This is a genomic window from Oceanithermus desulfurans (genome assembly GCF_014201675.1).
Lineage (GTDB): Bacteria > Deinococcota > Deinococci > Deinococcales > Marinithermaceae > Oceanithermus > Oceanithermus desulfurans.
Genome location: NZ_JACHEZ010000004.1, coordinates 168104 through 222898, shown reverse-complemented (window position 1 = coordinate 222898; position 54795 = coordinate 168104). Strand labels below are relative to the sequence as shown.

General features: G+C 68.6%; 59 protein-coding genes and 3 tRNA genes (2 of these 62 only partly in view). 21 read left to right on the top strand and 41 right to left on the bottom strand.

Annotation, left to right across the window (positions count from 1 at the left end; translation table 11 throughout):
- The 10 genes from HNQ05_RS06750 to HNQ05_RS06705 all read right to left on the bottom strand — a co-directional run.
- Positions 1 to 97: the 5' end (the start) of an SHOCT domain-containing protein gene (locus tag HNQ05_RS06750; protein ID WP_147148101.1), read on the bottom strand. Its footprint begins 146 nt before the window's first position; 97 of the gene's 243 nt are visible here — the first part of the coding sequence; the start codon lies at positions 95 to 97; its stop codon lies beyond the left edge, outside the window.
- Positions 98 to 153: 56 nt separating this feature from the next.
- Positions 154 to 480 (bottom strand): YraN family protein, encoded by a 327-nt coding sequence (locus HNQ05_RS06745; protein WP_147148100.1) that lies wholly within the window; start codon positions 478 to 480, stop codon positions 154 to 156.
- A 4-nt stretch (positions 481 to 484) separates the two neighbouring features.
- Positions 485 to 832, bottom strand: coding sequence for a ribosome silencing factor (gene rsfS / locus HNQ05_RS06740; RefSeq protein ID WP_147148098.1), 348 nt, complete (start codon positions 830 to 832; stop codon positions 485 to 487).
- 6 nt (positions 833 to 838) lie between these two features.
- On the bottom strand, positions 839 to 1969 hold the full coding sequence (locus tag HNQ05_RS06735) for an LCP family protein (protein ID WP_147148096.1): 1131 nt from the start codon (positions 1967 to 1969) through the stop codon (positions 839 to 841).
- A complete protein-coding gene (yqeK, locus tag HNQ05_RS06730) occupies positions 1950 to 2501 on the bottom strand; it encodes a bis(5'-nucleosyl)-tetraphosphatase (symmetrical) YqeK (RefSeq protein ID WP_147148094.1) in 552 nt (183 codons plus the stop codon). The genes HNQ05_RS06735 and yqeK overlap by 20 nt, the downstream gene beginning before the upstream one ends.
- Entirely contained in the window at positions 2467 to 3048 is a 582-nt protein-coding gene (gene nadD, locus HNQ05_RS06725; protein ID WP_147148092.1) for a nicotinate-nucleotide adenylyltransferase, read from the bottom strand. The genes yqeK and nadD overlap by 35 nt, the downstream gene beginning before the upstream one ends.
- Positions 3049 to 4296 (bottom strand): GTPase ObgE, encoded by a 1248-nt coding sequence (gene obgE, locus HNQ05_RS06720; RefSeq protein ID WP_147148090.1) that lies wholly within the window; start codon positions 4294 to 4296, stop codon positions 3049 to 3051.
- 30 nt (positions 4297 to 4326) lie between these two features.
- Positions 4327 to 4587 carry a 50S ribosomal protein L27 gene (gene rpmA / locus HNQ05_RS06715; protein ID WP_013457167.1) on the bottom strand — a complete coding sequence of 87 codons (261 nt, stop codon included), beginning with the start codon at positions 4585 to 4587 and terminating at the stop codon, positions 4327 to 4329.
- A gap of 3 nt (positions 4588 to 4590) precedes the next feature.
- The gene (gene rplU, locus HNQ05_RS06710; RefSeq protein WP_147148088.1) at positions 4591 to 4941 is read right to left on the bottom strand and encodes a 50S ribosomal protein L21; all 351 of its coding nucleotides are present in this window, start codon (positions 4939 to 4941) and stop codon (positions 4591 to 4593) included.
- Between the two features lie 117 nt (positions 4942 to 5058).
- Positions 5059 to 5134, bottom strand: a tRNA-Ala gene (locus HNQ05_RS06705).
- A 125-nt stretch (positions 5135 to 5259) separates the two neighbouring features.
- On the opposite strand from HNQ05_RS06705, the gene HNQ05_RS06700 reads away from it, so the two are divergent.
- From HNQ05_RS06700 to HNQ05_RS06690, 3 genes are all read left to right on the top strand, one after another.
- Entirely contained in the window at positions 5260 to 6183 is a 924-nt protein-coding gene (locus tag HNQ05_RS06700) for a radical SAM protein (RefSeq protein WP_147148086.1), read from the top strand.
- A 103-nt stretch (positions 6184 to 6286) separates the two neighbouring features.
- Complete coding sequence (locus HNQ05_RS06695) at positions 6287 to 7219, top strand: NAD(P)H-binding protein (RefSeq protein ID WP_147148084.1); 933 nt, start codon at positions 6287 to 6289, stop codon at positions 7217 to 7219.
- Between the two features lie 85 nt (positions 7220 to 7304).
- A tRNA-Arg gene (locus tag HNQ05_RS06690) sits at positions 7305 to 7381 on the top strand.
- A 44-nt stretch (positions 7382 to 7425) separates the two neighbouring features.
- Here the strand turns inward: HNQ05_RS06690 and HNQ05_RS06685 are convergent.
- The 10 genes from HNQ05_RS06685 to HNQ05_RS06640 form a co-directional block, all read right to left on the bottom strand.
- Complete coding sequence (locus HNQ05_RS06685; protein ID WP_183677683.1) at positions 7426 to 9675, bottom strand: putative bifunctional diguanylate cyclase/phosphodiesterase; 2250 nt, start codon at positions 9673 to 9675, stop codon at positions 7426 to 7428.
- A 249-nt stretch (positions 9676 to 9924) separates the two neighbouring features.
- Positions 9925 to 10854 carry a hypothetical protein gene (locus HNQ05_RS06680; RefSeq protein ID WP_147148080.1) on the bottom strand — a complete coding sequence of 310 codons (930 nt, stop codon included), beginning with the start codon at positions 10852 to 10854 and terminating at the stop codon, positions 9925 to 9927.
- Between the two features lie 166 nt (positions 10855 to 11020).
- On the bottom strand, positions 11021 to 11512 hold the full coding sequence (locus HNQ05_RS06675) for a hypothetical protein (RefSeq protein ID WP_147148078.1): 492 nt from the start codon (positions 11510 to 11512) through the stop codon (positions 11021 to 11023).
- Positions 11509 to 12708, bottom strand: coding sequence for a type II secretion system F family protein (locus HNQ05_RS06670; RefSeq protein WP_147148076.1), 1200 nt, complete (start codon positions 12706 to 12708; stop codon positions 11509 to 11511). The genes HNQ05_RS06675 and HNQ05_RS06670 overlap by 4 nt, the downstream gene beginning before the upstream one ends.
- Positions 12709 to 14361 carry a GspE/PulE family protein gene (locus HNQ05_RS06665; RefSeq protein WP_147148074.1) on the bottom strand — a complete coding sequence of 551 codons (1653 nt, stop codon included), beginning with the start codon at positions 14359 to 14361 and terminating at the stop codon, positions 12709 to 12711.
- The gene (locus HNQ05_RS06660; protein ID WP_147148071.1) at positions 14345 to 15547 is read right to left on the bottom strand and encodes a PilN domain-containing protein; all 1203 of its coding nucleotides are present in this window, start codon (positions 15545 to 15547) and stop codon (positions 14345 to 14347) included. Before HNQ05_RS06660 ends, HNQ05_RS06665 begins: the two co-directional genes overlap by 17 nt.
- Positions 15548 to 15561: 14 nt before the next feature.
- Entirely contained in the window at positions 15562 to 16026 is a 465-nt protein-coding gene (locus HNQ05_RS06655) for a prepilin-type N-terminal cleavage/methylation domain-containing protein (RefSeq protein ID WP_183677681.1), read from the bottom strand.
- Positions 16023 to 16376, bottom strand: a complete 354-nt coding sequence (locus HNQ05_RS06650; RefSeq protein WP_183677679.1) for a prepilin-type N-terminal cleavage/methylation domain-containing protein — start codon at positions 16374 to 16376, stop codon at positions 16023 to 16025. The genes HNQ05_RS06655 and HNQ05_RS06650 overlap by 4 nt, the downstream gene beginning before the upstream one ends.
- A complete protein-coding gene (locus tag HNQ05_RS06645) occupies positions 16373 to 16804 on the bottom strand; it encodes a hypothetical protein (RefSeq protein ID WP_183677677.1) in 432 nt (143 codons plus the stop codon). Before HNQ05_RS06645 ends, HNQ05_RS06650 begins: the two co-directional genes overlap by 4 nt.
- A gap of 50 nt (positions 16805 to 16854) precedes the next feature.
- Complete coding sequence (locus HNQ05_RS06640) at positions 16855 to 17247, bottom strand: type II secretion system protein (RefSeq protein WP_147148065.1); 393 nt, start codon at positions 17245 to 17247, stop codon at positions 16855 to 16857.
- A 183-nt stretch (positions 17248 to 17430) separates the two neighbouring features.
- On the opposite strand from HNQ05_RS06640, the gene HNQ05_RS06635 reads away from it, so the two are divergent.
- From HNQ05_RS06635 to HNQ05_RS06610, 6 genes are read left to right on the top strand one after another with little or no spacing between them, the layout of a single operon-like run.
- Positions 17431 to 18519 (top strand): prepilin peptidase, encoded by a 1089-nt coding sequence (locus tag HNQ05_RS06635; RefSeq protein ID WP_147148064.1) that lies wholly within the window; start codon positions 17431 to 17433, stop codon positions 18517 to 18519.
- Between the two features lie 4 nt (positions 18520 to 18523).
- A complete protein-coding gene (locus HNQ05_RS06630; RefSeq protein ID WP_246104125.1) occupies positions 18524 to 19117 on the top strand; it encodes a MazG family protein in 594 nt (197 codons plus the stop codon).
- Positions 19118 to 19134: 17 nt separating this feature from the next.
- On the top strand, positions 19135 to 19638 hold the full coding sequence (locus HNQ05_RS06625; RefSeq protein WP_260147698.1) for an NUDIX hydrolase: 504 nt from the start codon (positions 19135 to 19137) through the stop codon (positions 19636 to 19638).
- A 38-nt stretch (positions 19639 to 19676) separates the two neighbouring features.
- Complete coding sequence (locus tag HNQ05_RS06620; RefSeq protein WP_147148062.1) at positions 19677 to 20186, top strand: type 1 glutamine amidotransferase domain-containing protein; 510 nt, start codon at positions 19677 to 19679, stop codon at positions 20184 to 20186.
- A 59-nt stretch (positions 20187 to 20245) separates the two neighbouring features.
- Positions 20246 to 21169 (top strand): ABC transporter ATP-binding protein, encoded by a 924-nt coding sequence (locus HNQ05_RS06615; protein ID WP_147148060.1) that lies wholly within the window; start codon positions 20246 to 20248, stop codon positions 21167 to 21169.
- Positions 21162 to 21935 carry an ABC transporter permease gene (locus tag HNQ05_RS06610; protein ID WP_147148058.1) on the top strand — a complete coding sequence of 258 codons (774 nt, stop codon included), beginning with the start codon at positions 21162 to 21164 and terminating at the stop codon, positions 21933 to 21935. The genes HNQ05_RS06615 and HNQ05_RS06610 overlap by 8 nt, the downstream gene beginning before the upstream one ends.
- Positions 21936 to 22015: 80 nt before the next feature.
- Here HNQ05_RS06610 and HNQ05_RS06605 read toward each other — a convergent pair whose 3' ends face one another.
- The 18 genes from HNQ05_RS06605 to HNQ05_RS06520 form a co-directional block, all read right to left on the bottom strand.
- Positions 22016 to 22618 (bottom strand): TetR/AcrR family transcriptional regulator, encoded by a 603-nt coding sequence (locus HNQ05_RS06605; protein ID WP_183677675.1) that lies wholly within the window; start codon positions 22616 to 22618, stop codon positions 22016 to 22018.
- 83 nt (positions 22619 to 22701) lie between these two features.
- Positions 22702 to 23037 (bottom strand): SPW repeat protein, encoded by a 336-nt coding sequence (locus HNQ05_RS06600; protein ID WP_147148055.1) that lies wholly within the window; start codon positions 23035 to 23037, stop codon positions 22702 to 22704.
- Positions 23038 to 23144: 107 nt separating this feature from the next.
- A complete protein-coding gene (locus HNQ05_RS06595) occupies positions 23145 to 23336 on the bottom strand; it encodes a hypothetical protein (protein ID WP_147148053.1) in 192 nt (63 codons plus the stop codon).
- Between the two features lie 263 nt (positions 23337 to 23599).
- Positions 23600 to 24055: a hypothetical protein gene (locus tag HNQ05_RS06590; protein ID WP_147148051.1), complete on the bottom strand. Its 456-nt coding sequence runs from the start codon at positions 24053 to 24055 to the stop codon at positions 23600 to 23602.
- Positions 24052 to 24588 carry a hypothetical protein gene (locus tag HNQ05_RS06585; protein ID WP_147148048.1) on the bottom strand — a complete coding sequence of 179 codons (537 nt, stop codon included), beginning with the start codon at positions 24586 to 24588 and terminating at the stop codon, positions 24052 to 24054. The genes HNQ05_RS06590 and HNQ05_RS06585 overlap by 4 nt, the downstream gene beginning before the upstream one ends.
- Before the next feature lie 250 nt (positions 24589 to 24838).
- The gene (locus tag HNQ05_RS06580; RefSeq protein ID WP_147149140.1) at positions 24839 to 25042 is read right to left on the bottom strand and encodes a M20/M25/M40 family metallo-hydrolase; all 204 of its coding nucleotides are present in this window, start codon (positions 25040 to 25042) and stop codon (positions 24839 to 24841) included.
- A 24-nt stretch (positions 25043 to 25066) separates the two neighbouring features.
- On the bottom strand, positions 25067 to 25417 hold the full coding sequence (locus tag HNQ05_RS06575; protein WP_147149138.1) for a hypothetical protein: 351 nt from the start codon (positions 25415 to 25417) through the stop codon (positions 25067 to 25069).
- A gap of 1804 nt (positions 25418 to 27221) precedes the next feature.
- A complete protein-coding gene (locus tag HNQ05_RS06570) occupies positions 27222 to 28349 on the bottom strand; it encodes a M20 family metallopeptidase (RefSeq protein WP_147148663.1) in 1128 nt (375 codons plus the stop codon).
- A 1-nt stretch (position 28350) separates the two neighbouring features.
- The gene (locus HNQ05_RS06565; RefSeq protein ID WP_147148660.1) at positions 28351 to 29184 is read right to left on the bottom strand and encodes an ABC transporter permease; all 834 of its coding nucleotides are present in this window, start codon (positions 29182 to 29184) and stop codon (positions 28351 to 28353) included.
- Positions 29177 to 30094 (bottom strand): ABC transporter permease, encoded by a 918-nt coding sequence (locus HNQ05_RS06560; RefSeq protein WP_147148658.1) that lies wholly within the window; start codon positions 30092 to 30094, stop codon positions 29177 to 29179. The genes HNQ05_RS06565 and HNQ05_RS06560 overlap by 8 nt, the downstream gene beginning before the upstream one ends.
- 60 nt (positions 30095 to 30154) lie before the next feature.
- Complete coding sequence (locus HNQ05_RS06555; RefSeq protein WP_147148656.1) at positions 30155 to 31735, bottom strand: ABC transporter substrate-binding protein; 1581 nt, start codon at positions 31733 to 31735, stop codon at positions 30155 to 30157.
- Positions 31736 to 31851: 116 nt separating this feature from the next.
- Entirely contained in the window at positions 31852 to 33360 is a 1509-nt protein-coding gene (locus HNQ05_RS06550; RefSeq protein ID WP_147148655.1) for a carboxypeptidase M32, read from the bottom strand.
- Between the two features lie 4 nt (positions 33361 to 33364).
- Positions 33365 to 34144: a carbohydrate kinase family protein gene (locus HNQ05_RS06545; RefSeq protein ID WP_147148653.1), complete on the bottom strand. Its 780-nt coding sequence runs from the start codon at positions 34142 to 34144 to the stop codon at positions 33365 to 33367.
- A gap of 57 nt (positions 34145 to 34201) precedes the next feature.
- Complete coding sequence (locus HNQ05_RS06540) at positions 34202 to 36547, bottom strand: glycoside hydrolase family 31 protein (protein ID WP_147148651.1); 2346 nt, start codon at positions 36545 to 36547, stop codon at positions 34202 to 34204.
- Positions 36535 to 37446 carry a PfkB family carbohydrate kinase gene (locus HNQ05_RS06535; protein WP_147148649.1) on the bottom strand — a complete coding sequence of 304 codons (912 nt, stop codon included), beginning with the start codon at positions 37444 to 37446 and terminating at the stop codon, positions 36535 to 36537. Before HNQ05_RS06535 ends, HNQ05_RS06540 begins: the two co-directional genes overlap by 13 nt.
- Positions 37443 to 38282 carry a carbohydrate ABC transporter permease gene (locus tag HNQ05_RS06530; protein WP_147148647.1) on the bottom strand — a complete coding sequence of 280 codons (840 nt, stop codon included), beginning with the start codon at positions 38280 to 38282 and terminating at the stop codon, positions 37443 to 37445. Before HNQ05_RS06530 ends, HNQ05_RS06535 begins: the two co-directional genes overlap by 4 nt.
- A gap of 9 nt (positions 38283 to 38291) precedes the next feature.
- Positions 38292 to 39194, bottom strand: a complete 903-nt coding sequence (locus HNQ05_RS06525; RefSeq protein WP_221266823.1) for a carbohydrate ABC transporter permease — start codon at positions 39192 to 39194, stop codon at positions 38292 to 38294.
- Between the two features lie 40 nt (positions 39195 to 39234).
- Entirely contained in the window at positions 39235 to 40509 is a 1275-nt protein-coding gene (locus HNQ05_RS06520) for an ABC transporter substrate-binding protein (RefSeq protein ID WP_147148644.1), read from the bottom strand.
- 146 nt (positions 40510 to 40655) lie between these two features.
- Here HNQ05_RS06520 and HNQ05_RS06515 point away from each other — a divergent pair, with 146 nt between their 5' ends.
- The 4 genes from HNQ05_RS06515 to meaB are packed head-to-tail and all read left to right on the top strand — an operon-like array spanning position 40656 to position 43771.
- A complete protein-coding gene (locus tag HNQ05_RS06515; RefSeq protein WP_147148642.1) occupies positions 40656 to 41600 on the top strand; it encodes a PP2C family protein-serine/threonine phosphatase in 945 nt (314 codons plus the stop codon).
- A 9-nt stretch (positions 41601 to 41609) separates the two neighbouring features.
- Positions 41610 to 41990, top strand: coding sequence for a RidA family protein (locus HNQ05_RS06510; RefSeq protein WP_147148640.1), 381 nt, complete (start codon positions 41610 to 41612; stop codon positions 41988 to 41990).
- A complete protein-coding gene (locus HNQ05_RS06505) occupies positions 41987 to 42829 on the top strand; it encodes a universal stress protein (protein WP_147148638.1) in 843 nt (280 codons plus the stop codon). The genes HNQ05_RS06510 and HNQ05_RS06505 overlap by 4 nt, the downstream gene beginning before the upstream one ends.
- Positions 42830 to 43771, top strand: a complete 942-nt coding sequence (gene meaB, locus HNQ05_RS06500) for a methylmalonyl Co-A mutase-associated GTPase MeaB (protein ID WP_147148636.1) — start codon at positions 42830 to 42832, stop codon at positions 43769 to 43771.
- Here the strand turns inward: meaB and HNQ05_RS06495 are convergent.
- Together HNQ05_RS06495 and HNQ05_RS06490 are read right to left on the bottom strand one after the other, a co-directional pair.
- Positions 43724 to 45058, bottom strand: coding sequence for a nicotinate phosphoribosyltransferase (locus HNQ05_RS06495; protein ID WP_147148634.1), 1335 nt, complete (start codon positions 45056 to 45058; stop codon positions 43724 to 43726). The genes meaB and HNQ05_RS06495 overlap by 48 nt on opposite strands.
- A complete protein-coding gene (locus HNQ05_RS06490) occupies positions 45037 to 45549 on the bottom strand; it encodes an NUDIX hydrolase (RefSeq protein ID WP_147148632.1) in 513 nt (170 codons plus the stop codon). The genes HNQ05_RS06495 and HNQ05_RS06490 overlap by 22 nt, the downstream gene beginning before the upstream one ends.
- A gap of 212 nt (positions 45550 to 45761) precedes the next feature.
- Between HNQ05_RS06490 and HNQ05_RS06485 the strand changes: the two genes are divergently transcribed.
- Positions 45762 to 46004: a hypothetical protein gene (locus HNQ05_RS06485; protein WP_147148630.1), complete on the top strand. Its 243-nt coding sequence runs from the start codon at positions 45762 to 45764 to the stop codon at positions 46002 to 46004.
- Between the two features lie 64 nt (positions 46005 to 46068).
- On the opposite strand, the gene HNQ05_RS06480 is transcribed toward HNQ05_RS06485, so the two are convergent.
- Positions 46069 to 46145 (bottom strand) — tRNA-Lys (locus HNQ05_RS06480).
- Positions 46146 to 46255: 110 nt separating this feature from the next.
- Between HNQ05_RS06480 and HNQ05_RS06475 the strand changes: the two genes are divergently transcribed.
- From HNQ05_RS06475 to HNQ05_RS06445, 7 genes are all read left to right on the top strand, one after another.
- Positions 46256 to 47194, top strand: a complete 939-nt coding sequence (locus HNQ05_RS06475) for a calcium/sodium antiporter (RefSeq protein ID WP_147148628.1) — start codon at positions 46256 to 46258, stop codon at positions 47192 to 47194.
- Complete coding sequence (locus HNQ05_RS06470) at positions 47191 to 47685, top strand: DedA family protein (RefSeq protein ID WP_147148626.1); 495 nt, start codon at positions 47191 to 47193, stop codon at positions 47683 to 47685. The genes HNQ05_RS06475 and HNQ05_RS06470 overlap by 4 nt, the downstream gene beginning before the upstream one ends.
- Before the next feature lie 73 nt (positions 47686 to 47758).
- Positions 47759 to 49345 (top strand): phosphoenolpyruvate carboxykinase (ATP), encoded by a 1587-nt coding sequence (gene pckA / locus HNQ05_RS06465; RefSeq protein WP_147148624.1) that lies wholly within the window; start codon positions 47759 to 47761, stop codon positions 49343 to 49345.
- A gap of 112 nt (positions 49346 to 49457) precedes the next feature.
- Positions 49458 to 51284, top strand: a complete 1827-nt coding sequence (locus tag HNQ05_RS06460) for a heme o synthase (RefSeq protein ID WP_147148622.1) — start codon at positions 49458 to 49460, stop codon at positions 51282 to 51284.
- 1 nt (position 51285) lies between these two features.
- Positions 51286 to 52275 carry a c-type cytochrome gene (locus tag HNQ05_RS06455; RefSeq protein WP_147148620.1) on the top strand — a complete coding sequence of 330 codons (990 nt, stop codon included), beginning with the start codon at positions 51286 to 51288 and terminating at the stop codon, positions 52273 to 52275.
- Positions 52276 to 52410: 135 nt separating this feature from the next.
- Positions 52411 to 53433, top strand: coding sequence for a cytochrome c oxidase subunit II (gene coxB, locus HNQ05_RS06450; protein WP_147148618.1), 1023 nt, complete (start codon positions 52411 to 52413; stop codon positions 53431 to 53433).
- Positions 53434 to 53444: 11 nt separating this feature from the next.
- On the top strand, positions 53445 to 54795 hold the 5' portion of the coding sequence (locus HNQ05_RS06445) for a cbb3-type cytochrome c oxidase subunit I (RefSeq protein ID WP_147148616.1). It continues 1028 nt past the right edge of the window; 1351 of the gene's 2379 nt are visible here — the first part of the coding sequence; it begins with the start codon at positions 53445 to 53447; the stop codon falls past the right edge of the window.

Here is a 54795-nt window from a genome sequence, read left to right as displayed (position 1 = left end):
GGGTGTAGATCCCCCAGGCGATCAGCGCGAACCACAAGAGGCCCCAAAGGAAGCCCCAACCGCCCATTCCGTAACCGGGTCCCCACCATCCCATCATGCCTCATCACCTCCTGGATCAAGGGTGGACCCGCAAGGTAAAGCTTCTGTAAAGCCTCACTCGAGGGGCACCAGCTCGATGCTCCAGGCTTCGCGGCCGCCCGAGACCAGCACGGCGAGAAAGCGCACGCTCACGTCCTCGCGGCCCAGCAGGAAGAGGGCGCTCCGCTTCATCCGCTCGAGCTTCCAGGGGCGGATGCTCTCGAGCGGCGTGCCGTAGCGACCCGAGGCCCGCTGCTTCACCTCGGCGAAGACGGGCTCGCCCTCGTGCTCCATCCAGAGGTCGATCTCGCCGTAGGGGGTGCGCCGGTTGCGGGCCACGAGCTTGTACCCGCGCGCGAGCAGGTGCTCGAGCGCGGCGTCCTCGGCCCAGCGGCCTTTCACGGGATCAGAGGGGCAGGCGTTCGGCGTCGGCCCAGAAACCTTCGAGGTCGTAGTACTCGCGCGCCTCGGGGCTCATGATGTGCACCAGCACCGGGCCGTAGCTGAGCAGCCACCAGCGGCTCGAGGGCCCCTCGACCGCGTCGGGGCGGATGCCCTCGTCGCGCAGCTTCTCCTGGACGTGGTCCTGCAGCGCCTGCAGGTGGGGCTGGCTGGTGCCGGTGGCGATCACGAAGTAGTCGAGCGAGTCCGAGACCTTGCGCAGGTCCAGCGCCACCACGTTCTCGGCCTTCTTGTCTTCCAGGGCTTGGGTGATCTTGGTGATCAGTTCTACCGCATCGATCGTCTTCACCATTCGTCCTTAGGGTACCAGATCGCGGCCCAGCACGATGACCACGTCGGCGTCGTAGTAGAGCCGGAAGCGCGAGATGAGCGGCAGGTGCACGGCCTCGGCGTAGTAGCCGCCGGCCGCGAGCGCGGTGTCCACCAGCACCTTGCTGGCTTCCTGCAGGCGGATGCGGCGCACCTCGGGCGCGGGCAGCGCCAGGCGCTCGAGCCCGCGGGCGTAGGCCTCGCCCAGCCCCGCGCCGCTGCCGTCGAGGATCAGCACCCGCGCCTCGGGCGCCGGCACCGAGGGGCGGGCATCGATGCCCAGGAAGGCCGCCAGGAAGGCGCGCCGCATCACGTCGTCGAAGACCAGGTAGACCCCCTCCTCGCGGGTGGGCAGGGTGGCCGTCTTCAGCTCCAGCCCGCGCAGGCCCGGCAGCAGCGCCAGTACCTGGCCCACGTCCACGTCGGTCTCCATGTCGGCCCAGAAGTCGCGCACCAGACCCGGCACCCGCGGCCAGTTGGCGGGGCTCGCGGCCCGCTTCATCACCTGCAGCACCACCTCCTTGATGCGGTCGAGACGGCTCAGGTCGTCGCCCACCCAGCCGCGGAAGCGCATGTAGCCCACGGCCTCCTGGCCGTCCAGGTGCTGCCGTCCCGCGGGGATGTGGATGTGCAGGTTCGCGGCGTTGTCGTCGTAGTCCATCGCGTCGGGCAGGTAGACGGTCACCCCCCCAACCGCGTCCACGGCGCGGGCGGCCTGATCCAGGGTGAGCACCGCGTAGTGGTCCACCGGCAGCCCCAGCACCTGCTCCACCGCCCGGGCCAGGCCCTGGGCCCCCTCGAAGCCGTAGACGGCGTTGATCTTGCCCTTGTAACCATCAAACTCGACGTAGGTGTCGCGGGGGATGGCCACCACCCAGGCGCGGTTTCCCAGGAGGCGCACGTAGAAGATGGTGTCGGTGCGGCTGCCGGGGCCGCAGGGGGTGGCGGGGCCGCAGTACTCGATGTCGCGCGCCGCCAGCACCAGGCTCAGCTCGGGCGCGCCCCCCGCCCCCTGGCGGGTCAGGGAGCGGCTCGCGTGCGGCCAGAGGGCGACCAGGACGCCCAGCGCAACGAGGGTGAGACCCAGCAGGATCAGGCGTCTACGCGTGCGCTTCGGCATACGCCTTCAGTGTACGGGGGTGGATGGGAATCCCCTTAGCCTTCAGGTAGGCCACCTTGCGCGCCACCGCCTCGGCGTAGGCCCCTTCCAGGTCGCCTGCAAGGGCGCGCTCGCGCAGGTCGTCGTTCACCCCGCGACCCGGCTCGCAGGTGTCGGCCACGTAGACGGCCATGCCGACGGGATTCGCCGGCGAAACGCCCCAGACGTGCCCCTCGATGGCCTCGAGCACCTCGGGGTCGGTCACCCCCCATTCGGCCGCGATCTTGCGGCCGGCGCAGCCGTGCAGGGCGCGGGGGTGGGCGGCCTCGACCTCGTTTTCGGGCGGGCAGAGGGCGAGCAGCTCTTCCTCCGGCAGCTCGCGCGCCACGTCGTGCAGCAGGCCCGCCAGGTAGGCGCGTTCGCCTTCGGCGCCGGCGGCCTCGGCGATCCGCCGCGCCAGCTCGGCGACGCGGACGATGTGGGCCCAGCGCTCCGGGGAAACCCGGGCGCGAACGCGCTCAGCGATCGTTTCGATAGAGGGCGTGCTTGGCAATGTAGACCTCCACCTCGTAGGGGACCAGATAGCGCACCGAACGCCCCTCGGCGATGCGGCGGCGGATCTCGGTGCTGGAGATGTCGTACCCGGGGATCTCGATGGGTCGCACCCGCTTGCGGAAGAAGGGGTCGATCCGGCTCAGGTCGTAGCCGGGCCGGCTCACGGCCACCATCCGCGCCAGCTCCACAAGCGCCTCGGGCTCGCGCCAGGTGGCCAGGTCGCGGTAGGCGTCGGCACCGGTGATGAAGAAGAGCTCGGCCCCCGGCCACAGCCGCGCGGCGCGGCGCAGGGTGTCGACGGTAAAGGTCGGCCCCGGGTGGTCGAGCTCGAGCCGGCTGGTGCGGAAGCGCCCGTCCAGGATCGTCGCCAGCACCACCATCTCGTGGCGCGCCTCGGCCGGGGCCACCGGCCGCTTGTGCGGGGGGCGGGCGGCGGTGACGAAGTGCACCTCGTCCAGCTCGAGCCGGTCGGCCGACTCGCTGGCGGCGAGCAGGTGCCCCATGTGCACCGGATCGAAGCTGCCGCCGAACAGTCCTATGCGCATCTAGCCCTCCGGAATGTACTCGAACTCGAGATCGCCGATCCGCACGGTGTCGCCGGCGCGCACGCCGCGCGCCTTCAGCGCCGCTTCCACCCCGCGGCGGCGGAACTCGCCCTGCAGCCACTCGGCGGCCTCGAAGAGCTCGCCGCGGATGCGGCCGATCAGCTGCTCCAGCTCGGGGGCGCGCACCTCGAAGACGCCCTCCTCGACCTCGTGCACCTCGAGCGCGGGCACCTCCTCGCGCACCCGCGGGCCCGGAGGGGTGACCGGCTGGGGGGCCGCCGGGAGCAGCTGGAAGAGGGCCTGCTTCAGCTCCTCCAGCCCCGCGCCCGTCACCGCCGAGGTGGGCACCACCGCGAGCCCCTCGGCCGCCAGCGCGTGCACCCGCTCCTCTACGGCGTCCCCGTCGAGCAGGTCGACCTTGTTGAGCGCCACCAGGCTGGGGCGCCGCAGCAGCCCGGGGTCGTAGGCGCCCACCTCGCGCCGCAGCGCCGCCAGCGCGGCCCGCGGCTCGCGGGTGGCGTCGAGGACGTAGAGCAGCAGGCGGGTGCGCGAGATGTGGCGCAGGAAGTCGAGGCCCAGCCCCTTGCCCTCATGAGCGCCCTCGATGATGCCGGGGATGTCGGCCAGGGTGAAGCGCTCCAGCTCGCCCTCGACCACGCCCAGGTTGGGGCTCAGGGTGGTGAAGGGGTAGTCGGCCACCTTGGGACGGGCGCGGGTGAGCGCCGCCAGCAGGCTCGACTTGCCGGCGTTGGGGTAGCCCACCAGACCCACGTCGGCGATCAGGCGCAGCTCGAGGCGCAGCCGGCGCTTCTCGCCCGGCAGCCCGCCCAAGGCGAACCGCGGCGCCTGGCGCGTGGAGGTGGCGAAGTGGGCGTTGCCAAGCCCGCCGTCGCCGCCTTTGGCCACGAGCGCCGTCTGCCCCTCGGTCACCAGGTCGGCGATCAGCTCGCCGGTCTCGGCGTCGTAGACCCGGGTGCCCAGCGGCACCTCGATGACCAGGTCCTTTCCGGCGCGGCCGTCCATGCCCTTGCCCTTGCCGTGCTGACCGCGCTCGGCCTTGTAGCTGCGCTTGGAGAGCTTGGCCAGCGAGTCGACGCCGGAGCCCGCCTTCAGGTAGACGCTGCCCCCGCGGCCGCCGTCGCCGCCGTCGGGGCCGCCCTTGGGGATGTACTTCTCGCGGAAGAAGCTGACGACACCGTCGCCTCCGTGACCGGCGGCGACGGTGATCTCGAGCGTATCGCGGAACATTTTATAGGCCCGGGGCTTCCCGGGCGGGGCCTAACCTTCGAGCGGACGAACCGAGACGTAGCGCCCCAGGCGGCCCTTGTCCTGGAACTCCACCACCCCGTCCACGAGGGCGAAGAGGGTGAAGTCGCGGCCCAGGCCCACGTTCTTTCCGGGCTTGAACTTGGTGCCGCGCTGGCGCACGATGATGTTCCCCGCCTTCACGACCTGGCCGCCGAAGCGCTTGACGCCCAGGCGCTTCGACTGCGAGTCGCGACCGTTCTTGGTGGAACCGAGTCCTTTTTTGTGTGCCATGGTCTACTCCTCGGCCTTCTCTTCCTCGGCCTTCTTCTTGCGCGCCGCCCGCAGGCGGATCTTCTCGACCCGCAGCTCGGTGAACCACTGGCGGTGGCCCTTCTTGCGGCGGTAGTTGGTCTTGGCCTTGAACTTGGCGACGGTGATCTTCTTGCCGCGCTCGGTGCGCAGCACCTCGGCCACGACCTTCGCGCCCTTGACGGTGGGGTCGCCCACCTTGACCTTGTCACCGCCGACCATCAGCACGTCGAACTCCACCTTCTCGCCCGGCTGGGCGTCCAGCTTTTCGACGCGCAGGATCGCGCCCTCTTCGGCGCGGTACTGTTTGCCACCGGTCTTGATGATCGCGTACATGAATGCGTCCTCCAAAAGGCCAGAAGGCCTGCCGACTTTTCATTGTAGCGGGCAGACCCCCTTTAATCAAGGAGCCTGACCGCCCGAGGAAAAAACCGGGGCCTGAGCCCCGGGTTCTGGTGGAGCCGAGGGGATTCGAACCCCTGACCTCCTCAATGCCATTGAGGCGCGCTCCCAACTGCGCCACGGCCCCAAGCAAGGGATAATCTACCCGCGGGCGCGCGGTTTGTCAAGCTGACACGCGCCTGCGCCGGGCCCCGCCGCGCCTGCGCGGGCGCGGCTCGGCGCGGGCGGCTAGAATGAGGGAGCCCTATCGAAATGAGGGTATCTTCCAGCCATCCGGCCTACCTCGAGCTGCTGGCCACGGGCGAGCTCGCCCGCCGCGTGGAGCGGGCGCTGGACGAGCTAAGCCCCTGCCGCGTCTGTCCGCGGGGCTGCGCGGTGGACCGGCGGGCGGACCGGATCGGCGTCTGCCGCATCGGCCGCCGCGCGCGCGTGGCCAGCGCCTTTCCCCACTTCGGGGAAGAAGAGGTGCTGCGGGGCCGGCGCGGCTCGGGTACGGTCTTCTTCGCCGGCTGCAACCTGCGCTGCGTCTTCTGCCAGAACTGGGAGATTAGCCAGAAGGCGGCGGGCGAGGAGCTGAGCGCCGCGGAGCTCGCGAACGTCTTCCTCTGGCTCGAGCGCCAGGGCGTCCACAACTTCAACTGGGTCACGCCCGAGCACGTCGTCCCCCAGGCGCTGGAGGCGTTGCTCATCGCCGCAGAGAAGGGCCTCAGGCTTCCGGTCGTCTACAACACCTCGGCCTACGACGCCGCCGTAAGCCTCGAGCTCCTGGACGGCGTCGTGGACCTCTACCTGCCCGACTTCAAGCTCTGGACACCCGAACTCGCCCGCCGCTACCTCGGCGCGGCGGACTACCCGGAGGCCGCCCGCGCGGCGCTGCGGACGATGCAGCGCCAGGTGGCCGACCTGCAGGTCGGCCCCGACGGCCTGGCCCGCAGGGGGCTGCTGGTGCGCCACCTGGTGATGCCCGGCCTGCTCGAAGAAACCAAGGCGATCCTAAAGTTCCTGGCCGAGGAGATCTCGCGGGACGTCTACCTCAACCTGATGGACCAGTACCACCCGGCCTACCGGGTCGGCGGGGAGCGCTACCCGGAGCTGAACCGTCGCCTGACCTCGTCGGAATACCGCGAAGCGATCGCCTACGCGCGTCGGCTCGGGCTCTGGCGCTTCGCCCGTTAAGGCCCCGCGGCCGCCCTCTCCGCCGCCGGAGCATACTTTATGGTGCAAATTACTTTTCTTTCACAAGTTTATCGGGTAGGCTGCCTCCAGGGAGGCTCGATCCATGCACACCCTTCTAGGTTCCGGCGGGCCGGTGGCCCGCGCCCTGCTGCCCCAGCTGCAAGCCAGCGGCCACGCGCTGCGGCTCGTAAGCCGAAACCCCCAGCCGTACGGCGAGGCCGAAACGGTGGCCGCCGACCTGACCGATCCCGAGGCGACCGACCGCGCCGTCCGGGGCAGCCGGGTCTGCTACCTGACCGTGGGCCTCCCCTACCGCGCCGCGGTGTGGGAACGCGACTGGCCGCGGGTCATGGAGAACGTGATCGCCGCCTGCGCCCGCCACGGCGCCCGCCTGGTCTTCTTCGATAACGTCTACATGTACGACCCCGAGCGGATGGGGCGGATGACCGAGACCACCCCCGTACGGCCGGTAAGCCGCAAGGGGCGGGTGCGGGCGCGCATCGCCGAGGCGCTGCTCAAGGCCATGGAGCGCGGCGAGGTCGAGGCCCTGATCGCGCGCAGCGCCGACTTCTTCGGCTACGGCAAGCCCTGGAGCGGGGTGCTCAACTTCCTCGCCTTCGAGCCCCTGAGCCAGGGGAAGAAGGCGATCTGGTTCGCTTCGGCCGAACAGCCCCACAACTTCACCTACCTGCCCGACGCCGCCCGCGCGCTGGCGCTCTTGGGCGCGAGCGACGACGCCTACGGCGAGGTCTGGCACCTGCCCAGCGGCGAGGCGCACACGGGGCAGGCGTGGGTGGAAGCGGTCGCCCGGGCCCTGGGGGTCGAGCCGCGGCTGCAGCTCGTCACGCGGCCGATGGCGCGGCTGGCGGGGCTGTTCAACCCCCTGGTGCGTGAAAGCGTGGAGATGATCTACCAGTACGACCGCCCCTACGTCTTCGACAGCTCCAAGATTGCCGAGCGCTTCGGGCTCGAGCCCACCCCCGCCGGTGCCGCCCTGGCCGAGGTGGCGCGGCAGGACTACGGGGTCGGCGGCTGATCGGGAACCCGTTCGCGAAGCCGGCGCTTCCGGGCCGCGCCCACCTTGACAAACCCCCGGTGGATGGGTAGATTAACCTTTGCTTGGGCCCGTAGCTCAGTTGGATAGAGCGGCTGACTACGGATCAGCAGGTCAGGGGTTCGAATCCTCTCGGGCCCGCCAGAGTTCGGAGCGCTCCCAGTCGGGAGCGCTCCCTTTTGCAAGCTTCAGGCGAAGTTGCGCGCCAGCAGCTCGGCCGGAGGCACGGGCCGCGAGAGGACGTAGCCCTGCACCTCGCGGACGCCGGCGGCGCGCACCCGCTCGAGGGCCTCGTCCGTTTCCACCCCTTCGGCCACCACCACCAGCCCCATGTCGAGTCCCATGGCGACGATGCCGCGAACCGCCGGAACGCCGCGTTCGTTGTGGGTGGTGAGCAGGTCGACGAAGCTGCGGTCCAGCTTCAGCACCTGGATGGGGAGGGTCACCAGCCGGCTCAGGTTGGAAAAGCCCGAACCGAAGTCGTCCAGCGCCAGCCGCACCCCCATCCGCCCCAGCTCCTCGAGGACGTTCCAGGGGGTGTCGTCGTGAGCGATGACCTCCTCGGTTACCTCGATCTCCAGGGCTCCGGCGTCGAGCCCGTGCCGCTCGAGGGTCGCGCTTACCTCCTTCAGCAGCTCGGGGACCAGCAGCGCGGGCGGCACGTTGACGCCCACCCGCACCCCCTCGGGGATGCGCGCGCGGTGGGCGGCGAAAAAGCCCAGGGCTCCGTCCAGCACGTAGTGCGTCAGCTTCATCATCCACCCGCGCTCGCCCGCGACCGCGAAGACCTCGAGCGGCGAGACCGGGCCGGAGGGGCCGGTGAAGCGCAGCAGCGCCTCGAAAGCGGAGACGCGCCCCCGCTCCATGTCGAAACGCGGCTGGAAGTGCAGCGCGAAGCCGGGGAGCCCCGGGGTGCGCAGCGCCGCCTCGATGGCGTTCTCCAGGCGCACCCGGCGCTTGAAGCGCGCGCGCAGACCGGGCGCGACGAAGACCACCCGTTTCTGGATCTTCGAGTCGTAGAGGGCCAGGTCGGCCGATTGCAGCAGCTCCTCCGGATCCTGGGAGTCGTCGGGGAAGAAGGCCACCCCGATGGAAGCCCCCGCGTGGGGGATCTCCAGCAGCGCCGCCCGGATGCGCTCGAGCGCGAACCCCGCCCCCTCGATCGTGGTGTTCTGCAGCAGGATCGCGAACTCGTCGCCCCCGATCCGCGCCACCACGTCGCTGGCGCGCAGGTGTTCCTGCATGATGCGGGCCGCCTGCTGCAGCAGCCGGTCGCCCGCCAGGTGGCCGAACCGGTCGTTGTAGCGCTTGAAGTCGTCCATGTCCACCATGGCCACGGCCAGCTTCCAGCGCTCGCGCTCGGCCAGCGGCAGCGCGGTGCGCAGGTGCTCGACGAAGCCGCGCCGGTTGAGCAGCCCCGTCAGCGGGTCGTGGAACGAAAGGTAGCGCAGCCGCTCCTGCGAGAGCAGCCGGGCGATCGCCGCGGCGATCAGCTCGGCGACCATCCCGAAGGCCCAGTTGGCGAGGCGGCGGTCTTCGGGCTCGGCCTCGAGCCGCACCAGGAGCGCGCCCACGAACGGCAGCACGGCGGCGGCCCGGATGCGCAGCGGGAAGAGGCCCACCGCCCCCTCCCAGGTCGGCTCGGCGGGCGCGCCGCCCTCCTCCAGCTCGTGCGCCCAGCGGGCGAAGGGGTCGGGGTCGGCCTCCCGCGGCGGGGCCTCCAGCCGCTGCACCAGGATGCGGTGGGTACCGTCGAGCTCCTCGGGGAGGCCGTTGCCGCGCGGGCGCCAGAGCACGGCCAGCTCGAGCGGCGCCAGCGCGCCGAACGAGGCCGTCGCGAGCGTCAGCACCTGCTTGAGGTCGTCCAGGGTGGCGCTCTTGAGCAGCTCGCGCGAAAGGTCGAGCAGGCGCTCCTCCAGCTCCGAACGCACCCGCTGCTGCCGCTCGAGCAGCAGCCCCCGGTGAATGGCCGAGCCCAACGCCGCCCCCGCCAGCGTGAGCACCTGGTACAGCTCCCGCGGCGGCGTGCGCCCCTCGGGGAAGGCGAGGTTGGCCACACCCAGGCGCTCACCCCCGGCCATCAGCGGGATGCTCAGGTGGCGGTTCAGCCCGCCCGTGAGCCGCAGGCGCTCCTCCTCGGAGCGCCCCTCCGCGGCGCGCATCACCCGCTCCAGCCGCTCGCAGGCCAGGAACTCGCCGGTGGCCTGGAGCCGCCCGCTGGCAAACAGCTCCTGGCAGGTGCAGGCCCCCTCGACCAGCAAAGCGCGCCCTTCGGCCTCCAGCCCCGGCGGCAGGTTGCGCGCCGCCGCCAGCCGGAAGCCGCCGTCCTCTTCGATCACCATCCAGCCCGTCTCCAGCTGAGCGAGCCGCAACAGGAACTCCAACCCCAGATCCGCGATCTCATCCAGCGTCTTGGCCTGATTCAGCTTCACCGACATGTGCAGAAGGTGCCTCCAAGCCCGTGGCGTGACCGAACGACGCATCAACCGCCGCCTTCGGCCTGCGGGCCGGGAGCCGGAGGCGCCACCGGCGGCACCGGAGGCAACGCCTGGCCGTGCGGGGGGTTGTGGGTCGTTTTTGTAACCTCTTCCATTAAAAAACCTTCTTGTATTTACCGTATCCCGGTGATACTAACACAAACCCCGCGGCAGGGCGCAACCCCCCGGGGGTAGCCGCAGCACGGGTGCTCAGAAGATCAGGTCGCTCCAAGCCTGCATGCCCAGCGCGTAGCCGAAGCGGTCGCCCTCGACGTAGCCCCGCGCCAGCAACCGCTTGAGCGCCAGCGGCAGCAGCGTCGCGGGGGCGAGGGGCTCCATGTGCGGGGTCGCGTGCAGAAACTTGACCGCCTCGTCGAAGAGGCGCACCTGCGGCAGGCGGCGGGTGGCGTGCTCGAGCGCCCGCAGCAACGCCCCCTCGTACAGCGGCAGGTCCGGCTGGTTGCGGTGGAAGACCAGCGAACGCGCCCCCTGGCGCATCGCCTCCACGTACCCCACCGGACCGGCCCAGCTGCGCACCGCGTCCTGAAGGCGGTAGCGCATGCGCGTGAGGCCGAAGCGGCGCAGGTTGAGGGCCAGGTCCACGACCGGCGCGGCGGAGTGCTCGCGCACGAGCACCGGATCGAAGAGTGCGAGCCGCTTGAGGTGCGCGGCGCGCACGGCGAGCAGGTGGGCCATCAGGGTCTCGGGGTAGACCCAGGCGGCGCGCGGGGTGGCCGGGCGGGCACCCACGCCCAGGCGCAGCGGCCAGAACCACGGGGCCAGGGCGTTGCCCCGGCCGATGCCCAGCACCACCAGGTCTTCCGAGGCGCGCAGCAGCGTCACGAGCTCGCTCAGCTCGCTCGCGGAAAGCCGCGCCGAGGCGGGCGCGAAGACGAAAACGTCGTCCGGTTGCGAACGGAGCCGGGCGAAGCGCAGCAGCGCGCGCAGCGCCACGATCGGCCCCCGCGGCCTGGGGGTGGTGAGCAGCTCCACCTGGGGCGCCAGCGCGCGCGCGGAAAAGGCCGGCAAGGGCGCGTCAAGGAAGACCACGGACTCCATCGCGGCGGCGCTGGCGTGCGCGGTGAGGGCCGGGAGACCCGAGAGGTCCTGGTGGGCGTAGAGGAGGAGGAATCCGCGCATTGTTATCGATCGTACCCTATTACGGAGAAATAAACGCAAGGTTAACACCTTGTAGTTGAAACACGCTCCTATTACTGCTCGTTGTCCTCGGCCTTCGTGGGCAAGAAAACCGCTTACGAACTTTCCTGATTCGTTAACAGAGTGTAATCTTTTGGATTGTTTCGCTTTACTGAGGCGGCGCCCGGTCGGCGGGCGGTTCCCCCGCGGCGTCCTCGGGGTTGGCGATCCGCACTCCCAGGGAGTAGGTCACCGAGAGGCGCTTCCCGCTATCGTCCAGGCGTGCGATCTCCAGCCCCTTGACCCAGACCGGACGGTCCAGTTCGCGCACCGCGTCGAGCATCGCGTAGGCGTCGGCGAAGCTGCCTTCGACGAGGATCAGCCCGTCTTCGAGGCCGGGGTTGACCTCGCGCACCTCGAGCCCCAGCGCCAGCGCCCGGTCGATGAGCTCGCGGTAGACCTCGGGCAGGGCCGCGGGGTCGAGGGGTTCGGCCCGTCTCGGCGGCGTTTGCGGCACCTGCAGCAACTCCTCGAAGCGCGCGCGCAGGCGAGCTTCCTCCAGCCGCGCCTGCCGCAGCTCCCAGGCGGAGAGCCCGACCCATCCGGCCATGAGCAGGAAGACGAGGGTCGGCAGCCAGGCGTACCAGCGGCTTCCGTTCATCGGCCCATCACCTTACCCGGGAGCTCGAAGAGCGGCAGGTAGAGCGCGAGGGCCACGAAGAGCACGATCACCCCCAGAACGACGGTCATCACCGGCTCGATCATGCTGGAGAGGCGCTTGGTGGTGTGGTCCACCTCGCGCTCGAGGTGGTGCCCCACCTGGTCCAGCATGCGGTCGAGCTCGCCCGACTCCTCGCCGATGCTGACCATCCGGGTGAACATGGGGACGAAGACCTCGGGCTCGTGAGCGAGGGCCTGCGAGAGCGACTCCCCCTTGGAGATGCGCTCCTGGACCTCGTCGATCAGGGCCGCGATGTAGCGGTTGCCGGCCAGATCGCGGGCGGCGTCGAGCGCCGCGAGGATGTTGATCCCGCTTGCGTAGAGGGTGGCCAGGGTGCGCGCGAAGCGGGCGAGCCCGCTCTTGTGCGCGATCGGCCCGAAGAGGGGCAGGCCCAGGAAGGCGCGGTCGATCAGGTAGCCCCCCGCGGGGCTGGCGCGGAAGCGCCCGAACCCCCAGACCAGCAGCGCCAGCCCCGGCACGATCACCGGCGCGTAACGCCGCACCGCGTCGGAGACGGCCAGCAAGGCCAGGGTGATGCCGGGAAGGTCGGCCCCGGCGTTGGCGTAGAGCTTCTGGAAGACGGGCACCACCACGACCAGCAGCGCCACCACCGCGAGCAGCACGATGACGATGGCGAAGATCGGGTAGGTAAGCGCCGAACGGATCTTCTGCTGCAGCTCGAAGGCGTCGTCGAGGTAGCGCGCCACCCGGCGCAGCGTCTCCTCGAGCGAGCCGCTCAGCTCGGCCGCGGCCACCATGCGCACGACGATCGGCGGGAAGGCCTCGGGAAACTCGCCCATGGCCTCGGCCAGCCCCGAGCCCCCCTCGATGCGGGCCCGCACCTGCTGGGCGGCGTGCCGCAGCGTGGGGTGAGGGCTTTGCAGGCTCAGGGTGTTCAGGGCCTGCACCAGGCTCACCCCCGCCCCGATCAGGGTGGCGAACTGCTCCATGAAGAGCACCAGGTCGCCGCTCCCGGGCCGGCGCTGGCGCCGGCGGCGGGCGGCGGGGGCGAGCCGCAGGGGGAAGAGCCCCATCTCGCGCAGCCGGCGGCGCGCCTCCTGGGGGCTTTCGGCCTCGATGACCCCCTCGGCGGTGCGGGTCCCGTTTTCGTCGCTCGCCAGGTAAACGTAGCGCATCTAGGCCTCCAGCATCCCCAGCACCCGCATCAGCTCCTCGACCGTGGTCTGCCCCTCGCGCACCTGCAGCAGCCCAATCTCCCGCAGGGTGCGGTGTTCGATCTTCTCGGCGTAGGCCCGCAGCGCCGGCTCGCCCTCGCCCTCGCCCACGATCCGCAGGCTCTCGCGGTCGAAGGCGAAGACCTCGTACAACCCCACGCGGCCGGTGTAGCCGGTGTTGCGGCAGTAGCTGCACCCCTCCCCGCGCCGCTCCTTGGGCGGCGCCTCCCCGCTGAGGAACCAGCGCTCCTCCTCGGTAAGGGGTCGCCAGTCGCCGCACTGGGGGCAGACCCGCCGCACCAGCCGCTGGGCCACGATGCCGCGCAGCGTCGAGGCCAGCAGGTAGCGCTCGGCCCCCATCTCGATCAGGCGGCTGACCGCCGAGAGAGCGTCGTTGGCGTGCAGGGTGGCCAGCACGAAGTGGCCCGTCAGGGCCGCCCGCAGCGCGGTGTCCAGGGTCTCGGCGTCGCGCACCTCGCCCACGAGGATGACGTCCGGGTCAAGGCGCAGCGCCGCGCGCAACACCTCGGCGAACCCCAGCCCGATGCGCGGTTGCACCGGGATCTGGTTGATCCCCTCGAGCGGGAACTCGACCGGGTCTTCGATGGTGATGAAGTTGCGCTCGGGGGTGTAGATGTGCTCGAGCGCGGCGTAGAGGGTGGTCGTCTTCCCCGATCCGGTGGGGCCGGTGACGAAGAGGATGCCGTGAGGGCTGCGCACCAGCTTGCTGAACTTCTCCAGCTCGGGGCGGAACATCCCCAGCTGCTCGAGCCCGATGCGCACCGCCGTGGGGTAGATGATGCGCAGCACCACCTGCTCGCCCCACAGCGTCCCCACGCTGGCGATGCGCACCTCGTGGCGCTTGCCCTCGTGAACGAAGGAAAAGTGCCCGTCCTGGGGCCGCCGCCGCTCGGCGATGTCGAGTCCGGCGAGGATCTTGAACCGGGCCACGATGGCCTGCGCTTCCTCCTTGACGATGCGGCGCAGCTCCTGGAGGACCCCGTCCACGCGCATACGCACCACGAGGGCGTTTTCGCTGGGGTCGAGGTGCAGGTCCGAGGCTCCGGCGGCGATGGCGTCGCGCAGCAGGGCGTCGGCCATACGCACCGCCGGGGAGGCGTCGGCTTCGGGGAGGGCGTCCTCCTGGACCGCCGGGGCGGCGGCCCGCACCTCTTCGATCGTGGCCCTCCCGAGCGCCCGGTTCAGGGCGTGCAGGATCTCGGAGTCGGAGGCGAGCTGGGGAACGATCTCGCGTCCGGTCATGTAGCGAAGCTCGTCGATCAGCTTGAGATCGCCGGGGTTGGCCATGGCCACGTAGAGGCGGTGCCCATCGAGACGGTACGGGAAGACCCGGTGCTTGCGGGCGAAGCGGTCGTCCACCAGGGCCACGGCCTGGGGATCGGGCTCCACCTGCCCCAGCTGCACCACCTCGGCCTGTTGCTGGGTCGCCAGCGCCCGCACCAGGTCTTCCTCCTTCAGGTAGCCGCGTCGCAGCAGCACCTGGCCCAGGCGCTCGCCGGTGCGCGCCTGCTCCCTGAGGGCGTCCTGGAGCTGCGCCTCGCTGATGTACCCCCGCCGCACGAGCAGTTCGCCCAGCTTACTGCGGTAGCTCAAGGGTCACCTCCCACACGTAGTCCTCGGCCTCGGCGTCCCACTGAGTCCAGGCGGGCGGGGCCGCGAGACGGCGCGCCAGCACCTGGGGCTTGCGGGGATCGAGGGCGCGACCGCGCAGCACCAGCTTGAACTCGTCGACCTGAACCCCGTCGAGCCAGGTGCCCTCCGGCAGCGCCCGGGTCACCCGTTCCAGCAGGGCGGGGGTCACCCACGCGGGCAACGGCGTCTGCTGCTCGGGACGGGCAGCCTCGAGCCGGGCGATGTCGCGCGAAAGCCCCGCGTTGAGCGCCCGCTGCTGCCGCAGCTGCACCCCCAGGGCCGCGTAGCCGGCCAGGCCCAGCGCCAGCCAGAGCGAGCTCCAAAGCAGCGCGCGCTGCGCCTCGCGCGGCAGCCCCTCGCCGAGCCGGCGGCGGCGTGGGCGCAGGTCGAGCCAAGGAGGCTCGCGGCGCCAGGCCGCCGCCTTAAGCACCGCGGGCTGGGCCGACTGCACCACCTCGTGCGCGGGCAGCCCCTCGGGTACGGGCGGCGGCTCGGGCAGGCCGAAGAGCCAGGCCGCCTCCACGGGCTCGTAACGCCCGAAGAGCTGGAGCGAGCGCCCTACCTCGTCCGCCAGCGCCCGGCCGCCCTCGTCCAGGGGGTGGGCCAGCTGGCGGAAGTCGCTGAGGCGGCCCTGCTCGAAAAGGGCCATGCTGTTCGAAAGGCCGTCCAGGACGATCCAGCTCCCGCGCCCCGCGAACTGCGCGAGCGAGGCGCGCCAGACCGCGAGCGGCAGCGGCTCGAGCCGGCGGAGGCGCAGCCGCCGGCTCAGCACCCCCGCCGCCTGCGCGGGCATGGCCGCGAAGAGCACCCGGCGGCGGTGTTCTTCGACCACGTCCAGTAGCTCGTAGTCGACGTTCAGCTCGTGCTGCCCCCAGAAAGGGCTGCGCTCGGCCTCGGCCAGCACCGCCTCGGCCAGCGGAAAGCCCTCGAGCTCGGGAAAGAGGGCCGTACGCAGGAGCAGGTACTCGCTGGAAAGCCCCAGGTAGAGCGGCCCGCGCACCCGCTGGGCCCGCAGGAAACCGCGCACCTCCGACACCAGCCGCTCGTAGTCGGGCTCGCCGGCGCTGATCACGCCCTCGAGGGGGTGCTCGATCAGCTCGGTCGTGTAGAGGAACAGCGAACGCGCGGTGCAATAGAGCTCAGCCATGCGATGGACCCATTTTACCGGAGCGAGGCCGCGGCGCGGGACACCGCGTAGACCTCGGGCAGGCCGCCTTCCCCGGGCAGGCGGGTGAAGCGCAGCTGCGCGGCGGCCCCCGACACCTCGAAGCGCCCGTCGTAGCCGCTCAGCACGGTCAGGGGCACGAAGGCGTCGCGGCGGCAGGGGGTCGCGGATTCGGCGCGCTCGAGCCGTCCCTCCCGAAACCGGTAGCACGCCCAGGCGCCGTCCGTGCGCCGCAAGAGCAACCGCCCCCGCACCACGCGCCCGCTCACCGCCTGCTGTACGTCGCCCACGAACGCCCGGCGCACCTCCAGGTAGTCGCCCTGCTCGCCGAGCAGGCGCTGCGACTGCTGCCACATGCGCACGCCCGGCACGAAGAGCATCGCCGCCATGAGGGCGACCACGGCGGCCACCAGACCAGCCACCGCCAGCTCCACCAGGGTGAACCCGCGCGCGCGCCTCACCGCAGCACCCCCAGGGTGGCGGCGAAGACGTCGCCCTCTTCGTCCAGGAGCACGATCTCCACAACCCGCTCCCCGGGAGCACGCCGAACCACGCAGCGGAAGCCGCCCAGTTCCGGGTAGTCCTCCCGCCGCACGCCCGGGCAGGAAGACTCACCCGACGGAAGCGTCCGCAGCGCCTGCAGGTGCTCGGAGGCGTTCTCCAGGGCCGCTAGCTGCACGCCCAGCCGCCGGGCCTCGAAGGCGGTGCGCTGCACGCCCAGCAGCGCCGCGATCACCGCGGCCGCGGCCAGGGAGAGGAGCACCAGGGCCACGGTCACCTCCACCAGGGTGAAGCCGGCGCGCCTCCTCACCGCAGCGCCTCCCGCCGCAGCAGCCGGCCGCGGGGGTCGAGGGTGACGCGGTAGTAGACCTCGACGCGCTGCCCCTCGTTGAGGGGGCCGCCCAGCGTCCGGCCGGCCACGCACCAGACGGCGCGCCCGCGCGCAGCGCGCAGCGGCAGCGCCGCGTACTCGCCCAGGAGACGGCCGCCGATGCGCACCGACCGGAAACGCCACGCCGCGTCACCGGGCGGCGGGCAGCGCAGGCGCAGCGGTCGCGCCGCCCCGCCCCGGCGTGCGCGGGCCAGCGCCGCCCAGGCCAGGTCGTCCGCCTGCCGCGCGGCCGTCGCCAGCTGGAGCGCACGCAGTTGCTGCTGTCCCATAAGGGCCAGGGGCCCGGCTACGAAGAGCAGGGCCAGCACCACGACCACGAAGGGGAGGATGGATCCGCGTTTGCGCAAGGTCGCCCCAAACGGGCACCGGGGGGCGCTGGCCCCCCGGTGCGGATTCCTTAGCGGAAGTTGATGACGTAGGCTCGGCGGTTGTTCTTATAGGTTCGGGCGTTGGCGTTGTACACCCGCACGCTGGAGGCGGGGTTGCCCGCGCAGCGGATCTGCAGGTTGGGGTCGCGGACGCCCACCGCGGTGTTGGAACCGGTCCTGCGGATCTCGTCCACCGAGCTCAGCAGCTGGGTGCAGGTCGGCTTGGTGCCGCGGTTCTGCGCGAGGTAGATCGAGTAGGCCGAACGCAGCGCGTCCGCCGTCGCCTGCACCTGGGCGTCGACCGCGGTCTCGGTGGTGCTCAGGAAACGGGGCACCGCGATCGCCGCCAGCACACCGATGATCACGATCACGACCGCCAGTTCGACCAGAGTGAAACCTTTGTTCTTCTTGCTTCCCTTCATCTTCATTCCCCCTTGGTTTCCGCTTGCGCGGTTTGGTCTTACACCTTGATGGTAGCCAGCCGAAATGCGCCTTGGTACCCCTAACTGAGGGCCCCCGTTTGGGGGGATAGAAAAGTGTAGTTTTGGGACGGTTATATCCACGCGATAACGCCGGAGCCCGCGCGCGGCCCCGTAGAATGGGGCATGCTCGTCTTTCTTGGCTTCGTCCTGGGCGCGGTCATCGGGTCCTTTCTCAACGTCGTCGTCTACCGCCTGCCCAAAGGGGAATCCGTGGTTCATCCGCCCAGCCGCTGCCCCGCCTGCGGCCACCGGCTGGGGGCGCTGGACATGGTGCCCATCCTCAGCTGGCTCGCCAGTCGCGGGCGCTGCCGCTACTGCGGCGCACCGGTGAGCGCGCGCTATCCGCTGGTGGAGGCGCTGACCGGGGGGCTCTTCGCCCTGGCCGCGTGGCTGCACCCGGTTCCCGACGCGGGGCTGGTGCTGGTCTGGGCCTTCACGGCGCTCCTCATCGCGCTTTCGTTCATCGACATCGACCACTACGTCCTCCCCGACGGCCTCACCTACGGAGGGCTGGCGCTGGGCCTCGCGGCCGCGGCGCTCTGGGCCTTCCCGGTGGCGTGGGGCGAGGCCTGGCGGGGGGCGCTCGCGGCCGCGGGGCTGCTGGCGCTGATCGGCGGCTTCGCCAACCTGGTGCTGCGGCGCGGCGCCAGCGGCCGGCCGGGGTTCCCGGTGGGGCTCGAGCACGTTTTCCTGGCGGCCGCGGTGGCCGCTTGGTTCGGCTGGGGCTGGGGGGTGGGGGCCGCCGCGCTGGCGGTGACGATCAACCTGTTGCTACGCCGCCCCCTCCCCTGGCCCGACGCCCTCACCCTGGGCGCGGCGGTCCTGGGGGTCGTCGTCGCCAGCTACGGCATGCGGCCTTTGGGCGTCGTGGAAAGCCTCTGGGCCGCGCTCCTCGCCGCCGGCGCGGTTGCGCTCGCCGGGGGGCTCTACTGGGCGCTGGTGCCGGAGGAGGACGAGGACGACGAGGACGACGAACCGGTGGCCATGGGTTTTGGCGACGTCAAGCTGGCCGGCATGCTGGGGGCCTGGCTGGGCTTCGGCCCCTTCCTGGTGGCGCTCATGGTCGCGGTCTTCGCCGGCGCGGTGCTGGGCCTGCTCTTCCGCCGGCGCAAGCTGCCCTTCGGGCCCTACCTGGCCCTGGGGGGCTGGATCGCGCTGTGGTGGGGGGCGTCCTGGGTCCAGGCCTACCTCGCCTACCTGGGGTTAAGCTAAACCCGTGGAGAAGCTGCTCGAGGTGATGCGCCGGCTCAGGGCGCCGGACGGCTGCCCCTGGGACCGCAAGCAGACGCACGAGAGCCTGCGGCCCTACCTGCTCGAGGAGGCGGCCGAGGCGGTGGACGCGATCGCGGAGGGCGACCCCGCGAAGATGGCCGAGGAGCTGGGCGACGTGCTGCTGCAGGTGGCCTTTCACAGCGTGATCGGCGAAGAGGAGGGCACCTTCGGATACGCCGACGTGGAACGGGCCATCGTGGACAAGCTGATCGAGCGACACCCCCACGTCTTTGCAGACCGCGAGCTCCACACCGCCGAAGAGGTGCTGGCCAACTGGGAGAAACAAAAGGAAGAAAAGCGGGGGCCGCAATCCCCCTGCGAAAAGGTGCCGCGCAGCCTGCCGGCGCTGGCGCGCGGCTACGAGCTGGCGCGCAAACTGGAGCTCGCGGGCGACCGGGAAGCGGCGGCGCGCGCGCTCGCGGCCGGCGACCTGGAGGCGGCGCTGTGGGAGGTGGTCAAGCTATTCGCCGAGCGAGAGGAAAACCCGGAGGTTGCCCTCAGGGAGCGGCTCTCCGCGCTCTGCTCGAACGAGCCGTAGCCACGCCGCCCAAGGAGCTGGCCGCGCCCGCGGGGTTCCGGCCCGCGGCGGTGCTGGTCGCCTTCGCGCCCGACGGGCGGCTGCTGCTCACCGTGCGCACCGCCAACCTGCCCAGCCACGCCGGCCAGATCGCCTTCCCCGGCGGCCGCCTCGAGCCCGGAGAGACCCCCGAGCAAGCAGCGCTGCGCGAGGCCTGGGAGGAGGTGCAGCTCGACCCCGGACAGGCGCACCCCCTGGGCCGGCTGCCGGCGGTGCTCAGCCCCCACGGTTTCCACGTCACCCCGGTGTTGGCCTGGCTCGATGCCCGGCCCCGCCTACGCCCCAGCCCCGACGAGGTGGCCGAAGTGCTCTGGGTGCCGCTCGCGGAGCTGGCTGCGGCCCCCGCCTGGAGCGAGCTGCGCGAGCGCGGGGGCCTGCGCCGCGAGGTCTGGCACTACCCCTGGCGCGGTCACGACGTCTGGGGGCTGACCGCCAACGTGCTGCACGATCTTTTGGAAAAAGTGTGCGGGACCCGCGCTTGACCCCTGCCGCGCAGCTAGACTGCGAAAGGGAGGTGCCCATGAAGGTCGGGATTCTGATCGAGGAGCTCTTCGACGAACGCGAGTTCATCTACCCCTTCTACCGGGTGCAGGAAAGCGGGCTCGAGCCCCTGGTCATCGGCCCCGAGTCGCGGGGGTACAAGGCCAAGAGCGGCTGGATGGCCCGCGCCACGGCCGCGGCCTCCGAGGTGAGGGCGTCCGAGCTGGCCGGCCTCGTCATCCCCGGCGGCTACGCCCCCGACCGTCTGCGGCGCAGCGAGGCGGTGCTCGAGCTGGTGCGCGCCGTCGACGAAGCCGGAAAACCCCTGGCCGCCATCTGCCACGCCGGCTGGGTGCTGATCAGCGCCGGCGTCATCCGGGGACGGCGCCTGACCGGCTACCGTTCGATCAAGGACGACCTGACCAACGCCGGCGCGCAGTACGTGGACGAACCCGTGGTCATCAGCGGCAACCTGATCACCAGCCGCGGCCCCGGCGACTTGCCCGCCTGGGCGAGGGCCTTCGTCGAGGCCGTGAAACAATATTCGTAAACCTTTGCTTGACATTTTCTAAAGCTCCGGTTTACACTGACTGAGAACCGGAGGTGAGCGTGGCTGTACTCGTTGCAGAAGGCCTCGAAAAAACCTTTCGCAGCCGGGGCAAGACCACCCGGGCCGTCGCCGGGGTGCACCTGCGGGTGGAGCGCGGGGAGGTGCTGGCCTTCCTGGGCCCCAACGGCGCCGGGAAGACGACCACGATCAAGATGATCGCGGGCCTGATCCGGCCCGACGCTGGTTCGGTGCGGGTGGCGGGGCGCGACCCCCACCGCGACCCCTGGGCGCTCCGGCAGCTGGGGGCGGTGCTCGAGGGCAACCGCAACGTCTACTGGCGGCTCACGCCCCTGGAAAACCTCGAGTACTTCGGCGTGCTCAAGGGGCTCACGGCGGCGTCCGCCCGCCGGCGGGGCAGGGCGCTGCTCGACCGCTTCGAGCTGACCCACAAGCAAAACGCCCTGACCCAGCAGCTCTCCCGCGGCATGCAGCAAAAGCTGGCCATCGCGGTCAGCCTCATCCACGAGCCGGCGCTGCTGCTCCTCGACGAACCCACGCTGGGCCTCGACGTGGAGGCCGCCGAGACCGTCAAGCAGCTCATTCGCGAACTCGCCGGCGAGGGCCAGGCGATCGTGCTCACCACCCACCAGCTCGATGTGGCCCAGCAGCTCTCGCACCGGGTGGCCATCATCCGCGAGGGGCGCATCGTCGCCGAGGACCGCACGGCCACCCTGCTCGCCCGTTTCTCCGGGGACCAGTACGAGATCGAGGTGGAAGGCGAGCTGGGCGAAGCGCGCCGCGCCCGCCTCGCCGAGCTGGGCGCCCAGCCCCTGAACGGCCGCATCGTCTACGTCGGCTCGCCCGAAGGGCTCTGGGCGGTGCTCGAGGCGCTGCGCCCGCTGCCCGTCCTGCGGGTGGAGAAAGACCGCGCCGACCTGACCGAGGTCTTCCTGAAACTCGTGCGGGAGGAAGCGCATGCTTAGGGTGATCGGCGTCGAGTTCAAGCGCAGCCTGCTGATGCTGCGGCGCTACCCCATGGAGATGGTGGGGCAGCTGATCGTGATCACGATGATCTTCTACGGCCTCTTCCTGGGGGCGCAGTACATCGCCGGCCCCACGGCCCAGTTCGGAGACCGCCTCGACGCGCTGGTCGTGGGCTACGTCCTCTGGACGCTGGCCCTCTTCGCCATCGGCGACCTCAGCTGGGGGTTGATGAACGAGGCGCGCGAGGGCACCCTCGAGCAGGTCTTCCTCAGCCCCTTCGGCCCCGGCCGCGTCTACTTGGCCCGCAACGTCGCCGGGCTGCTGCTCACCCTCGGCCTCAACCTGAGCATCCTGGGGTTGATCATGCTGCTCACCGGCGTGCGGCTCGACTTCTCCTGGACGGCGCTGGCGCCGCTGGCCACGGTGCTCCTCGGCGCCTACGGCCTGGGCTTCCTGCTCGGCGCGCTGGCGCTCTACTTCAAGCGCATCCAGGCCTTCCTCAACCTGTTCCAGTTCGTCCTGATGTTCCTGATCATGACCCCGTTCGAGCAGCTGCACGGCCTCTTCCGCGCGGCCGGCTACCTGCTGCCCATGACCACCGGGGCCGGCCAGCTGCGGGCGCTTTTAGCGCGCGGCGAGGCCTTTGACCCGGTCGTCTTTGGCCTGAGCCTCGCTGGCGGCCTCGTCTACCTGGCCCTGGGGCTTTGGGTCTTCGGCCTCGCGGTGCGCGCGGTCAAGCGTCGGGGGCTGCTGGGCGGGTACTAGCGCCGCCCCTCGCCGAGCCGTAAATCAAAGACGACGCCTCCCAGAGGGACGCCTTCCGGGAGGCTGCTTCGGGTTCGGGGCTAGCTCAGCGCCGCGGTTTCGCGCACCGTGAGCAGGTCCTTCGCCGTGGCCCAGACCGCCTCGGGGGTGCTCCACTCGGGCAGGTCAGCGAGCGGCGGGTGCAGCACCGCCTGCACCAGCCCCACCACCGCGGCGGCGAGCTCGTGCTCCTCCAGGTCAGGCCGCACCTTCCCCTGAGCCTGCGCGCGGCGCAGCTGAGCGTTCAGCCGCTCCCAGGCCTCGAGGAACGAACGGTGCACCTCGGAGCGGGCCTCCTCGGGGAGCGCCACCAGGAAACCGTCGGAAAAGAGCAGTCGGACCTCGGGGTCTTCCTTGAGGGTGCGCACCCGCCCAGTCACGAACGCCTCGATCCACTCCCAGGGCGGCAGGTCGTCCGGAGGCGTGGCGCGCTCGAGGCGGTCCAGCAGCTCGTCCGCCATCGCCTGCAGGATCGCGGCCTTGGAGGGGAAGTGGCGAAACAGCGCGCCCGGCGTCACGCCGATCTTGCGCGCGATCTTCTCCGTGCGCAGCGAGGAGATGCCGTGATTTCGGCAGAGCTCGAGCCCCGCCTGTACGATCTGCTTCCGACGCTCGGAGGTGGGTAGCCGCGTCGACTTACGCATCGCAAACCTCCTCGCCATCCTACCAGTACGTAACGATACGAAAAGGGGAGGGGCCGAGCCCCCTCCCCTTTTCCCCTCGCACCTCAGGTCGTCGTCTTCATGGTGGGGCTGTACGCGGCCCAGAGCGCGACCACGAAGATGGCCACGGCCAGGATCCACATGTTCCACGAAGCAGCGCCCAGAGAAGTGTACTTGACAAACCAGGGCGTGAAGAATCCGATCAGGGCCGCCAGAGCGTTGACCCAGTCTTCCCAGACGCCCTTGTCCGAAAGCGCCCAGACCGCGAGGATCAGCACCACGCCGCCGATGATCCACGCACTCCAGGCCGCGCCCGCGTTACCGGTAAACCCGAAGATCCAGGGCGAGAGGAAGAGCCAGCCGCCGAGTACCACGTTCACCCATTCCAGCGTGTTTTTCATCACCTTCACCTCCTCTTTCGACTTAAGTATATAACTACTTACTTACATCTGTCAAGCAGGCGGAACCAGAGGCGGACCGGTGAGCCGACGCGGTATCCGCGAAGCGGCTAGCGCGCGCTGTCGCCGTCTTCGCGCGGCGCGCCGGACCGCCTAGCGCCCTCACGCTCCTTGGCGAGCGCCAGCCGAACCGCAAAGTAGACCACGATCCCGATGGGCAGCGCGGCCAAGATCATGAGCAGCAGCGCCATCAACGCGCCCACCACCGCGCCCAGCGCCCCACCCGAAAAATCGATGTTCACGAACCACCTCCTAAAATCTAGCTTGTACGTATTCTACTATGCCCAGGGACCGCCCCGCCGCTTGGATGAACCACCGTCAGGCCCGCGTCGGCGCTTCCTGAACCAGCCCGGCGTAGAAACGCGCCCCGGCCCGCAGCTGCTCCACCTCGATGAACTCGTGTTCGGTGCGGGCCAGGGTGTAACCGGTGGACCGATACAGTGCTAATGTGCTGCCTGTTCGGGAAACGTGATCGTCGACGCCAGAAACTGTGAGGGAAGCGTGGTTATTCCACTAAAAGCGCTTCAACTGCACGGCGTACTTCCTTAGAGAGGAACAGAGCCCAAAACGACAAGCCCGCTACGAGTGGAAACACGATCCACAACCATAGCGTGTCCGCAAAGTGTATCGGAGCGTACCTGTAAAATGCAACCAGCACCAAGACAGCTAAGCCCGCAGTGAAGGCTGCCAAGAAAAAGGTTTGGATGTGCAGCGGCAAAAACCTCATGCCATCCCGTATTAGCACTAGTAACAAGCTCACTAAAAGGGAGACAACCAACACAGAAATAGCAAAGGGTGCTATAAATAAAAAATTATGGCAGGTTTCAGCAGGGCCGCAAACCACGCGGTTTGCAGCCCCCACGAAGGCAACAACTAAAAGCCCGTTAAGGTAGCTAGCTAGTAAGCTGAAGACGCGTTGGTTCGTGGTCCCCATCGTCGCCGGCGCGCCCTTATGGCTCACTCACTCTCCCAGTACGTACGAACCAGCTTGGCTACACAAATCCAGTCTCCGTCTGTAGATTCGTACGGCTCACCCTTGTACACTTCGTATTTCCTTTCATAGCCCTCAAAGGTCCGCACGAGATCAAAACCCGTTTCGTATACATGCTTCTTTAACTCGCCGCATACTACATCATCAATAGCCTCAGCGACGGCAGCCCCCGCCGTCTTCGACATCCAACTCTTGCCGGTGGAGGTAAACTCATCTATGAGTTCTACTGCAATCCTACATCCTACGTAGGCCCACCCATTGTAATTGTTGATGTACACAGGACGCACCTCATCGGTGCGAACTGTGGCGTTCAGATGTGAGCATCCGTTGCCTCCGTTGCCTGGCGTAAACTCATCGTCGGTGCGATACTCTTGGCCGGTTTTTGTTTTCTTAACAATGCTTGAAGGGTCCAGCTGACTTGATGCCTGTGCTTGAGCGACACCTGCAAAGAGCAGCGCTTGGATCGCCGCTACCAACACAAGTATTGATAGTTTATGTTTCATTCTCGCGCCCCTTTCCACAAACCTGTGGGTTTGTATACAGACACTACCCCCCCCCCCCCCCCAGTTCATTTGTCAAGGCTTATTGCAGGGTATAATATACTTGCTTGTTTGTACTGCATACATCGTATATCTTTCGGCGGTAGCACCTACTGTGGAGCTGTGCCAATATTGCGCTATACGCAGAAATCGGCATTCCTTGTACTCCGTTCAGATACCCAGGTTCTGCTTTGCGACTTTGGCTGTCGGAGTGTCAGAGCTGTGGCGCCTGCTGGACCAGCGCCTCGTAATAGCAGGCCCCGGAGAGCAGTTGTTCGACCTCGATGAACTCGTGTTCGGTGTGGGCCAGGGTGGGGTCGCCGGGGCCGAAGCCCGCGGTGGGGATGCCGGAAGCATGGGTGTAGCGGCCGTTGACAGTAAGGGCGCAGCCACACCGAGCCGCTTGCTGGCCGAACATGTGCGGCTTGGTTGCACATAGGGACTAGCGTCGGAGCGCTTTGTAAACGGAGAGCACTCCCCATATCCCTGCCAACTCGACGATCATGATTATACTAGCATATAGGATTGATACATTATAAAAGTAAATATAATTAACAACTAACCACAGGATGGAGGAGAATAATCCCGCCTTTGCTAAAGTGTGGCTATACTTGCAGCGTGAACAGCCAACCAGCGTCATTCCAACGACTACAGCGTAGATCTCGACGGCTACGTCGGAAGGAATCCGCATGAGAATCTTGAACCAATACACCATCATCACCAAGAAGCTCAGCTCCATCGCATCGAGCAGATCCGAGTCTGTATTGTGTGATTGCTCTCTATCCTTGTCCACGTATACCCCCTAGGCAAACTAGGGCAGGGGGCAGGCCGGCCTGCCCCCTGCGAAAGAAACGCGGTAAAGCACGATTAATAATACACCTCGGGGCCGAAGTAGCCTTCCTTACAGGTTTCGCATCGTTGGTAAAAGCTGTTCCATTCGTCCCATTCGTGGTAATAGTGGGGCCGGTAGCCAATTTGCTCGTTATAATCGCGAATGCCGTATGGGTGTGTTTTTATTTCACCACAGCTAAGATAGAGCCCGCCACCAACTATTCCGGCCCTGACTGCATCCTTCAACTTACTGGTCGCAGCCTGAATCGATTTGGAAATTACTGTTGATTCTACGAGTCCATCTACAAGCGCACCGCCTTCTCCGCCAATAAATGTAAGGGCCTCTCCAACAAGAACGCAGCACAACGCTTTGTGTGACCTAGAATACACACGACGCGTTATAGGTTCATAAAAGTTGTGCCGTGTAATCAAATATATAGGCCGACTATCTAGCCGGCCTAAGGGGTAGTCATCTATTGAACTCTATTCAATTGCGAGTAAAAACGATGTATTCTCACGCACTTTAATTATCAGAGCGCCTTCCGCGATTGCGCTCCGCCCTCAGCGCAAGTCGCACAGCAACGTACACCACTACGCCAATAGGCAGGGCAGCCATGATCAGCCAGAAGAACGCGGCTATAAGCCCTACCAAAACCTCCATCGGGCTTCCTGTCAAGTCTATATTCATAGCTACTCCTAACCTACCGTAATGTGTCTGTCGTCGATCTAGCAGCCGTTATGACTCGCGTATGCGCTTGCAGGGTATATCTTAACCCAGCCCGCTATCCAGTACCATGCTTCAGCGCTAGCCACTGATGAACAACTTCTGTATGAATCATGGAGGTACATAACCTTGTACGCGCTAGATCGGGCTCTACCGCTATCTTCGTCCCTAGCCGAGTCACTACCGGCACGTACGAACACCTTGGACTTCGTATCGGGAGAAAACCAACCGACACATGAGACCCAAGCCGAGCCTTTTGCGCCTGGAGCCGATGTGGTGTTCGAAGCAAATGCGCCCGACCGACATATTAGATTTCGCCCTCCCCCACTTTCGTTTATTACTATCGACCCCATGGGCGCTATTGACAAACCTTTGGCCTTAGCTGATTTAACTGCGTTATAAGTCATGATTGCCTTGTCAATCATGAGACTGACAGACCTTCTGTCACTAGCTGACATAGGTTCTATCAGCGCATTCCCATTGGGGTCGTTCGTCAAACCCATAGATTGCGGTTCCATTTCACGCTTTAAATCATGCATCAATTTAATTGATGCCTCAGAAAATTCCAAAGGGCTGAGCGAAATTGAAAAATCAGTGCTGGTGCTCTTGAGCCATACACCCGGCGCAATTTGATCCATGCCTGCTAGGTCATGGCTGTTGGTGGTATCCTCATTCACGTTCGCAGCGTTATCTGCTTCTCTCTTTGGAGGAACCTGTAAGTTTGGTTGGCTACACGCGGCTAAAAAGACTAGCAGCGCTGCCATACCGTATGCCATAAAGCGAGCCGTCATTTTCTACCGCCTTCCTACAAACCTATAGGTTTGTAGGCTAAGGCTACCCCCCCCCCCCCCCCTGTCCGTTTGTCAAGGAGGATTACAGTTACCTATATACTTCCTTGTTTGTACAATCTACATCGTATATCTTCAAGCGGAAGCGTCTTCTTTGAAAATGCGCCAAGATGCTGAGCTTCGCCCTTGGCGTAGTTTTTTGTACCTCGTTCAGATATTAGGCTCACGATCTTCGTTTAAGCAACCAGGCATCGTTAATAATGCTGCGGCTCTTCCTTTACCAGCGCCGCGTAGTAACGCGTTCCGGCTAATAGCTGCTCGACCTCGATGAACTCGTGCTCGGTGTGGGCCAGGGTGGGGTCGCCGGGGCCGAAACCGGCGGTGGGGATACCGGAGGCGTGGGTGTAGCGGCCGTCGGTGGCGAAGGCCCAGAGGCCAGGACGGGGGCCGGGGCCCAGCACCTCGCGGCGGACCCGCTCCAGTTGTCGCACGAGGGGATGGTCGGGGTCGGTGCGCACCCCGGGGGTGTTCTCGAGCTCGCCGTGTTCCCAAAGCGGCGGCACCTCGAAGCGCACCGCAAGGCCGCGGCCCAGCTCGGCCAGAAAGGCCTCCATCTCCGCGGGCGTCTCGCCGGTGGTGCGCCAGTCGAGGATCAGCGTCACCCGGCCGGGGGTGCGGTTGGCGCTGGCGGTGTCGGCGTGCAGGGTCGTGGGGGTGATCGACGACGCGCCCAGCACCGGGTCGCGGTGACGGCGGGCCACGGCCAGCCGCTGGAGGAAGCGGGCGAGGGCAAAGTTGGGGTTGTCGGCGCTGCGCGAAAGCGCCGCGTGGTGAGGGGAGCCTTCGAAGACCAAGCGCACCCGGGCCACCCCCCGGTGGCCGTAGATGACCTGCAGGTTCGAGGGCTCGGCGATCACCGCCGCGGCCACCCGGTTCTTAAGCTCGGGCACCAGCCGCGCCGCGCCGGCCCCGCCCAGTTCTTCCTGCACCACGCTGGCCACCCAGACGTCGCGCGGCGGCGGACCTTCCGCGCACGCGGCCGCCGTGCCGTAAACGGTGGCCGCGAGCGGGCCCTTGATGTCCACCGCGCCGCGGCCCCAGAGCCGCCCCGCTTCGTCGACATGCCCCGAAAAAGGCGGGTAGGGCCAGTTGGCCTCGTCGCCCACGTCCACGTGGTCGAGGTGGGTGAGCAGCAGCCAGCCGGGCCCTTCCTCCCGGCCCCGGATGCGGCCGACGGCGTTGCCGGCGGCGTCGACGTAGGCCTCGTCGTAGCCCAGGCGCTTCATCTCGGCCACGACGAGCGCAGCCAGCTCACCCTCGCGCTTCGAGGGGCTGGGCGTCTGCACCAGCCTGCGGGTGAAGTCGACCACCGCCCGGTCCACGTCAGGTCGCCCTTCTGCGCGGGTCGAAGGCGTCGCGCATCCAGTCGCCGATCAGGTTGGTGGCCAGCACCAGCGTGGCCAGCACCAGCCCCGGGAGCACCGTCGTCCACCAGACCCCCGAGTAGATGTAGTCGAGGCCGCGCTGGATCATCAGCCCGATGGCCGGGGTCTCGATGGAAACGCCCACTCCCAGGAACGAAAGCGTGGCCTCAAGCAGGATCACCCGCGGCACGTCCACGGACATCTGAACCAGGATGACGGAGAGCACGTTGGGCAGGATGTGGCGGAACATGATGCGGCCGCGGCTCATCCCCAGCGCCTCGGCCGCGAGCACGTACTCGCGCTCCTTCTCGCTGAGCACCGCCCCCCGCACCAGGCGGGCGTAGTTGGCCCAGCCCACCACCCCGATGACGAGGATCAGCTTGAGCACGCTGCCGCCGCCCGTGAGCGCCAGCACCACCAGGGCCACCAAAAAGGTGGGGACGGCCAGCTGAATGTCGGCCAGCCGCATGATCAGCTCGCCCAGGCGGCCGCCGGCGTAGCCGGCGAGCAGCCCCAGCGGGGTGCCGATGGCCACGCTGAGGAGCACCGCCGCGAACCCCACGGCCAGGCTCACCCGCAGCCCGAAGAGCAGGATCGAGAGCACGTCGCGCCCCTGCTCGTCGGTGCCCAGCGGATAGGCGGGCTCGCCGCCCGGCACCCAGGCCGGGGGCATCTGCGAGATCATCAGGTCGCCCTGCATGGGGTCGTGGGGAGCCAGGTAGGGCGCGAAGACCGCGGCCAGCACGAAAGCCAGCAGCAGGAGGATGGGAAACCAGGGCAGCTTCTTAAGCATAGCGGACCCTCGGATCGATGATCGCGTAGAAGAGGTCGACGACCAGGTTGACGACCGCGAAGAGCACCGCGACGACGATGATGAAGGCGATGATCACCGGCCGGTCGTCGGCGTAGAGGGCGTCGAGCGCCAGCCGGTTCATGCCGGGAATGGCGAAGATCTTCTCGGTGACGACCGCGCCCGCCATCAGGTGGCCGAACTGCAGCCCGGCGACGGTAATGAAGGGGATCAGGGCGTTGCGCAGCGCGTGCTTGTAGACCACCACCCGCTCGGCCAGCCCCTTGGCCCGGGCGGTGCGGATGAAGTCCTGGTTCAGCACGTCGAGCATCGTCGAACGCACCATGCGCAGGAAGAGGGCGATGCGGTAGAGCGAGAGCGTGAACGCGGGCATCAGGTAGTGCTTCCAGCTGGAAAGCCCCGAGGAGGGCAGCCAGCCGAGGTTGACCGAGAAGATGAGGATCAGCATGATGCCGATCCAGAAGGTGGGCGCCGAGATGCCCAGCACCGAGAGGAAGCGCAGCGTGCGGTCGGTAAGGGTGTCGGCGCGGACGGCCGCGCCCACCCCCATGGGCAGGCCGAGGAGGACCGCGATGAAGAGCGCGGCGAGGACCAGCTTGAGCGTGGTGGGGAAGCGCTGCAGGATGAGCCGCAGCGCCGGCTCGCCCGAGAGGAAGGAGATGCCCAGGTCCCCCTGGGCCAGGTGCCCCATGAAGCGCAGGTACTGGACGTAGACGGGCCGGTCCAGACCGTAAGCCTTGCGCAGCTCCTCGACCTGGGCCGCGCTCATGTCCGGGGGCGCGAGGTTCTCCATCGGGTCGCCGGTGAGTTGCAACCCGAGGAAGATGAGGGTGGCGACGACGAAGACGGCGAAGACGGTTTGTGCGGTGCGAACGAGCAGATAACGCAGCATGGAAGGACGCCGTTGGCGAACCCGCCGGCCGGACCCCGACGGGGTCCGGCCGGGAGGGGGCTACTGCTTCTTGGCCTCGAAAGCGTGCAGGTACTCGTCGGGCCGCGGCGAGAAGTCGATGCCCTTCGCCACGCCGGCGATCACGTTTTCGTAGTGCAGCGGAATGTAGGCCACGTCCTGCACCATGGCGATCTCCATGGCCTGCTGCAGGAGGGCGTCGCGCTCGGTGGGGTCGAAGGTGCTGGCCGCCTTCTCGATCAGCGCGTCGACCTCGGGGTTGTGGTAGCGCTGACGGTTGAAGCGGCCGTAGAGCCCTTCGGGGTCCTTGGAGTGGAACATCGAGAGCATGGTGTTGATCGAGTCCATCGAGCCCCAGCCGGCGATGTAGAGGGTGAAGTGCCCCTTGGTCATGTTGGGGAAGAAGACCTTCTTGGGCACCGCGTTCACCTCGGCCTTGATGCCGATCTTGCGCAGCATGCTGGCCATGGCCTGGGCGATCTGGGCGTCGTTGAGGTAGCGGTCGTTGGGGGCGTCGATGCGCAGCTCGAAGGGAACGCGCTTGCCGTCCTTGGTGGGCAGCTCGAGCCAGCCGTCGCCGTCCTTATCGCCGTAACCCAGATCCTCGAGGATCTTGCGCGCACCCTCGGGGTCGTAGGGGAAGCGCTTGATCTTGGACGAGTAGCCCTCGTGCACCGGCGCCAGGAACTGCTGGGCCACGGTCGCCGCCCCGCCCATGATCTTCTTGACGATGGCCTCCTCGTCGATCGCCATGTAGACGGCCTTGCGCGCGGCGGGGTCGAGGAAGGGGTTCTTGGCGCCTTCGGGCAGCCCCTCGGAGCCGTACTCGCGCCAGTAGTCCATGGCCACGTAGATGATGCGCACGCCCGGGGTCTGCTTGACCGTGGCGCGGCCCGACCGCTCCACGCGGGCGAAGTCCTGCGGCAGCACCTTCTCGGCGATGTCGATCTCACCCGAGAGCAGGCCGGCCACGCGGGTCGCCCCCTGGGGGATGTTCTTCAGCACCACCTTGGCGAAGTCGGGCTTGGGGCCCCAGTAGTCCTCGAAGCGCTCGAGGGTCAGGTGGTCGGCGTTGAGCCAGTCCACGAACTTGTAGGGGCCGGTGCCGATGGGGTGCTTCTGAAAGCCCTCCTCCCCGACCTTCTCCATGTAGGCCTTGGGGATGACCGCGGCGTGGTCCAGGTGCGCCGGCAGCAGCGGATCGGGCACCTTGGTCTTGATCTCGACGGTGACCTCGTCCAGCGCCCGGGCCGAGACGACCTTGCCCACGTAGGCCTTCATCTGCGACTTGGGGTGGGTGGCCGCGCGCAGGATCGAGTAGGCCACGTCCTCGGCGGTCATCGGGGTGCCGTCGTGGAACTTGACGCCGCGGCGCACCTTGAGGATCCAGGTGTTGGGGTCCGTGTTCTCGATCGAGGTGGCCAGCACCGGCACCACCTTGCCCTCGCGGTCGTAGAAGAAGGGGGTTTCGAAGATGTGGTGCTGCCAGGACAGGGTGGTGGTCTCGTTGCGCAGGTGCGGGTCGAGGGTCACGGCCCCGCCCTGGTAGGCCACCACGAGCTGGTCTCCGCCCGCAAAAGCGAGCGCGGACACGAACGCTAGCAGAATCCCAATACGTTTCATACACCGACCTCCCGTTCTCGTTTCCGCCGCTTTCGGCGGCGTGGTTAGGGCTTCGCCTTACAGCTTAGCGCACCGCCGGCGCGGCCGGGTGGACTCGTTTCGAGCTGGCGGGCTTCCTAGAGCTCGTAGAGCGCGCCGAAACGATCGTTCAGGTAGCGAACCAGCGCGTCGGTGCCCGGCGGGGTGCCCGTCGCCCGTTCCACCAGCTGCCGGGGCGGGAAGCGCCGGCCGTGCCGGTGGACGCGGTCCCGCAGCCACGCGAGCAGCGGGGCGAACTCCCCCCGGGCGAAGGCCTCCTCCAGCTCGCCCAGGTCGCGCCGCGCCGCCTCGAAGAGCTGGGCGGCGTAGACGTTGCCCAGGGTGTAGCTGGGGAAGTAGCCGAACATGCCGCCCGACCAGTGCACGTCCTGCATCACCCCGTCCTTGAAGTTGGGCGGGACGACGCCGAGGTAGTCGCGGTACTTGGCGTTCCAGGCCTCCGGCAGGTCGTCCACCTCGAGCTCGCCCCGGAAGAGCGCCAGCTCGAGCTCGAAGCGGATCAGGATGTGCAGGTTGTAGGTCACCTCGTCGGCCTCGACCCGGATCAGGCTGGGTTTTACGGCGTTGACCGCGCGGTGGAAGTCTTCGAGGCACACGTCCGCAAGCGCCGCAAAGCGGGGTTGCAGCTTCGGGTAGTAGAAGCGCCAGAAGCCCAGGCTGCGCCCCACCAGGTTCTCCCACATCCGCGACTGCGACTCGTGCACCCCCATGCTGACGGCCTGGCCCATGGGGGTGCCCCAGTGCTCCGCGGGCAGCCCCTGCTCGTACATGGCGTGCCCCGCCTCGTGCACGCTGCCGAAGAACGCGGCGCTTAAATAATCGGGGTAGTAACGGGTGGTGATGCGCACGTCGCCGGGGCCCACGGAGAGTTCGAAGGGGTGGGCCGTGGGGTCGATGCGGCCCCCTTCCAGGTCGTAGCCCAGAAGGCCCGTGACCTCGTAGGCGACCGCCCGCTGCACCTCCACCGGATAGTTGCGGTGGAGCACCTCGACCGGGGGCCGGACCGCCGACGCGCGGATGCGCTCGAGCAGATCGCGCGTCGCCCGCCCCAGCTCCGCGAACATGGCCTGCAGCCGCGCCGCGCGCTCGCCCGGTTCGTAGTCCTCGAGCAGCGCGTCGTAGGGCTCGGTCTCGTAGCCTACGGCCTCGGCGTATTCGCGGGTGAGTTGGAGCACCCGCTTCAGGTAGGGCTGGAACCCGGCCCAGTCGTCGGCCTCGCGCAGCGACTCCCAGGCGCTCTCGCCCTCGCTCTGGGCCTGGGCCAGGGCGACGGCCAGGTCGTCGGGCACGCGCACGGCGCGTTCGTGGTCACGGCGCCATTCGCGCACGTTCGCGGCCTCGGGACTCTCGGGGTCGGCCACCAGGTCGCTGCCCTCGACCGCCTCCAGCCACTCGGCGATGCGGGGATCGGTTCTTCGCGCGTGCAGCAGGCGCGCCAGCGCCGCGAACTGGCGGGCGCGGTGAGCGTGCCCCTTGCGGGGGATGTAGGTGCGCTGGTCCCAACCGGCCAGCGCCCCCAGGCTCTGGTAGTAGGCGGTGTCGATCTGGAAGGCTCGCAGGGCTTCGTAGGCTTGTTCGGGTTTCACGGTATCACGCGTCCTTTTCTTTGGGCCGGAGGGTCCCGTCGCCGCCTTCGAGGGCCGCCGCGAGGGCCGCCTCCGGCTCCCGCCCGCGGCTTGCGCCGGCGAGGAAGCGGCCGTAGGCCTCGTCCGGATGGAGCCCGGCAGGCAGCGCCAGGTCTTCCTCCTCGAAGAGGGTCATCCGCCGCACCTTACCGGGCGCGAAGAGCAGCACGGTGTTCGCCCACTGGAAGAGCTCGCCCGGGCGCAGCTCCAAAGCCTCCAGGGCCTCGGCGTCGGCCTTCATGTACGCCAGCGGCAGGAAGGGGCGCAGCACCTCCTCGAGGTCGGCGCGCAGGGCCCAGCGGGCGCTGCGCAGGTCGAGGCTGAGGGCCAGCCCCTGGTGCAGCCCCTCGCGAAAAACCTCGGCGGCGGTGGTGCGCGCCGGGTCCATGCCAAAGGCCCAGGCGCCGGCGTGGAGCACCCGGCCGCCCTCGAAGAAACTCTCGGCGGGCGGCTCCAGGTGGGCGTCCGCGGCCCGGTAGGCCACGGGCGGATCGCCGCCGAGCCAGAGGCTGGTGGGACGCTCGCCGTCTTCCTGCAGCGCCCACTCCAGTTCGTGGTGCTGTCCGATGCGTCGGATGCTGCGTCCGTACCCGTCCCGCCCTACGCGCCCCAAGAAACGCGTACGCGCGCCGGCGGCGCGCGCGGCCAGGGCCTGGCGCAGCAGCGGCCCGCCCAGCGCCACCTCCAGGCAGGCCTCTCCGGAGTTCGTCAGCTCAGCGTAGAGTTCACCAAACACCAGCAGCATCTCGCCCTCGCCTTCGTGCGGGCTCGGCCCGTACTTAAAGACTACGACGCGGGCGGGCTACCACTCCACCCAGGCCTCCCCCGCAGCCAGCTCGATGCGGAAGCGGCCGTCCTTGTATTCGAAGGGGGCGCTGGCGCGCCGGGGTTCGTCCGCTCCCACCAGCTCGAGCCAGGCGCGCCCGTCGGTAACGGGCTCCTGGGTCACCAGCAGCCGCGAGCCGTCGTAGCGTCCGGTCAGGCGCACCCGCAGCCCCGCGCCGTCGCCCTCGCCCTCGTCCAGGTACGCCGAGCCGAGCACGTGCGCCGCCGGCGCCACCCGCCAGATCAGCGGATCCCAGTGCGCCTGCGCGACCGGCTCGGGGGCGGTGAGCGGCAGCGCGCCGCCCACCCGCTGCCACAGGGGGATGCGGTCCAGCGGCGCCTCGGCCACCACCCACGCCGGCCCCGCCTGCTCGGCTCCGGTCCAAAAGTCGCGCCAGCCGCCCTCCGGAAGGTAGACGAGGCGGCGGCGCGCCCCGGGGTGCAGCACCGGCGCCGCCAGCAGGTCGGGCCCCAGCAGGAACTGGTCGTCGATGGCCGCGGCCTCGGAATCGCCCGGGAAGTGGTAGAAGAGCGGGCGCATCAACGGCTGACCCGTGCGGGCGGCCTCCTCGGCCAGGCTGTAGAGGTAGGGCATGATCCGGTAGCGGAAGCGGATGGCCGCGCGCACGTGGCCCAGCCAGGGCTCGCCGAAGGCCCAGGGTTCCTGACGGCGGCTCGTCTTGGCCGAATGATTGCGCATGAAGGGGTAGAAGGCCCCCAGCCAGGTCCAGCGCGCCAGCAGCTCGCCGTCGGCGTCGTAGCGGAAACCGCCGATGTCGGCCCCGCAGAAGGCGACGCCCGAAAGCCCCAGGTTGAGCAGCATGGGCACGCTCATGGCCATGTGCTCCCAGTAGCTGCCGTTGTCGCCGGTCCAGACCCAGGCGTAGCGCTGGATGCCCGAGAAACCCGAACGGGTGAGCACGAAGGGGCGCCGCCCCTCGCGCAGGTGGACCAGCCCCTCGTGGGTGGCCCGGCTCATCAGCAGGCCGTAGAGGTTGTGCACCTCGGCGTGCAGCCGCTCCCCGTGGCGGGCGTCGGAGGGCAGCGTCTTGCCGATGCCGAAGACCTCGTCGCCCTCGACCGCGAAGGCAGCCGGCTCGTTCATGTCGTTCCAGATGCCGGCCACGCCGGCCTCGACGAGCGGCCGGTGCTGCTCGCCCCACCAGCGCCGCACCTCGGGCCGGGAGAAGTCGGGCCAGACCGCCGGCTTGGGCCAGACCTCGCCCACCAGCTCCTCCTCGCGGCGGTTCTTCACGAAGGCGTCGATCTTGCGCCCGCTTTCGTAGACGGGGTAGCCCGCCTCCTTCTTGACGCCCGGATCGACGATGGTCACGACCCGCACGCCCGCCTCGGCCAGCTCGCGCACCAGCCGCGGGGGATCGGGGAAGCGGTGGGGCGAGAAGGTGAAGACCTTGTAGCCGTCCATGTAGTCGATGTCGAGCCAGAGGGCGCTGAGCGGCAGCTCGTGCTCGCGGAAACCCGCCAGCACCTCGCGCACCGCGGCCTCGTCGGGGTAGCTCCAGCGGCACTGGTGGTAGCCGAGCGCCCACAGGGGCGGCAGCCAGGGCCGGCCCACCAGCGCGGTGAAGCGCTCGAGCACCGCCGCCGGCTCGGGACCCGGCACCAGCCAGAGGTCGAAGGTGGGCCCCTCCACGGCGATGCGGCTGCGGCCGGGCTCGCGCGCGGCCAGGTCGAAGAGGCTCTTCCAGCTCTCGTCGAGGTAGACCCCGCGGGTGCGGCCGCCGTCGAAGGCGATCACGAAGGGGTGGGCCTGGTAGAGGGGGTCGTCCTTGGGTTGCTGCTCGAAGGCGTCGGCGGTCCAGTTGAGCCAGCGCCGCCCCTTCTTGTCGAGGAAGCCGGTACGCTCGCCCAGGCCGAAGTAGCGCCGTCCTTCGCGCTCGTGCAGGTGCAGCGCGTAGCCCCCGCCCAGGGCGTGGCCGTCTTCGACCTCGCGCACCGCGCCCACGCCCGCCACCGCCTCGGCCACGGCGGCGGCGTCGGTGGTCCAGGTGGGCAGCTCGCCGACCTGCAGGTCCGCGAACTCGAGCCCCGCCCAGACCAGCGCGAAGGGGGCGAGGGTGAGCCGCAGCTCGGCGTCGCCGGCGCGCAGCCTCAGACCCGCGGGTGTGGGCTCGGCCTCGATGGGCAGGGCGTCGGGCCGCCGGACGACCCAGCTGCCCTTCTGCGCGTCGCGCGCGCGGTGCCAGACCAGCATCCGCCAGTACCCCCCCGCGTAGGCCTCGAGCCGCGCCTGCGACTGAGCCCCCTGCAACCAGAGCACGCCGTCTTCCAACCGGTAGCCGTCGAAGTTTACGCTTCGCATACCTCGCCCCCTCTTTCGTCCAGCTCCCTCCGCGTCGGCGGGTCGGCCCCGGGGCGCTCGAGCGTCAGCCCCGCCACCCGGCAGGCGAAGACCAGCGCCGCGGCGAGCCCCTCCCGGTCCGGCGCCGCACCGTCCACGACCCCGGCGGCCTCCGCCCAGGCGAGGAGGCCCGCGGTGAAGGCGTCGCCGGCGCCGACCGTGTCGACCACCCGCACCCGCGGGGGCGGCACGTGCACCTCGTGGGTTTCGTAAAACCCCGCCGCACCGCCGGCGCCCAGGGTGAGCACCACCCAGGGCACCGCCGCACGCAGCCGCGCCAAGGCGGCGTCCCGGTCCCCGCCCGCCGCCAGCCAGTCCAGGTCGGCGACGCTCAGCTTGACCAGGTCGAAGCGGTCCAGCCGCTCCCAGAAGACCCCGCGGAACGACGCCGGCGTCAGGCCGGGGCGCACGTTGGGGTCGAAGCTCACGAAGGCGCCCTCCAGGCGCTCGAGCCACCCCCACACCTCGTCCGCCGCCGGCGCCAGGGCCGCCGCCAGCGACCCGGTGTGCACCGCCCGCACGCCCTCTTCGGGCTGCGGCCAGTCCACGGCCTCGAAGGCCGTACCCCGCAGGTAGAAGCGGTAGCGCGCCTCGTCCTCCGCCCCCGCCTCCACGCGGGCCAGCGGCGTGGGGTCTTCGCTGAAGGGGCCGGCCGCCTCCACCCCGGCCGCGCGCAGCCGGTCACGGATCCAGCGGCCCCAGCCGTCGCGGGAGAGGCCGCCGTAAAAGCGGGCCGGAACGCCCAACCGCCCCAGACCCAAGGCCACGTTGGCCGGGGAACCGCCGGCCTGGGCCCGCCACAGCCCCGGCCGCCCCGCCGGCAGTAGGTCCACCAGCGCTTCGCCCAGAACCGCGATCATCCCTTGACCGCCCCCGCCGTCAGGCCCGAAACCAGCCGCTGCTGGAAGACGAGCACCAGCACGATCAGCGGCACGGTCACGATCACCGAGGCCGCCATGATCTGCGCCCAGGGCAGCTCGTACTGGCTGGCGCCGCTGAAGAGGGCGATGGCGACCGGCACGGTGCGGGCGGAGTTGTCGATGGTGAAGGTGAGGGCGAAGAGGAATTCGTTCCACGCCTGAATGAAGGCCAAAAGCCCCGCGGTCACCAGCCCCGGCGCCATCAGCGGCAGCAGCACGATGCGCAGGACCTGCATCGGGCTGGCGCCGTCGACGTAGGCGGCCTCCTCCAGCTCGCGGGGAATCTCGCGGATGAAGCTGGTCAGCACCCAGATGGTGAAGGGCAGGGTGAAGATCATGTAGGCCAGGACGAGCGCCCACCAGGTGTTGTACAACCCCAGGCTGCGAATCAGCACGAACATCCCGCCCAGGACGCTGATCTGGGGAAACATCGAAACCGAAAGGATGGCGTAGAAGACGGTGTGCTTGCCCAGAAAGCGAAAACGCCCCAGGGCGTAGGCCGCGGTGGAGCCGACGAAGAGCGAGAGGAGCGTGGTCAGGCCGGCCACGATGGTGGAGTTGAGCAGGTTGCGGCCGAAAGGCTGCTGGGTGAAGACGTCGACGTAGTTCTGCCAGCGTGGATGCTCGGGCCAGTAGAGCACCGGGGTCGCGAACAGCTCCTGCGGGCTCTTGAGCGAGCTGACCACCGCCCAGTAGAAGGGGAAGATCAGGTAGACGAGAATGACCGCCAGCAGCAGGTAAAAGAGCACGCGTCCGATCCTGTGGCGCAGGCGCATCGTCACCTCCTAGTCGAGCTCCACCCGCAGGCTCACCAGGTAGGCTGCGGCGAAGAGGGCGATGATCAGGAAGATGCCCATGGATACGGCCGAGCCGTAACCGAGGGCGCCGAAGTCGACGAGCTGCTGGCGGGCGTAGACCGACATGCTCATGGTGGTGGGGTTGGTACCGGTCATCACGTAGATCACGTCGAAGACGCGCAGCGCGTCGAGGGTGCGGAAGATGAGGGCCACCAAAAGCGCCGGCTTGAGAAGCGGCAGGGTGATGCGCCAGAACTGCTGCCAGGGGCTGGCGCCGTCGACGGTCGAGGCCTCGTAGAGCTCGCGGGGAATCGACTGCAGCCCCGCGAGCAGCAGGAGGGCCATGAACGGCGTCGTCTTCCAGACGTCCACGGCGATGATGCCGGGGAGCGCCAGCTGCGGGTCCGATAGCCAGGCCAGCGGCTGGGCGATCAGATGAGCGCGCATGAGCAGGTCGTTGACGACGCCGTAGACGTCGTTGTACATCCAGCGCCACATCTGGGCGCTGACCACGGTGGGGATCGCCCAGGGGACCAGCATGGCCGTGCGCATCAGGCCGCGCCCGGTAAAGTTGGCGTTCACGACCAGGGCGATGCCCAGGCCCAGGACGGTCTCGAAGGCGACGGAAACCACCGTGAAGACCGCGGTGTTCCTCAGGCTGATCCACCAGTAGGAGTCGGCGAGCAGGTAGCGGTAGTTTTCGAGCCCCACCCATTCGGGCTGCAGCGGAAACTGGAGAATGCTGACTTGATAGAAACTCAGTTGAAACGTCCGCCACAGGGGGTAGGCGGCCACCACGAGCAGCACCAGCAGGCTGGGCAGCAGGAAGAACCAGGCGGTGCGGGTGCGCCGGGCGGCGAGTCGGCTGTGCTGGGCCACGACGATCTCCAAAAGGGGGCCCCGCCGGCCGCGGCCGGCGGGGCCGAGAGGTCTACCAACCCTTGCCTTTGATGCGTTTGAGCTGCTGTTCGAGCATCCTCAGCGAGGTGGTCGCGTCGGTCTGCCCGACGAGCACGTTGTGTACCGCGGTCCAGAAGGCGCTCGAGACCTGGTTGTACTTCTGCTTGGTCTGAGCGCTGGGGCGCGGCACCGCGTTCACGAAGACGTCGTAGAGCTTGCCCATGAAGGGGTTGGCCGCAAGCACGTCGGCGTCCTTGTAAAGCGCGGGGCGGGTGGGCAGGAAGCTGCCCTTGATGGCGCGGCGTTTCTGCTCGGCGTAGCCGGTCAGGTAGACGATCAGGTCCACGGCCTCCTTGGGGTGCTTGCTGAAGCGCGAGACGGCCAGCTGCCAGCCGCCCAGCGTGGCCGCGTGCTGGCCGTTCGGACCGCCCTTGGGCAGCACGGTGACGTCGAACTTGCCCTTGATGGGGCTGTCGGCGCTGTTGCCCAGCGAGTAGGCGTAGGGCCAGTTGCGCATGAAGGCGGCGTTGCCCGCCTGCCAGACGCCGCGGGCCTCTTCTTCCTGGTAGCTGGTCACGCCCGGAGGCGCGATCTTGCCCACCCAGCGGGCCGCGGTGTCGATGGCCTTGATCGCGTTCGGGTTGTTGATGGTGATGTTGCCGTCCTTGTCGACGATGGTGCCGCCGCCGTAGGAGAAGACCCACTCGAGCGCGTCGCAGGTCAGCCCCTCGTAGGCCTTACCCTGGAAGACGAAGCCCCAGAAGCTGCCGTTACCGGCTTTGCGCTCGCCGGCCTGGATCTTGGCGGCCATCTGCTCCAGCTCGTCCCAGGTGGTGGGCGGCGCGGAGTAGCCGTACTTCGCGAGCAGGTCGGTGCGGTAGTAGAGCAGCCCCGCGTCGGTGAACCAGGGCAGGGCCACCAGCCGACCGTCCACGGTGTTGGCCGCGACGATGCGCGGGAAGAACTTGGCCACCAGATCGGGCGAGACGTAGTCGTTGAGGTCGACGAAGAAGTCGGAGAGGATGCCGGGCCAGATGACGTCGATCTGGTAGACGTCGATGTCGGACGACCCCGCGGCCAGCTGCTGCTGATAGAGGGCCAGGCGATCGGTGGTCGAGTTGGGGGTGGAAACCACCTCGACCTTGTTGCCGGTCTTCTGGGCCCAGGCCTGGGTGCCCTCGGTGCAGAGCTCCAGCTCCTGACCGACGGCCCCGCACGAGATGCGCAGGGTGACGCCCTGCGCGCTGGTAGCGCTTCCAATCGCTACCGCCAACAACGCAACCGCAACGTACCTCAGGGTTTTCATTCGCCACCTCCGTGATTGTTACTGCGAACTCAATTATACGAATTCGAAGGCCGCGATAAGGTAATGGAAGAACATTTTGAACCCCGGCCAGGCAGCGCGGCTGAAATCGAAAACGTAGCCGCTCCTCGTTGGCGTATAATTTCGCTATGTCCGGCCCCTCCGAAGCGCCCGCGGTCGAGGCTTCCGCGCTGACCCATCCGGGGCGAAAACGCACCACCAACCAGGATGCGGTGGGCCAGAAGCTGACCGATCGCGGAGGGGTCTTCGTCGTGGCCGACGGCATGGGCGGGCACCGGACGGGCGAGCTGGCCTCCAAGCTGGCGGTCAAGAACATCCTCGAGGTCATCGAGGAGGACACCCCCTCCCCCACCCTGTTGCTCGAAGCCTTCGAGGAGGCCAACGACGCGATCTACATGGCGGGCCAGCGCCCCGAGTCGCGCGGCATGGGCACCACGGCCACCGCGCTGGCGCTGGACCTGCCCTACGCCCTCATCGCCCACGTGGGGGACTCGCGGGCCTACCTGCTGCGCGACGGGGTGCTCACCCAGCTGACCCAGGACCACTCCTGGGTGGCCGAGCGGCTGCGCCAGGGGCTGCTCACCCCCACCGAGGCGCGCAACCACCGCTGGCGCAACGTGATCACCAACGCGCTGGGATCGTTTCCCGAGGCGCGGGTGGACCTGATCGGCCTCAAGGTGCAGCCCGGCGACCGTTTCCTGATCTGCAGCGACGGGCTCTCGGGCGTGCTCGAGGACGCGGTGCTCCAGGAGGTGCTCGAGTCCATGCCCCCCGACGCCGCCGCCGAGCGGCTGGTCAAGCTGGCCAACGAGTGGGGCGGACCCGACAACATCTCGGTCGTCGCCGTCGTCGTGCACCGCATCCCCGAAGACCGCGCGCCGCCGCCCTGGGCGCTGCCGCTCGAAGGGGGCGAGCCCGTCGTGCTCGCCATGGGGCAGGAAGACGAAAGCGTACACACCCAGGTGATCGAGCCCGGCCGGCCGCGCAGCTTCTGGCACCGGTGGCGCGACCTCATCTTCCTGATCGTCTATGTGGCGCTGTTGCTCTTCGTTCTGCTGTTTAATAACAGGTAGGAGGTGCCTATGCAGCGCGTACAAACCGAACGGGCCCCCGCGGCCATCGGGCCGTACAGCCAGGCCGTGAGGTCGGGCGGCATGGTCTTCGTCTCCGGACAGATCCCCCTGACCCCCGCCGGCGAGCTGGTGGACGGCGGCATCGAGGCCCAGACCGAACAGGCGCTCCGCAACCTGGCGGCGGTGCTGGAGGCCGCCGGAAGCAGCCTGGACCGCGTCGTCCAGGTCAGCGCCTTTCTGGCCGACATGAACGACTTCGCCCGTTTCAACGAGGTCTACGCCCGGCACTTCCGCGAACCCTATCCGGCGCGCGCCGTCGTCGAGGTGGCCCGCCTGCCGCGCGACGTCCGGGTCGAAGTGGCCTGCATCGCCGAAGGAGGAGAACAGTGAAGATCCTGCACCCCACCGATTTTTCCGAAGCGTCCATGAAGGCCCTCGAGGTGGTGCGCCAGCTTAAGGAGCCGCTCGGCGCGGAGCTGATTTTGCTCCACACCCTCGAACCCACGCCGCAGATGCCCATCTACGGCGACTACTGGACCGAGCGCCTGGGCGAGGTGATGAAGCAGGCGCAGCACGAGGCGCTGGAAGAGGCCCGCAAGCACCTGCAGACCCTCGACCCCGACGCCGAGCACCACCTCGAGGTGGGGCATCCGCTGCGGGTCATCCTCAAGTACGCCAAGGAAAAGGACGTGGACCTGATCGCCATGGGCACCCACGGCGCCGATACCCTGCTCGAACGCATCCTCGGCTCGATCACCGAACGCGTCATCGAGGTGTCGGGCAAGCCGGTGGTGGCCACCCGCGCGGGCATCGAGGTCCGGCCCTTCAAGCACTTCCTGGTCAGCACCGCGCTGGCCGACCCCTCGCGGCGGGCGCTCGAGTTCGCCAAGAAGATCGCCGACGCCGTGGGCGCGCGCATCACCCTGATGCACTCGGTCGAGCCCATCGCCGAGCCGCCGATTCCCATCCACATGCCCGACCCCCGCTACATCGAGGAGCGGCAGGCGCTGATCGAACAGCTCGCCAAGCAGCTGCACGAGTTCGCCTCGCCCTACGGGGCGCGGCCGCTATTGAAGGAGGCCAAGCCGGTCGAGGCCATCTGCCAGGTCGTGGCCGAGGAGGACGTCGACGCCGTCTTCATCGGCAAGAGCCGGCAGAGCCGTTTCATGGGCTCGGTCACCCGCGAGGTCCTCGAGCGCGCGCAGGTGCCCGTCTTCGTGCATCCGTAGATGGACGTTGTACGCGCCTTTCACGAACGCGACCGGCGCGCCTTGGCGCGGGCGCTGACCTGGGTCGAGTCGGGCCTGCCCGAGGGCGAGGAGCTGCTCAAGGCCGCCCGCGGGCAGGGGCACGCCCGCGTGGTGGGCCTGACCGGCAGTCCCGGCGCCGGCAAGAGCACCCTGGCCGACCGCCTCATCGAGGCCGTGCGCGCCCGCGGCGACACCGTGGCCGTGCTGGCCGTCGACCCCAGCTCGCCCTTCACCGGCGGGGCCATCCTGGGGGACCGCATCCGCATGATGCGCCACCACAAGGACGAGGGGGTCTTCATCCGCTCGATGGCGAGCCGCGGCTCGCTGGGCGGGCTGGCGGGGGCGACGGTGGCGGCGCTGGCGCTCCTGGAGGCCTTCGGCTTCGACTGGGTCTTCCTCGAGACCGTGGGCGTGGGGCAGAGCGAGGTGGACATCGCCCGGGTGGCCGACACCACTGTGCTCGTCCTCACCCCCGCCGCCGGCGACGCGGTGCAGGCCTTCAAGGCCGGGGTGATGGAGATCGCCGACCTGATCGTGGTCAACAAGTTCGACCTGCCCGGGGGCGAGCGCGTGGTGCAGGAGCTGAAGGCCACGCTCGAGTTCGCGCCGCCGCGCCCCGCGGGCTGGCAGGTGCCGGTGCTCACCACCGTGGCCCAGTCGGGCCAGGGTACCGAGGAGCTGCTCGAGGCCGTCGAGGCCCACCACCAGCACCTGGAGCGGCACGGCCTGCTCGAACCCCACCGCATCGAGCGCGCCCGCTTCGAGATCGCCAGCGTCATCCAGGCGCTGGGTCAGGAGAGCGCCCGCAAGAGCGACGCGCTGGTGCGCGAGGTGGCCGCCGGCCGGCTCAGCCCCCGCGAGGCCGCGGGCCGGCTAGTGGCGCGCGCGCTCGAGGCGCCGGACCAGGGCGGCGAGGCCTGAACTGATCTCGACGGGGTAGTCGGGCTTGGGGTCCGCGGCGATCACCCGCAGGTCCTCGGGAAGCCGCGCAAGCCAGCCGCGCACGCGTTCGCGCACCGCGGCGAGCGGCTCGGGCGCGGCCAGCCGCCGCCCCTCCCGCATGCGCGGCGCGAGCAGCGGTTCGCCCGCAGCCTGCTCGCCCGCGAGCCCCAGCACGTCCCGTACGGCGTCCTCACCCCACCGCCGCCAGACCTGCTTCCGTCCCGGCCAGGTGCGCTTGCCGGGGCTCTTCTTCAGCTGGGGGCCGGCCGCGTCCTCCACCAGCTTGTAGACGCCGCCCAGCGCGGGCAGGTCGTAGCTGGTGCCCAGGCGCGTGCCCACCCCGTAGCCGTCGGCCACGCCCCCCGCGGCCAGGAAGGCCTGAATGCGGTACTCGTCGAGGTCGCCCGAGATCAGGATCTTGACCTCGGGGAAACCGGCCTCGTCGAAGATGCGGCGCACCCTGCGGGTGAGCGTGGGCAGGTCGCCCGAGTCGATGCGCACCCCGGCGAGGGCCCGCCCCTCCGCCCGCAGCTCGCGCGCCACCTCCAGCGCCCGCCGGGCGCCTTCGAGGGTGTCGTAGGTGTCGATGAGCAGCACCGGCGCCGGGTGGTCGGCGGCGAAGGCGCGGAAGGCCTCGAGTTCGCTGGGAAAGCTCATCACGTAGGCGTGGGCCATCGTGCCCACCACCGGCAGGCCAAGGAGCCGGCCCGCCTCAACGTTCGAGGTGCCGTCCAGGCCCGCCAGGTAGCTGGCGTAGGCCACCCCCAGCGCGGCCTCGGGGCCGTGGTCGCGGCGGGGGCTGAAGTCGACCACGCTGGCGTCGAACCCGGCGGCCAGCCGCACCCGCGCCGCCTTGGAGGCGATCAGGGTGTGGAAGTTGACCACGTTGAGCAGGTAGGTCTCGACGATCTGCGCCTCGATGCGGGGGGCGCGCACGTAGAGGATCGGCTCCCCGGGGAAGACCAGCTCGCCCTCGCGCACCGCCCAGACCTCCCCGGTGAAGCGGAACCCCGCCAGGTAGTCCAGGAAGGCCTCGGAGAAGACGCCCAGCGAGCGCAGGTAGGCGAGGTCCTCCTCGCCGAAGCGAAGCCGCTCCAGGTAGTCGAGCGCGGCCTCCACGCCGGCGGCGACCAGGAAGCGGCGACCCGGCACCGGCGGACGCACGAAGAGGTCGAAGACGGCCGGTTCGTTCCTCCCGCGGCGCAGGTAGGAGTCGGCCATGGTGAGCTCGTAGAGGTCGATCGTCAGCGGGTGGCTTGTCGGCATCGTTTCCTCCAGCGCTCCAGCGCGGCGCGGAAGACGCGCCGCTCGTTTTCGAAGGCGAGCAGCCGCTCGGCCTCCTCGACGGGGAACCAGCGCACCTGGCGCACCTCCTCCACCTGCGGGCGCAGCTCGCCCCCTTCGTAGCGCATCAGGAAGTAGTGCACCCGCTTGTTGACCTCCACGCCCTCGTCGTCGTGGGCCATGAAGTAGTAGCGCACCCGCTCGATGGGGTCGAGCACCTTGACGTTGACGCCCGTCTCCTCCTTGACCTCGCGGCGCGCGGTCTGCCAGTAGCGTTCGCCCGGCTCGACCCGCCCCTTGGGCAGGCTCCAGCGGCGGCGCTTGCCCTTGGCGGGCATGATCAGCAGCACCCGGGGCTTGCGGCAGCCCCGAAAGACGACGCCGCCGGCCGAGGTAACCTTGCGCTTCAGCCTGGCCTTGGGTCCCCGTTGCGCGGTTCGCTTGCTCGTTTTCGCTGCACGCCCCTCGGCCATGCTCCTATCACACCACGAAGCCGCAGCTATCACAAACGCCCGCGAACCGAGGCACGGGGGAGCCCGGCGGATAGTGAAAAAACCGTGTTGGCTGGAACGATACCGTATACTTACCCTGAAGGCACAACGAACCAACGTCGACCCCGACCCCTCCCCCAATCCCACCCGACCGGAGCCGCCCGCACGAGCCGCCTTCCACGGAGGTGAACCGGATGATACGGCTAGTAGCGAACGCGTACGAGATCCTGATCGAAATCATGATGTGGGTCGTCCTGGCCCTGGGCGCCTTGCAGGGCTACGCCGTCGGGCAAAGCGTCGTCGGGCTGGTGTTCGGGCTTCTGCTCGCCCTGCTCTTCGACATCGTCGTCCTCGGCACGCTGGTGATCCTGCTGGAGATCCGCAACGACCTGAAAAAGCTGGTGCGCAGCCGCACCCTACCCGACGCGGGCCGCTGAGGCACCGGCGCGCCCGTGCGGCCTTTGTAACGAAAAGGGACGGGGAAAACTCCCCGTCCTTGCCTGGTGGGCCGTGTAGGACTCGAACCTACGACCAACCGATTAAAAGTCGGTTGCTCTACCAAACTGAGCTAACGGCCCGTTTGGCTCCAAAATTATAAGAGCGCGTCCGCTGCGTGTCAAACGCGTTCTCCGCCCCTTCCCGCACCCCCGCCCGCCGGCCCGGCTCCGGGGGTGTTAGCCTTGATGTCGTGGCCTGGCTCTGGGTGATCCTCGGTGTGGCCCTGCTCTACTTCGGGGGCGAGCTGCTGGTGCGCCACGCGGTGGCGCTGGCACGGCGCATCGGCATGAGCCCGCTCGTGGTCGGCCTTACCGTCGTGGCCTTCGGCACCAGCGCCCCCGAGCTGGCGGCCACGCTGGCCGCCGCGCTGGGCGGCAACCCCCAGGTGGCCTACGGGAATGTGGTGGGCTCGAACATCGCCAACCTCTCGTTGGTGCTGGGGCTGGCGGCGCTGGTGCACCCCCTGCGCACCAAGGCCCGCTTCATCCGCCGCGAGATGCCCTTCCTGCTGATCGTCAGCCTGGTGCTCTACTTCGTGATCGCCGACGGCTGGATCGGCCGCGTCGAGGGGATCCTGCTCTTCGCGGGGCTGCTCGCCTACCTGACCTACCTGCTCAGGGAGAAGGAAGAGGTTCCCGACGTCGAGGCCGAGTTCGCCGCCGAGTACGCCCGCAGCGGTCCCGCGGCCTGGATCTCGCTGCTCGGCATCGCCGCGGGGGTGGCGCTCCTCACCGTGGGGGCCTCGGCGCTGGTGGAGGGCGCGGCCACGCTGGCGCGCGCCTGGGGCGTTTCCGACCGGGTGGTGGGCCTGACCGTCGTGGCCCTGGGGACCAGCCTGCCCGAGCTGGCCAGCGCGCTGGTGGCCGCGCGCAAGGGGGAATCGGAGCTCGTCCTCGGCAATTTGGTCGGCTCCAACATCTTCAACGTCTTCGCCATCCTGGGCATCACCGCCATGGTGCGGCCCATCCAGCCCGACGGTCCCGGCATCGTGGTGGACCTCTCGGTGATGCTCGGGCTGGTGCTGCTCGCCTGGCCCTTCCTCTACACCGGCCTGCGCCTGGGCCGGCGCGAAGGCGCGGTGCTGCTGCTCGTCTACCTCGTCTACGTGCGGTACCTCTTCGCGGCATGAACGTCATCGAGCTGGCCCGGCAGGCCTCGCTCGCGGGCGGGGCGCTGCTCCTCTTCCTGGAAACCGCCGCCCTCTTCGGCCTCTTCGTCCCCGGAGGCGACAGCCTGGTGCTGGCGCTGGGGGCGCTCGCCAGCACCGGAACGGTGGAGCCGCTGCCGCTGTGGCTGGCGCTGGCGGCCGCGACCACGCTGGGGCAGTGGGCGGGGTACTTCTGGGGGCGCAAACTGGGGCCGGGGCTGGAACGTCGCGTGGATCCCGACCGGCTTCGGCGCGCCCGCCGTTTCCTGGGCCGCTTCGGCGCCTGGGCGGTGCTCCTCGCGCCCTGGCTGCCGGTGGTGCGCACCCTCACCCCGTTCCTGATGGGCGCCGCCCGCCTGCCCGCGCCGGCGTACCTGCTGGTCTCGGCCCTCGCCGCCTGGATCTGGACCGGAAGCCTGACGGCCGTGGGCTACCTGGCCGCGGCGTGGGTGTTGCGGTTTCTCGCCGGCTGAGGCGCAAAACGGGGTTTTGTCCCTTGAAAATCGCGGTATAAAAGGGTAGGCCCACGCGGGCCGGGAGGCGACGATGCGCGATTTACGGGTTCACGGCATTCACCCCAAGGGTCAGGTTTTCTGGGACACCCCCACCCCCGTGCTGGTCGAGCACGCGCTGGCCAGACAGCAGGGCCAGCTTGCCCACAAGGGACCGCTCGTGGTCGACACCACCCCCTACACCGGGCGCAGTCCCCGGGACAAGTTCATCGTCCGCGAGCCCAGCAGCGACGCGGACATCTGGTGGGGCGAGGTCAACCAGCCCTTCGAACCCGAGGCCTTCGACAACCTCTACGAACGGGTGACGGCGCACCTTTCGGAACGCGACCTCTACGTACAGGACCTCTACGCCGGCGCCAACCCCAAGCACCGCCTGGCCGTGCGGGTGATCACCGAGAGCCCCTGGCACGCGCACTTCGCCCGTAACATGTTCATCCTGCCGCGGCGCTTCCAGCGGGACGACGAGATCGAACCCTTCATGCCCGAGTTCACGGTGGTGCACGCGCCCAGCTTTAAGGCGGTGCCCGAGCGCGACGGCACCCGCAGCGAGGTCTTCGTGCTCGTGCACTTCGCCAAGCGTGTCGTGCTCATCGGCGGCACCCACTACGGCGGGGAGATCAAGAAGTCGATCTTCTCGGTGCTCAACTACCTGATGCCCAAGCAGGGCGTGCTCTCGATGCACTGCTCGGCCAACCTGGGGCGGCGCGGCGACGCCGCAATCTTCTTCGGCCTCTCCGGCACCGGCAAGACCACCCTCTCCACCGATCCCGACCGGCCCCTGATCGGTGACGACGAGCACGGCTGGTCCGACGAAGGGGTCTTCAACTTCGAGGGCGGCTGCTACGCCAAGGTCATCAACCTCACCCCCGACTCGGAACCGCTCGTCTACCAGGCGACGATGATGTTCGAAAGCATCCTCGAGAACGTCGTCGTGAACCCGAACAGCCGCAGGCCCGAGTTCGACGACGGCTCCAAGACCGAGAACACCCGCTCGTCCTACCCGCTCGCCCATCTGGACAACGTCGTCACCAGCAGCATGGGGCCCCACCCCGAGAACATCTTCTTCCTCTCGGCCGACGCCTTCGGGGTGCTGCCGCCAATCGCGCGGCTCACCCCCGAGCAGGCGATGTACTACTTCATCAGCGGCTACACCGCCAAGGTGGCCGGTACCGAACGCGGCGTCACCGAACCCGTGGCCACCTTCTCGGCCTGCTTCGGGGCGCCCTTCCTGCCGCTGCACCCGGCGCGGTACGCCGAGATGCTGCGCGACCGCATCCAGAAGTTCGGTCCCCGCGTCTGGATGGTGAACACCGGCTGGACCGGTGGGCCCTACGGCGTGGGCCGGCGGATGGCCCTGAAGCACACCCGGGCGCTGCTCAGCGCGGCGCTCGAGGGACAGCTCGACGACGTCCCCTACGTCGAGGACCCCGTCTTCGGCTTCCAGGTCCCCACCACCGCGCCCGGAGTACCCAGCGACCTGCTCGTCCCCAAGCAGACCTGGCCCGACCCCGGCGCCTTCGACGAGGCCGCCCGCAAGCTGGCCCGGATGTTCCAGGAGAACTTCGCCAAGTACGCCGACGGCGCCGGCGAAGACGTGCGTAACGCCGGACCGCGGGTCTGAGGCGCTCTTTTCAGATGGGCGCCGCGCGAGGTAAGATGGCGCCAATAGGGACGTTTGCCCTAGGCCCAGTGCTCAAAATGGGCGTGGAGACTCCATGGAGGCCCGTAAGGATATGAAACCGCTCGCGTTTGCCCGTTATGCGTGGGGCCTGCTCGTCTATACCCTGGGCGTCATCGTCTGGGGGGCCTACGTCCGCGCCACCGGCTCGGGCGACGGCTGCGGCCAGCACTGGCCCACCTGTCAGGGCGCGATTCTGCCCGAGATCGAGCACGTCAAGACGATCATCGAGTTTTCCCATCGCATCTCCAGCGGCCTGGCGCTGCTGGGCGTGATCCTCCTCTTCTTCTGGGGACGCCGCCTCTTCGCCAAGGACCACCCCGCGTACTTCGGGGTCACCTTCACGCTGTGGGCCATGATCGTCGAAACCCTGGCGGGGGGTGGCCTCGTCCTCTTCCAGCTGGTCGCCTACAACGACTCGGTGGCGCGCGTCGTCATCATGGCCGTGCACCTGCTGATCACACTGACGCTGCTGGGCGCCATGGCGCTGACCGCCTACTGGGCTTCGGGAGGGCCGCCGCTGCGCCTCCGCAACCAGGGGGCCGTCGGCTGGGCCCTGGGAATCGCCGTGTTGGCCTTCTTCACCCTCGCCGCCAGCGGCGCGGTGACCGCCCTGGCCGACACCCTCTTCCGCGCCCCCAGCTTTTGGGAGGGGGTGAAGCAGGACCTCTCCCCCACGGCCCACTTCCTCGTGCAGCTGCGGGTGCTGCACCCGTTGATCGCGGTTTCGGTGGGCATCTACATCCTGCTGATGACCGGCGTGGTCAGCCGGCTGCGCCCTTCGCCCCGGGTGCGGCAGCTCGGGGTGCTGCTGGTCACCCTGTTCGGCGTCCAGATCCTGATCGGGCTCTGGAACATGTTCTCGAACACCCCCGTTTCGCTGCAGATGCTGCACCTGCTCAGCGCCGACGCCGTCTGGATCGCCTTCGTCCTCTTCGCCGCCGCCGCGCTCGCGAGCGGCATCCAGGCCGCCGAGCAGACCGAGGTGCACCAGCCCTCGCCCCACGAGGGCGGAGCGCGGGCCTCGGTGCGGCACTACATCGCGCTGACCAAGCCGCGCATCATCAGCCTGCTGCTCTTCACCGCGCTGGCAGGCCTCTTCATCGCCGCCGGAGGGTGGCCCGGCTGGAAGCTGCTGCTCGTCGTGCTGCTGGGCGGGTACGCCTCGGCGGGCGCGGCCAACGCCATCAACATGGTCATCGACCGCGACATCGACGCCAAGATGGAGCGCACCCGCGGGCGGCCCACGGTGCAGAACCGGATCTCCTCGGCCGACGCCCTCAAGTTCGCCTTCCTGCTCGCCGCTTTCGCCTTCGTGGTGCTCTGGTGGGGAGCCAACCTGCTGGCGGCCACGCTCTCGCTCGCAGGGCTGATGCACTACGTCCTGATCTACACCCTCTACCTCAAGCGCCGCAGCTGGAGCAACATCGTCATCGGTGGCGCGGCCGGGGCCTTCCCGCCGCTGGTCGGCTGGGCCGCGGTCACCGGCGACCTCAACCTGTTCGCCTGGTACCTGTTCGCGATCGTCTTCTTCTGGACCCCGGTGCACTTCTGGGCCCTGGCCCTGCTGATCAAGGACGACTACGCCCGGGTGGGCGTCCCCATGCTGCCCGTCGTCCTCGGCGACCGGGTCACGGTGATCCAGATCGCCCTCTACGCGGTGCTGACGGCGGTGATTTCGATCATGCCGCTGACGCTGGGGCAGATGGGCTGGATCTACGCCGCCTCGGCGGGTTTCCTGAACCTGGTGCTGCTGGCCCAGAGCCTGATGCTCTACCTGCACCCCCAGCGCCCGCAGGCGCGCCGCCTCTTCTTCTACTCGATGTCCTACCTGGCGCTGCTGTTCCTGGCCATGGCCGTGGACCGCAGCGTACACTTCTAGCGTGAAGCGAACGCTCGCCTACGGTCTACCGCTGCTCGCCCTGAACCTGGCCCGGGCTCACCAGGCCACCACCTTCTCGGACGACCCCACCGGCACCGAGAGCGGCCGCCTGTTGCTGTGGGTGGCCGTCTTCGCCGTGGTTTCGGTGGCCATCATCCTGGGCGCACTCCTCTACGGCCGCCGGCGGGCCCGCTCCGGCGGGGACGCCCTGGACGCGGTGTGGTTCGCGGTCCCGGTCATCCTCGTCGCCGTGGTGGGCCTCCTGGGCGTTCAGAGCATGGTGCAGCTTTTCTCGGGTACGGGCAGGCCCGCCTTCGGCGTCCAGGTGACGGCGCACCGCTACTGGTGGGACTTCGACTACGCCGGCACCCCGGTGCGCCTCAGCAACGAACTGGTGCTCCCCGCGGGGGTGACCGTCGAGCTGCGCTTCACCTCGACCGACGCCTTCCACGCCCTCAGCGTGCCCGAGGTGGGGCTTAGGGCCTCGGCCATACCCGGCCAGAACACCCGCGCCACGGTCCGCTTCAAGAAGCCGGGGAACTACCCCGGCCTGTGCACCGAGCAGTGCGGCCTGGGGGCCAAGCAGCACCGGATGCGGGTGCTGGTGCTCGAGCCCGAGGTCTTCGACCGCTTCCTCACCGCGGCCGCCAACTTCACCCCCCCGGCCCCCGCCACCCCGGAGCTGCGGCGCGGCGCCGAGCTCTTCGGATCGCTCTGCGCCTCCTGCCACACGGTCCGCGGCACCGAGGCCGCGGGCACCACGGGACCGGACCTGACCCTGTTCGGCAACCGCACCACCCTGGGCGCGGCCTCGCTGCCCAACACCCCGGTCAACCTGCGCACCTGGATCCGCGCCGCACCTGACCTGAAGCCGGACGTTCGCATGCCCGCCTTCGCCCAGCTCTCGGACGAGGACCTGGACGCCCTCGTCGCCTACCTGGAAAGCCTGCGCGTCGACGGCTTCGATTTCACCACCCTGCCCCAACCCTGAAACCTGGACCCGGCCGAAAGTAACGCCATACCCATTTGGGGTATGGCGTCGCCATGAGAAATGCGGTAGGCTAGTACGCAGTTTTATGAGGGCTTTTGTCCCTATATGGCGAGTTAGCCACGGAGGAGAACGACCATGCCGCGAATGCTATTAAGCGTGGGCTACCTGTCGCTGGCGGGTGCCGCCTTGGCGCACAACGTCACGATTCTCTCGGACGCCCCGGTCAACCAGGAGATCACCGGCCTGCTCTGGTGGGTGCTGATCTTCGCCGTCATCATCTTCGGCGTCGTCGCCGGAGCGCTGGCCTACACGATCTGGAAGTTCCGCGCCAAGCCGGGCGACAACGAGCTCCCGCCCCAGGTGCACGGCAACGACCGCATGGAGATTATCTGGACGGCCATTCCGCTACTCATCGTGATGGTGCTCTTCGTGCTCACCGCCCAGACGCTGGTGAAGATCAAGCGTCCGGTGGCGGGATCGTTGCCCGTCGAAGCCACAGGCTGGCAGTTCTGGTGGGATTTCCAGTACCCCGACGAGGGGCTGCGCACCGCCGGGGAGCTGGTCATCCCGGTCGGTCAGCCCGTCGAGGTCAAGATCACCTCGGGCGACGTGATTCACTCGTTCTGGCCGCCCAGCCTGACCGGCAAGGCCGACGCGGTGCCCGGAGAGGACAACTACCTGCGCTTCATGGCGACCAAGCCGGGCAACTACTACGGCTACTGCGCCGAGCTCTGCGGGGCCTCGCACGCCAATATGCGCTTCCGCATCCTCGCTCTCGAACGCGAGGACTACAACCGCTTCATCGAGGACTTCAAGGCCTACGAAGCCCCCGCACCCGCGAACGAACAGGCGGCCCGGGGGCAGCAGCTCTTCAACGCCCAGTGCGCCGCCTGCCACACCGTGAAGGGCACGCCCGCACGCGGCGTGATCGGGCCCGACCTCTCCCTCTTCGGCATGCGCACGACGCTGGGGTCGGGGGTCTGGGACAACACCCCGGAGAACCTCAAGCGCTGGATCCAGGATTCGTCGGCGATGAAGCCGAGCTCGAAGATGCCCCCCTTCACCCAGCTCTCGGACACCGATCTTGAGGCGCTCGCGGCCTACCTCTACTCGCTTAAGCTGGACGGCTTCGACTTCGCCCAGCTGCCGCGCTATTAAAGGAGACGATGATGGCTGTACAAGCTCCCGAGGCCCGCACCGCCCGCCCCTCTTGGGGAGCGGTGATCTGGGACCTGCTCACCACCGTCGATCACAAGAAGATCGGCCTGATGTACGCCTTCGTGGCCTTCCTCTCGTTCGCCATCTCGGGCGTGCTCGCCCTGCTCTTCCGCATCCAGCTCTGGGACCCCGCCAACCAGTTCCTGACCGGCAGCGCCTTCAACCAGATGATCACGGTGCACGGCGCGATGATGCTCTTCTTCTTCATCCTGCAGGCGGGGCTCGCCGGCTTCGGCAACTTCCTGGTCCCGCTGATGCTGGGCGAGCGCGACGTCGCCCTCCCGCGCATCAACGCCTTCTCCTTCTGGAGCTTCCTCTTCGCGATCGTGCTGGTCGTCGTCTCGCTCTTCTTCGGCGACGTGCCCCAGGCGGGCTGGACCTTCTACTACCCGCTTTCCACCTCACTGGGTTCCGCCTTCTACATGGCGGCCATCCTGCTGCTGGGCATCTCCTCGCTGCTCAGCAACGCCAACTTCGTGGCCACGATCTACAACCTGCGCATGAAGGGGATGAGCCTGTGGAAGATGCCCATGTACGTCTGGAGCATCTTCGCCGCCAGCATTCTCAACCTCTTCACCCTCGCGGGCCTCACCGCGGCCACCCTGGTCACGCTGCTCGACGTCAAGCTGGGCCTGACCCTCTTCAACCCCGATCTGGGCGGCGACCCGGTGCTGTTCCAGCAGTTCTTCTGGTTCTACTCGCACCCCACGGTCTACGTGATGCTGCTGCCCTACCTGGGCATCCTCGCGGAGATCTCCTCGACGTTCGCGCGTAAGCCGCTCTTCGGCTACAAGGCCATGGTCTACGCGCAGATGGGCATCGTGCTGCTGGGCATGCTCGTCTGGGCGCACCACATGTTCACCGTGGGCCAGTCGGCCATCTTCCAGATCGCCTTCGCCTTCACCACCGCGCTGATCGCGGTGCCCACGGGGGTGAAAATCTTCAACCTGCTGGGCACGCTCTGGGGCGGCAAGCTGGTGATGAAGACGCCGCTTTACTGGGTGCTGGGCTTCATCTTCAACTTCCTGATCGGCGGCATCACCGGGGTGATGCTCTCGATGGTGCCCTTCGACTACCACGCCCAGGACTCGTACTTCGTGGTGGCCCACTTCCACAACGTGCTCATGGCGGGCTCGGGCTTCGGCGCCTTCGCCGGGCTTTACTACTGGTGGCCCAAGTTCACCGGCCGCATGTACGACGACCGCCTGGGCAAGCTGCACTTCTGGCTCTTCCTGGTGGGCTACCTGCTCGTCTTCATGCCCCAGTACGTAATGGGCTTCCTGGGCATGCCGCGGCGCTACT

What these genes read in the sequence shown, in the direction of transcription:
- HNQ05_RS06495 (WP_147148634.1), bottom strand. Translation starts at nt 45,058, where the DNA reads ATGCCGACAAGCCACCCGCTGACGATCGACCTCTACGAGCTCACCATG.
- HNQ05_RS06600 (WP_147148055.1), bottom strand. Translation starts at nt 23,037, where the DNA reads ATGAAAAACACGCTGGAATGGGTGAACGTGGTACTCGGCGGCTGGCTC.
- HNQ05_RS06680 (WP_147148080.1), bottom strand. Translation starts at nt 10,854, where the DNA reads ATGCGCGGATTCCTCCTCCTCTACGCCCACCAGGACCTCTCGGGTCTC.
- HNQ05_RS06530 (WP_147148647.1), bottom strand. Translation starts at nt 38,282, where the DNA reads ATGCGCCTGCGCCACAGGATCGGACGCGTGCTCTTTTACCTGCTGCTG.
- HNQ05_RS06610 (WP_147148058.1), top strand. Translation starts at nt 21,162, where the DNA reads ATGCTTAGGGTGATCGGCGTCGAGTTCAAGCGCAGCCTGCTGATGCTG.
- HNQ05_RS06660 (WP_147148071.1), bottom strand. Translation starts at nt 15,547, where the DNA reads ATGGCTGAGCTCTATTGCACCGCGCGTTCGCTGTTCCTCTACACGACC.
- pckA (WP_147148624.1), top strand. Translation starts at nt 47,759, where the DNA reads ATGCGCGATTTACGGGTTCACGGCATTCACCCCAAGGGTCAGGTTTTC.
- HNQ05_RS06605 (WP_183677675.1), bottom strand. Translation starts at nt 22,618, where the DNA reads ATGCGTAAGTCGACGCGGCTACCCACCTCCGAGCGTCGGAAGCAGATC.
- HNQ05_RS06580 (WP_147149140.1), bottom strand. Translation starts at nt 25,042, where the DNA reads ATGTTCGGCCAGCAAGCGGCTCGGTGTGGCTGCGCCCTTACTGTCAAC.
- coxB (WP_147148618.1), top strand. Translation starts at nt 52,411, where the DNA reads ATGCCGCGAATGCTATTAAGCGTGGGCTACCTGTCGCTGGCGGGTGCC.
- HNQ05_RS06695 (WP_147148084.1), top strand. Translation starts at nt 6,287, where the DNA reads ATGCACACCCTTCTAGGTTCCGGCGGGCCGGTGGCCCGCGCCCTGCTG.
- HNQ05_RS06515 (WP_147148642.1), top strand. Translation starts at nt 40,656, where the DNA reads ATGTCCGGCCCCTCCGAAGCGCCCGCGGTCGAGGCTTCCGCGCTGACC.
- rplU (WP_147148088.1), bottom strand. Translation starts at nt 4,941, where the DNA reads ATGTACGCGATCATCAAGACCGGTGGCAAACAGTACCGCGCCGAAGAG.
- HNQ05_RS06585 (WP_147148048.1), bottom strand. Translation starts at nt 24,588, where the DNA reads ATGAAACATAAACTATCAATACTTGTGTTGGTAGCGGCGATCCAAGCG.
- HNQ05_RS06675 (WP_147148078.1), bottom strand. Translation starts at nt 11,512, where the DNA reads ATGAACGGAAGCCGCTGGTACGCCTGGCTGCCGACCCTCGTCTTCCTG.
- HNQ05_RS06640 (WP_147148065.1), bottom strand. Translation starts at nt 17,247, where the DNA reads ATGAAGGGAAGCAAGAAGAACAAAGGTTTCACTCTGGTCGAACTGGCG.
- HNQ05_RS06685 (WP_183677683.1), bottom strand. Translation starts at nt 9,675, where the DNA reads ATGTCGGTGAAGCTGAATCAGGCCAAGACGCTGGATGAGATCGCGGAT.
- HNQ05_RS06540 (WP_147148651.1), bottom strand. Translation starts at nt 36,547, where the DNA reads ATGCGAAGCGTAAACTTCGACGGCTACCGGTTGGAAGACGGCGTGCTC.
- HNQ05_RS06520 (WP_147148644.1), bottom strand. Translation starts at nt 40,509, where the DNA reads ATGAAAACCCTGAGGTACGTTGCGGTTGCGTTGTTGGCGGTAGCGATT.
- HNQ05_RS06460 (WP_147148622.1), top strand. Translation starts at nt 49,458, where the DNA reads ATGAAACCGCTCGCGTTTGCCCGTTATGCGTGGGGCCTGCTCGTCTAT.
- HNQ05_RS06700 (WP_147148086.1), top strand. Translation starts at nt 5,260, where the DNA reads ATGAGGGTATCTTCCAGCCATCCGGCCTACCTCGAGCTGCTGGCCACG.
- meaB (WP_147148636.1), top strand. Translation starts at nt 42,830, where the DNA reads ATGGACGTTGTACGCGCCTTTCACGAACGCGACCGGCGCGCCTTGGCG.
- HNQ05_RS06565 (WP_147148660.1), bottom strand. Translation starts at nt 29,184, where the DNA reads ATGCTTAAGAAGCTGCCCTGGTTTCCCATCCTCCTGCTGCTGGCTTTC.
- rsfS (WP_147148098.1), bottom strand. Translation starts at nt 832, where the DNA reads ATGGTGAAGACGATCGATGCGGTAGAACTGATCACCAAGATCACCCAA.
- HNQ05_RS06535 (WP_147148649.1), bottom strand. Translation starts at nt 37,446, where the DNA reads ATGATCGCGGTTCTGGGCGAAGCGCTGGTGGACCTACTGCCGGCGGGG.
- HNQ05_RS06470 (WP_147148626.1), top strand. Translation starts at nt 47,191, where the DNA reads ATGAACGTCATCGAGCTGGCCCGGCAGGCCTCGCTCGCGGGCGGGGCG.
- HNQ05_RS06485 (WP_147148630.1), top strand. Translation starts at nt 45,762, where the DNA reads ATGATACGGCTAGTAGCGAACGCGTACGAGATCCTGATCGAAATCATG.
- HNQ05_RS06545 (WP_147148653.1), bottom strand. Translation starts at nt 34,144, where the DNA reads ATGCTGCTGGTGTTTGGTGAACTCTACGCTGAGCTGACGAACTCCGGA.
- HNQ05_RS06510 (WP_147148640.1), top strand. Translation starts at nt 41,610, where the DNA reads ATGCAGCGCGTACAAACCGAACGGGCCCCCGCGGCCATCGGGCCGTAC.
- HNQ05_RS06635 (WP_147148064.1), top strand. Translation starts at nt 17,431, where the DNA reads ATGCTCGTCTTTCTTGGCTTCGTCCTGGGCGCGGTCATCGGGTCCTTT.
- HNQ05_RS06560 (WP_147148658.1), bottom strand. Translation starts at nt 30,094, where the DNA reads ATGCTGCGTTATCTGCTCGTTCGCACCGCACAAACCGTCTTCGCCGTC.
- HNQ05_RS06735 (WP_147148096.1), bottom strand. Translation starts at nt 1,969, where the DNA reads ATGCCGAAGCGCACGCGTAGACGCCTGATCCTGCTGGGTCTCACCCTC.
- HNQ05_RS06670 (WP_147148076.1), bottom strand. Translation starts at nt 12,708, where the DNA reads ATGCGCTACGTTTACCTGGCGAGCGACGAAAACGGGACCCGCACCGCC.
- nadD (WP_147148092.1), bottom strand. Translation starts at nt 3,048, where the DNA reads ATGCGCATAGGACTGTTCGGCGGCAGCTTCGATCCGGTGCACATGGGG.
- HNQ05_RS06490 (WP_147148632.1), bottom strand. Translation starts at nt 45,549, where the DNA reads ATGGCCGAGGGGCGTGCAGCGAAAACGAGCAAGCGAACCGCGCAACGG.
- rpmA (WP_013457167.1), bottom strand. Translation starts at nt 4,587, where the DNA reads ATGGCACACAAAAAAGGACTCGGTTCCACCAAGAACGGTCGCGACTCG.
- HNQ05_RS06555 (WP_147148656.1), bottom strand. Translation starts at nt 31,735, where the DNA reads ATGAAACGTATTGGGATTCTGCTAGCGTTCGTGTCCGCGCTCGCTTTT.
- obgE (WP_147148090.1), bottom strand. Translation starts at nt 4,296, where the DNA reads ATGTTCCGCGATACGCTCGAGATCACCGTCGCCGCCGGTCACGGAGGC.
- HNQ05_RS06620 (WP_147148062.1), top strand. Translation starts at nt 19,677, where the DNA reads ATGAAGGTCGGGATTCTGATCGAGGAGCTCTTCGACGAACGCGAGTTC.